Here is a 57671-nt window from a genome sequence, read left to right on the forward strand (position 1 = left end):
CTATACCGTAACCATCCGCAATCTGGGCCGGGCGCCAGTGCAGCTATTGGGCCGCTACTGGCTGATTACCAATGGTCATGGCCGTGAAACCGAAGTCCAGGGCGAAGGTGTGGTTGGCGTCCAGCCGCGCATTGCGCCTGGCGAAGAGTATCAGTACACCAGCGGCGCGGTAATTGAAACGCCGCTGGGCACCATGCAGGGTCATTACGAAATGATCGATGAAAATGGCGACGCCTTTACCATCGACATTCCCGTGTTTCGACTCGCCGTCCCTACACTCATTCACTAAAATTATAACAATGGCAACTTATCTCATCGGCGACGTTCACGGTTGCTACGACGAACTGATCGCCTTATTACAGCAAGTGGAATTTACGCCAGACACAGACACTCTGTGGCTGACTGGCGATTTGGTCGCCCGCGGTCCCGGTTCGCTGGACGTGTTACGCTACGTCAAATCACTTGGCAATAGCGTGCGTTTGGTGTTGGGGAATCACGATTTACACCTGTTGGCCGTATTCGCCGGGATTAGCCGCAACAAACCTAAAGACCGGCTGACCCCGCTTCTTGAAGCGCCGGACGCCGATGAGCTGTTGAATTGGTTACGCCGTCAGCCGCTGTTGCAGGTAGATGAAGAGAAAAAGCTGGTCATGGCGCATGCGGGTATTACCCCGCAGTGGGATTTGCAGACGGCAAAAGAGTGCGCCCGCGATGTTGAAGCGGTGCTGTCGAGCGACTCGTACCCCTTTTTCCTCGACGCGATGTATGGCGATATGCCGAATAACTGGTCGCCGGAGTTAAGCGGTCTGGCGCGGCTACGCTTTATTACTAATGCCTTTACCCGTATGCGTTACTGCTTTCCTAACGGTCAACTGGATATGTACAGTAAAGCGTCGCCGGAAAATGCCCCTGCGCCGCTGAAGCCGTGGTTCGCCATTCCGGGGCCGGTGAGCGAGGCTTACAGTATTGCGTTCGGGCACTGGGCGTCGCTGGAAGGGAAAGGGACGCCGGAAGGTATTTACGCGCTGGATACCGGCTGCTGCTGGGGCGGGGAGTTGACCTGTTTACGCTGGGAAGATAAACAGTATTTTGTGCAGCCGTCAAACCGCCAGATGGATATGGGCGAAGGCGAAGCGGTCAACGCCTGATAGGTTTATGCCTGATGGCGCTACGCTTTTCAGGCCTACATCTGGCTCAAGGATTGGTTTATGCCTGATGGCGCTACGCTTATCAGGCCTACATCTGGCTACATCTGGCTCAAGAGTAGGCCGGATAAGGCGTTTCGCCGCCATCCGGCACTACAGCGTTAACGACGTTCCAGAATCTCGAAACAATAGCTGTGAGAATTCTGCGCGTCGGCATCGTGAAACTCACTGAATACCGATTCCCAGTCATCCGGTTCATAATCCGGAAAATGGGTATCGCCTTCGACTTCCGCATCAATATGCGTCAGATAAAGCTTCTGCGCCTTTGGCAAGAACTGCTCGTACACGCGCCCGCCGCCAATGACCATAATTTCCGGCGCATCGCCGCAAGCGGCAATCGCCTCATCGACAGACTTCACCCACTGCACGCGATCGTCGGTGCCCGGCTGGCTGCTGATAACAATATTTTTACGTCCCGGTAAGGGGCGTCCGATGGATTCCCAGGTGTGACGTCCCATAACGACAGGTTTATTTAACGTGTTACGTTTAAACCAGGCGAGATCGGCAGGCAGGTTCCACGGCATGGCGTTTTCCATACCGATGACGCGATCCACCGCTAACGCCGCAATCAGACTGATCATTAATTATTTCCTGATACAAAAAAAATTGCCGCCACTATACGTAAAGCGCAATCTTTCGTCGACTGACGAAAAGAGGATGAGCACGAAAATTTTTCGTTCTGCTGGCGACGCCACTCATTTGATGTGGAGCGCCAGCATTACAGTAGTTCAAAAACAGCCAATTAGCAGTAAAGTTTGCAGAACATCACATTTTTTACTTTAGATTGACGGTTTGACCTCGGGTTCATCGGCGACCTCCCCGGAATGTTTGCCCTCAGCCGTTCCCTGCCAGCCGTGGCGCTGAATCAACGACAGATGCTCCCGGTCCTCGGTAATAATTTCGCTCAACATCGCGCTGGTACGTTTATAGGCGGCGGCACGAGATAACAGATCGTTTTCCCCTTTCGCCATATCTTCCACCATCCGGGTATTAAAATGGCGGAACAGATCCGCGCGCTCGCGAGCTTCATAACGCCCTAGCCCCAGCGCTTCCAGCGCCTGTCGTCCGCTTTTGAGCGCGCCTTCGAAGGTTTCACGTTCGGGCATCGCCACACCAGCCTGGCGCAGGCGAATGTAATGATCGACATCACGGGCGCGGGCGATAATCTGCAGATGCGGGAAATGCGACCTCACCAGTTCACTCAGTTGCAAATTGGTTTGCGGATCGTCAATGGCGTTAATCAATACCTCCGCCTTCGCCGCTCCGGCAGATTCCAGCAAATCCATACGCGTCGCGTCGCCATAAAAAACCTTCATGCCGAATTTACGCAGCGTTTCGATATGATCGGGGTCGTGATCGAGCACCACCATCTTCACCCCGCTCGACAGCAGCAAACGCCCGGCTATCTGCCCAAATCGTCCAAACCCGGCCACAATGACCCGCGGCTGCTCTTCGTCGATTTCATCCGCCTCACGCGCTTCCCCCGTCGCGGTCTTCTCCATGCGCGTCAGCAGCACCAAAAAAATCGGCGTTGCCGCCATCGACAGCGCGACCGCCAGCGTCAGCGCTTTTGCCCATTCCGGCTCAAGTACATCCGCCATTTGCGCCGCGCCAAAAACCACAAACGCAAACTCACTTCCCTGGCCTAATAAGACGGCAAACCAGCGACGCTGTTTTGCCGGTACGCCCAGGGGCCTCGCGACCAGCCACAGCATGACGATTTTGATTGCCAGAAAACCGGCCAGCAACAGCAGAATGCGCAGCGGATTCTTCACTAGCGTGCCGAAATCAATCGACATGCCGACGCCAATAAAGAACAGCCCCAGCAGCAACCCCTTAAAGGGTTCAATATCGCTTTCCAGCGCATGACGATATTCCGAACTCGCCAGCAGAACGCCCGCCAGGAACGCGCCCATCGCCATTGACAGCCCAACCTCTTCCAGCAACAGGCCGAAACCAAACACCAGAAATAGCGCCACGGCGCTGAACACTTCCCGCAAACCAGAACGCGCGACAAAGCGCAGCGCCGGGCGCGTGACGTAGCGTCCCAGCAGCACCACCAGCGCTAACGCGCCTGCGACTTTCAACGCCGACAGCGCAAACGCGCCAAGCGTGGTGGATGCGCCGCTGGCGGCCAGCAGCGGAATCATCGCCACCAGCGGGATCGCCGCGATATCCTGGAACAAGAGCACTGCAAATGCGCTACGCCCTACTTGTGAAACGGTCAGGTTACGCTCATTCATTGCCTGCATGGCGATAGCCGTGGACGAAAGCGCCAGCGTCATGCCAATCAGTTCCGCCACCTGCCAACGCAGGCCAAGAAACATGCAGAACAGACCAATCAGTCCGCCGCAGACCACCATTTGTAACGCGCCGCCGCCAAATACCGAGGCGCGCAGCTTCCATAACCGTTGTGGGTCCAGCTCAAGCCCAATAACAAACAACATCAGCACAACGCCGATTTCCGCAAAATGCAGAATAGATTCGGCGTCCGTTACCAGCCGTAGCCCCCAGGGGCCGATAATGCAACCCGCAATCAGATACCCCAGCACCGATCCTAAGCCCAAACGTACCGCAATCGGCACAATCAACGCCGCCGAACCAAGATAGATCAGCGCCTGCAGAAGAGTATGGCTATCCATGATTCACCTCCTGCCATGCCAGTAAACGCTGTTTATACTGACGCGCCTGCGCCTGTAAGGTGTCGTCATCGCAAATGAACGTGCAGTGCATGGCAAACGGCGGCAGCCATTTGAGGCCGCAATAGAGCGCCGTCGCCTGTAGCGGCTGAGAAAGGACGTCAAATCCCGGATGTGAACCGATAGTAAAATGGTTTTCACCGCCGCCGGTCGTTACCGCCCACAGCAGATGTTTACCGTGCAATGCCGTACCGCCATGACCGTAAGCCCAGCCGTGGGTGAGGACTTTATCCATCCATAATTTGAGTAAAGGAGGGACGCTGTACCACTGCATCGGATGCTGCCAGACGATAAGACTCGCGCGCGACAGCGCCTCCTGCTCGGCGGCAACGTCAATATTGAAATCGGGATAGAGGTGATAAAGCGAACGTATTTCGACGTTTTCCAGCGTCCCTGCCTGTTCAAGCATCCGTTTATTCGCATGAGAATGATGCGGATACGGATGCGCATAAATAATGAGGATCATGATTAGCCTGTGATGATCTGTTTTTTATCACAAAGTGTAGTGACAAATTCGCCAGGCTAATAGTGAATATTATTGAGCGGCTAATCAGAAAAAATTGAATTAACGCCAGCAAGGAGTTGACGCCATCCTTCCCCCGGAAGACGCTCTCGAAGGGCCGCAGGCGTTTGCGGAAAAGCGCGATCCGGTGTGGAAAGGTCGGTGATGATAGCAGCCTTAAATCGCTGACAAATCGGTTTAAGGCCTTCTTGCCGGACGGCGCTGCGCTAAATTTGCCTGTAATGACTGTAATATCAATCTATTACATGATGACACAGGCCCAATAAGCGCAGCGCCAACAGCATCTGAACCTCCAGACACGCTGGATGCCAGATCGCCGACGCATAAATTAACCTAATGGGTCAGGCACTTAGAGCCTGGCCCACCAGGCGTAATTGTTGAAGCCAGTTTGGGGCCGACCAGCGCGCAGAAACCGGAGCGTACACGTAGTACGTGAGGATTTTGAGCACTGCCCGGTCCCAAAATGGCGAATAAAATAGCCTAATGGGCCAGGCTCTTAATCTTTCGCCATGCGGTTAAACTGCTCAATAGTAAGATCCCACGGCTCACGGGCCGCATCCGGCATAAAACTGCCGTCATCCACGCCAATTTCGTCTTTGATAATTTTATTCAGTTTTTCATTCATCGTAAGAATGAGATCCTGATATTTCTGTTTATCAGCAGCAAGGTTATGGTTCTCATCGGGATCATTTTTAAGATCGTAAAGTTCAAGATCGTTGTACTTAATAAGATCCTCCCAGGTTTCCGGCGTATTATGCTCCCTTAGCGAGAAATAGCGTGCAAACTTATAACGGCCATCGTTAATCATCCGCGTCCCTGAACGATGGCTGAAATCAGGATGCAAATGGGATATTTCCTGCTTGATTTGCGCCACCGTTTTTTGTTTATCTCTTTGTAGCGCGATAACGCGGTGGAGATAATGGGCATCGGTATACAAGATCATGCCATAGCAATATAAGCTGGCATTTCTCACCGCATTAACCGCAACGCCTTCCGGGTTTTTTAGCAATCCGCTAAAATTAACGCCTTTGCGGTTGCCTAACGCCTGGTGCTGTTTTTCTTCCGGCAAACCGGTCAGCCCAACTAATGTCGGCGCGATATCAAGATGACAGGTCAACGCCTGACATTTCTTATTACCGGGGTACGCCGGGTGGGAAATAATCATCGGTACATGGATCTGTTCTTTATAAACGGAAGCGCCTTTACCGTGCATCTGATGGCTTCCGCCTAATTCGCCATGATCGGCAGTAAATACAACAATCGTTTTATCAGTTAACTTGAGGGCATCAAGTTCATTTAATATCCGGTCAAGGTGAGTATCACAATCGCGGATACAGTTGAAATAGTAGTCAAGCAGTTTACGCCAACGACGATCTTCATCAGGAAACTGCCCTTCCAGCGCAGCGCGCGCCGTCTGGTATTCAAGATGCGCCGGCGGTCTTCCCTGCTCATTGAATGATTGATGCCTGTTTGCCGGCAGCGGATAGTTCGGCCAGCTTGCCTGATAAAGCTCGTTTTCCGGCGGCTGCGTGGGCGCCAGGGTATTATCATCCTGATCCAACTCGCCACGCCACTGTACCTTTTCTCCCTCTTTATCGGTATCAATAAACATGACGTCATGAGGATTAACGAGGTTAACGGCCAGGAACCAGGGCTTGTGTTGGTCATTCAAGGGCTGCCCCTTGCATCTTAACCAATTTATAGTCTGAGCCGTGGTGGTTGAATCATAAAAATAGCCGCCTTTACTATGGCCAATAATATCGCCGATGCCGTGATAGTCAGCAAAACCATATTTTTCCATAATTTTATGTAATTCTGGTTCAGGAATATCCCCGACATCAATATCCTCATCTTTTTCGTCAGGCAAAGGCTTCTCCAGTTTTTCTGTAAGATGCCACTTACCTTTATAGGCCGTATAGTATCCCAGTTCCCGCATCATATGGCCTGTGGTTCCAAGAGCGGGGTCAAGGTCATAAGGCATCCAGGGTAATCCCAGATTATCAAACATCTTTGTCTGGGGCATATGTAAGCCGGTATACAATACGGAGCGGGAAGGCGTACAGACATTACTGGTATTCTGATGATTACAGAATGTCACCCCCGTTTTCATGAGCCGCTCTCTGCCGGGTACCGGGAAAGGAAACGTAGGAAAAAAACGCTCCTGGTCGGTCACGACTAACAGAATATTATATCCTTCTGGCAATTTTTCCGGGATTTCGCCGGTAAACGGTTTATCCCACGCCGGTTTCGCCTTGACGGCGCATTTTTCATCAGCCTTTACCGCGCCGGATAACATACCGCCGGCGGCAAGAATACCGGCACTGGTTAACAGTTTCCTACGCGTAAGATCCGTCTCTTCTGCGGACAGATTTTTTTTATTACTCATATTATTATACCTGTAGTCAGTAACTTTATCACATATTCATTTATTACTGTACGAGGAAGCGTGGATATGTATCAATGCCTTCCGGGTAAGAATATGTGTTATAAATTGATTTGTATTTCAAATTAGAAATATATTAATAAATAACCATAATTCACTGAAAAATTATTTAGATGAAAAGCTCATTATTTTTATTTTAGAGATACAACTGCAGACATTACTTCATAAAAAAATACATTATTAAACATACTCTATAGCGCTGTGTTCGTGCCTTTTCCCTTCAGCTACGGTGATTACCCTATGCCGCTACAAGAAAATCTCCCCGAAAGAAACACTATCAGTAACAGGCCGCGCAACCATAGACATACAACCGGTAATATCACTCTGGGAAATTAAAACATAACTCAATTCTGTTATGTTGCTTATGAATAAAACTAGCGTATTGCCGCGTGATTCAATAAAAATTCCGTCATTACAAGAAATAATATAAAAACTATTATTTACAGGGGGTTAAGTTTCTTTTTAACTGACAGTGCATTATTTTACATTGACAACAACATAAAGAGGTGACTATAACAAGATATAAGACGGTCACACCAAATAAGTCTATTTTCAGATAATCAACCGAGGTTATATACCCAAAATAATTCGAGTTGCTTAAAGGCGGCAAGGGAGTGAGTCCCCTGGAGCATAGATAATTATGTGACTGGGGTGAGCGGCAAATCTGCCGGGAGCAGATTTGAACGTCGCGTGCGACGGCCCGTCAGGGCGAGGCCCATAGGTGGGCCGAGTAATCCGTAGCCAACCCATAAGCCACTTGAAGTATGAAGGGTATAAATAATTTCGTTACGGATTACTGATATTGCGCAAACCTTATCATCAATGCAACAGGAACAGAACCATGAAAAAATGCATTATTGCCGCCGCATTACTGGCAACGGTTGCTTCATTCAGCACGCTTGCGGCAGAGCAGGTCTCTAAGCAAGAAATCAGCCACTTCAAACTGGTTAAGGTCGGTACCATAAATGTGTCCCAGAGTGGCGGGCAGATTTCCTCACCCACTGATTTACGCGAAAAATTGTCAGCATTAGCCGATGCGAAAGGCGGAAAATATTACCATATTATCGCTGCACGTGAGCATGGTCCGAATTTTGAAGCCGTTGCCGAAGTTTATAACGATGCGACGAAATAAAGCTCTGATTGCGCCATAACGAGGGCGCAGGCATGAAATAATAAGAGAGCGCCAGCAAGGTGCCATGTTACGTCACAATCCACTCAGGGCCGACTGGAAACAGATGCTGGCCCTCTTTTTTATCAACAGTTCATCCGGGGCAGGCAAGCCGTTGGAATGGGCGCGCGCAGACAGTAAGCCCTTCGAGAGTAAGACGGTTTTGCGGGCTGTTTTAAGATAATATTTAGTGCGCTTTTACCTGCCTGAACCAGTAATTTTCCATTTTCGTTATCCATTTCCCCTTTTTATTTTTCGGTATTACGCCAGCCCACAGTAATTGCAGCTGTCGGTTATAGGTTCCAATAGCGTGTCCACCATACGCCCCTTCAAATGCTATCACCATGGGTCCCTGCCCTTTTACCCCCTCTTGTCCTTCATGACAATAAAGCGCGTTGCGGTGAGTCACGTCAAGTTCATACTGCACGTTCAGTTTCACACATTTTTCCCCGCAGCCTTCTACTGGCGGCAATATTGTCATGGTATAAGGCGGGTTATCTGCCGTGGTTTTCCATGTTCCGATCAGGTCTTTGCAGGCGTTTATCTCCGTAGCCCCGGAGGCGGCAGAAAATAGCGCGAGCAAATAAAAAGGTATTAGTTTCAGTTTCATTACAGACTCCTGTTCCTTATACCTCATCATTTATACCTAATCATAAGGATAAATGCCCTGCGATATGTTTTTTTCCGGGAAATGTTGAGCCGCTGTTCAGAGAAATGTCGATGAGTGTAACCTCATGTAAGCGGACAGCGCGGTGGGGAAAGCGGGAACACGGGCGAATGGTCTAACGTATTTCGACGTTTTCCGGCGTCCCTGCCTGTTCAGGCATCCATTTATTCGCATGGGAATAAATGGATGCGCATAAAGAGAGAATATTATTGAGCGGCTAACCAGAAAAAATTGAATTAATTATCCAGCTCGCTCATATTTTTCAGCTGATCGCGGTTAATCTGTTCGGTTTTCCCGGTGGCGGCGTTTTTGTAAGACACCATACCGGTATCGTTATCGACCTCGGGTTTCCCGTCGGTGACAATAGTTTTGCCATCCGTGGTTTCAACGGCCTGGTTAGAAGAGCATCCTGCGACGGTGAATAGTGTTGCTGCGGTAAACAGTGCGGTCATAAGACGTTTTTGCATGGTGTTCTCCCTGCTTTTCAGTTGTTTTAGCATGTGACTGTTAACTGTAGCGTTATTGGCGAAAAGCAGGGAGAAATGCAGAACACTCTTAGCGAGGGTTATCCGATGGCGTTCCGCGCAAAGTCATGTTTCCGGTCTGTGTTAGCGTCAAGCCGCGGGTTTCCGGGGCAAACATCACCGATACGCCAAGCCCGACTAACGAAATCAACGCGCCAATCAGCATGACGTTATTAATGCCGTAACGAGTAATAAAAATCGGTAATGCCCAGGTGGAGACAATGGTTCCGATGCGGCTTAATGACATGATGACCCCCACGGCCGAAGCGCGAATATCCGTCGGGAAGAGTTCATTAGGATAAAGCCATTGCAGTATGCCCGGCCCGCCGGAAAAGAAGGCGTATACCGCAAACGCCACCACGACCAGTATGATGCCCAGATTTGACACCAGCCCCAGCAGTGCCAGCGCGATAGTCATCATGGCGAAGCTGCCAATAAGCAGAGGGCGACGGCCAATACTGTTTAGCCAGAACATCGCTGGTATACAGCCCAGCATAAAAAAGAGGCTAATCACCACATTGCCGAGCGCCGCGTTGCGCCCCTGCTCCCAGCCGAGTAACCCGACGATCTGCGGCCCAAAGGTATAGATAGCGAACATCGGGATTACCTGACAGGTCCAGATAGCCGCAACGAACAGTACAAACGGGAAATGACGGCGATTAAACAGTTGCAGGAAGCGGGTCTCCTGCGGCGGCTCATCGTCAAAGCAGACCGGTTCGCCGAACAGTTTGATCATCATTTGTTCGCACTCTTTTACCCGTCCTTTTCGCAATAGCCAGCGTGGTGATTCCGGCAGGTCAAAGCGGCCAATCAAAATGATTAAGCACGGGATAAAGGCGCTGCCAAGCATCCAGCGCCAGCCGCCTTCCATGTCATACAGCCAGTAACCCACCAGGTTGGCGCAGGTCGCGCCGACGTACCACATCGCGGCGATAAAACCGATGGAGAACGCACGCTGGCGGGTGTTGGAAAACTCCGTAATCATGGAAGTGGCGATAGGGTAATCCGCGCCGATAACAATGCCAATTAAAACGCGCATCACCAGCAATTCAAGCGGCGTGGAAACAAACATGGTCGCCACGGAGATAACGCCGATAGCGATAATATCAAGCAGGAACATTTTACGCCGCCCGACTTTATCGCAAATATAGCCAAACAACGAGGTGCCGATAAACAGTCCGGCAAGCGTAGCCGCGCCGAGCGCGCCAATCCATTCAGCATCAAGGTGCAATAGCGGCGTCAGTTGTTCCAGCGCCACGCCAATGATCACCAGCACGTAGCCATCAAGGAACGGGCCGCCGCTTCCCCACAGCATAATTCTGCGATGGATGGAGGAGAATTTAAGGTCGTCAAAGTTCCTGGGCTGCGGCATGGTGATGTCCTGTTTCAACACGGGCAAAGCGTCATCTGTAGGCCGGATAAGGCGTTTCCGCCGCCATCCGGCATTGGCGCCACATGATTGCCGGATGGCGACGCTACCGCATCTTATCCGGCCTACGGGGGCACAACTTCGTACTTATTAGCCGTAGCGGAACTCCACGCCAAACGTCCCGCGCGGGTATTCCCATTTTTCCAGCGCCGTATCAAGGCCGAGGATCCGGCACGTTCCGCACTCCAGGCACCCGGCGTAATCAAAACGAACGCTGCCGTCGTCCTGCTTTTTATACAGTCCCGCCGGACAGGCCTTAATCAGCACCTCCAGCACCTGTTTATCAGGATCGGTTTTGAGAATGATGTGCGGGCTATCTTCATCCACATTGAACTTATTGACGCCCAGTTTGACGTCCACATTAACGGGAGATGTCATAATACGGTCACTCCTTTCAGGCCATCTTTCATCAGGTTGATGAAGCCCACTTTCTTCGCATGGCGCAGGATTTTTTTACGCATCGGCACCGGAGCGGAGCCATCCACGGTGAACAGGTCGCGCGCGATATTGACCGCCATTTCGGGATAGGCGGTAAACATGCGGGGATTATCAAGAAAAGCCGGTAGTTTCTGATACATGCGCATATCGCGCATCGGACCTTCGTCCAGATGCTGACGGTATTCCCCCAGCGACTGCTTGCTAAAATCGTCGCGCTTCATCGCCGAAAGCACCGTCTTCGCCGCCGCTTCGCCTGCGGATATGGCAAGATCCATACCACGGATGGTAAAGCCGAGGTTCATACACATGCCGGCAGCATCCCCGGCAATCAGTACGCCATCGCCCACCAGTTCAGGCTGCATATTCATTCCCGCCTCGGGTACAACGTGCGCGGCATATTCCACCAGCTTGCCACCGGCGATCAGCGGCGCAACTGCCGGATGCTGTTTGAAATCTTCCAGCATTTGCGGGACCGATTTTTTCGCGTCTTTCAAATGATGAAGACCGCAGACCAGCCCCAGGGAAAGGGTTGTTTCATTCGTATACAGGAAGCCACCGCCCATCAGACCATCGGTTGGCGCTCCGGCAAACAGACAGGCGGCACCTTCGTTGCCCTGTAGCTGGAAACGATCTTCAATGACCGACTTCGGCAATTCGATCAGTTCCTTCACGCCGACGGCAACATGTGATGCCTCAACGCGTTTGGCCATGCCCAGCTTTTCAGCCAGCAGAGAATTCACCCCGTCAGCGAGGATTACGACTTTGGCTTCCAGAATATCGCCATCGGCTTCCACGCCCACGACGTTGCCATCACGCTGAACGACGTTATCGACGCGAATACCGGTGATCAGTTGCGCCCCCGCCTCTTCGGCCTGCTCCATCAGCCAGGCGTCAAATTTACTGCGCAAAACGGAATAAGAAACTTGCGACGATGCGGCGTCCTCGCCGTTGCAATAATCCATCGTCATCGCCCCTTTGTCGGTCATAAAGGCGAGTTTTTCGTGGGTGATCATGCGTTCAATGGGGGCCTGATCCGCAAAGCCGGGAATGATGCGTTCCAGGCTATGTGCATACAAGCGCCCACCGGTGACATTCTTCGCGCCAGCAGAATTGCCGCGCTCGATAACCAGCACCTGTGCACCTTCGCGAGCAAGCACCAGCGCCGCAACCGAACCGGCCAGACCTGCACCCACGATGATGGCATCAAAGATATCTTCGGACATACGTACTCCTGTCAGCGGCAGGATACCTTCGCATCCTGCCCGAAATGGTTTATCGCGCTAAGGCAGCCGTCAGCGCAGGCAGGATCTTCAGCGCATCGCCAACGATGCCAAAATCCGCATACTGGAAGATTGGCGCGTTTTTATCTTTGTTGATGGCGAAAATCGTCTGCGCGCCGTTGGCGCCGACCATGTGTTGGATCTGCCCGGAGATCCCCACCGCCAGATACAGTTCAGGCTTGAGCATCAGGTTGGAGATACCGACGTAGCGCTCGTGCTCCATCCACTTCTCGTTTTCCGCCACCGGGCGAGAACAGGCCAGCTCGGCGCCAATCGTCTGGCACAGCGCTTCGGCCAGCGAGATATTCTCTTTGCTGCCGATGCCGCGTCCCACGCTGACCACCAGACGCGCTTTGTCGAGGTCAACGCTGTTGCTCTGACGCGCCTGGGTTGCGGTGCGGGTCACGGCAGTGGCCGGAGCCTGCCACTGCACGGTGTGCATCTCGCCGCTGCGGGAAGCATCCGGTTGTTGTGCGTCAAACGTTCCGCTGCTGAGTGTGATCACGGCAAACGGCGAAGCGATGGTCTCTGCCCCTATCGCCAGACCGCCGTAGACCATATGTTTAACCGCCGCTTTTCCATCCTGCAGGGCGACGTCGCTGGCGTCGTTGGAAACCGCAGCCGACAAGCGATAGCCCAGCTTTGCCGCCAACAGCTTGCCCCGACGCGTATTCGGCAGCAGCACCGCGCCGCCCTCGCTATGCTGACGAATAGTCTCAGCCATCGCAGCAGCGTAGTCTTCGATCATGCGGTCTTCTGGTTTGCCGCTGAGCAGCCAGACATGATCCGCGCCTAAGTGACATGCTGTCGCGCTATCCGCTTCGTTCAGTACGAACGCGTTAACTTTTTCACCTACAGCCTGCGCGCCACTCATCAGTTCGGGCAGACGAGAAGGGGTATCGCTGAATACCCAGACACTGGAAAATTTGTTCATAACATCCCCTGATAATTAAATGATTTTGCGCAGATTCTCGACAAACGCGGCGATTTGTTCTTCACCGTCACCTTCAATCACCACACGCTGACGCTCGCGCTGCTTCGGTGCGGCAACCTGTTGTGCGGAATACGCGGGTACGCTGTTCAGCCCGATATCCGCAGGCGACCAGACCTGAACCGTTTTTTTCGCCGCGCCAAGAATGGCTTTCATCGAAGGGATTTGTGGGGTGTTAATGTCGGTGGAAACCGCGATCACCGCCGGGAGCGGGATGCTCAGCGTTTCAACTTCATCTTCCAGTTCGCGTTCTACCGTCAATGTGCTGTCGGTAAGAGAGAGGATCTTACTCACGCCGTTAATCGCCGGAATGTTCAACGCTTCGCCCACCAGCAAACCAACCTGCTGAGCATAAAGATCGGAAGAACCGTCGCCGCAGATAAGCAGATCGAAACCTGATTTTTGCGCGGCAGCGGCCAGCGCGGTAGCGGTGTGTTGCGGCAGCGCCTGCTCAAATTGATCGTCAATGACCACAATCAGTTCATCAGGGCCACGAGAGAGGACATCTTTGCGCCCTTTTGCATTAGTCAGCGCTTTGCCGCCAACGCTCATGGCGACAACCTGAGCGTCTCCCAACTGCTGTTTTAACTGGCAAGCAGCTTCAATTGCATTCAGATCATATTGGCTGATTTTGCTATCCGCTTTGCTGAAATCGAGTGTTCCGTCAGCATTATTAATCGCAATATCCTGCTCATCAGGTACGCATTTGTAGCAAGTAATTATCTTCATTGCATCTCCAGAAATCATGAAGGAAACGTATTTATATCGGCGGTGTTAAATACAGATATCACGCTCTTTAATTCGGAAATAAAACCTTAATCACCAATATTGAAAATGTCACACATTGATATTCGTAACTTTCAATAGTGTTACGCACCTCACCAATATTGAAAGAAATATGCCAAATATGAAAATTTTCAATATTGTTTGCTGGCTCAACAATATTGAACGTCAGATACTTAAAAAAGTTAAAAAACCACAACCAACAAATTGATAAATAAAGCAAAAATCAAAATTTAGACACAAAATAATCAACGCAAAAAAGTGTGACGAAGATAACAGAATCACCCGAAGTGAATACCCATCATGAGTTACTCATTGAGGCGTCCCAGAGGTTAAAAACTTATCAACAAATCATTAATAATAAATAAACAAACGTTCATGGACTGGCACGCTAAATAAATTTCGTTTTCACACTGGAATTCACTTATGAAAAATGAAAAGAAAAAATCGGGAATTGAACCGAAGGTTTTTTTTCCGCCATTAATAATTGTCGGGATACTTTGCTGGCTAACAGTCAGAGATCTTGATGCCGCTAACGTCGTTATTAATGCGGTATTCAGTTATGTCACCAACGTCTGGGGTTGGGCATTTGAATGGTATATGGTCGTCATGCTCTTCGGCTGGTTCTGGCTGGTTTTTGGCCCCTATGCCAAAAAGAGATTAGGTGACGAAAAACCGGAGTTTAGCACCGCCAGCTGGATTTTCATGATGTTCGCCTCCTGTACATCCGCTGCGGTTCTGTTCTGGGGCTCTATTGAGATCTACTACTATATCTCCACCCCGCCGTTCGGCCTGGAACCCAATTCCACCGGCGCGAAAGAGATAGGTCTGGCGTACAGCCTGTTCCACTGGGGGCCGCTACCGTGGGCAACCTATAGCTTCCTTTCCGTGGCCTTCGCCTACTTCTTCTTTGTACGCAAGATGGATGTCATCCGCCCCAGCTCCACGCTAGTACCGCTCGTCGGTGAAAAGCATGCGAAAGGGTTGTTCGGTACCATCGTCGATAACTTCTACCTGGTGGCGCTGATCTTCGCGATGGGCACCAGCCTCGGTCTGGCTACCCCGCTGGTCACCGAGTGTATGCAATGGCTGTTCGGTATTCCGCATACGCTGCAATTGGATGCCATCATCATTACCTGCTGGATCATTCTGAACGCGATTTGCGTGGCCTGCGGCCTGCAAAAAGGGGTCAGAATCGCCAGCGATGTGCGTAGCTACCTGAGCTTCCTGATGCTCGGCTGGGTGTTTATCGTCAGCGGCGCCAGCTTCATCATGAACTACTTCACCGACTCCGTCGGGATGCTGTTAATGCACCTGCCACGGATGCTGTTCTATACCGACGCCATCGGTAAAGGCGGCTTCCCACAGGGCTGGACTGTTTTCTACTGGGCGTGGTGGGTTATTTACGCCATCCAGATGAGTATCTTCCTGGCCCGTATTTCCCGTGGTCGTACCGTACGTGAACTGTGCTTCGGGATGGTGATGGGTCTGACCGCGTCTACCTGGATCCTGTGGACAGTGCTGGGCAGCAACACGCTGCTGCTGATGGATAAAAACATCCTCAACATTCCGCAGTTGATTGAACAACACGGCGTGGCGCGCGCCATTATCGAAACCTGGGCCGCCTTGCCGCTCAGCACCGCCACCATGTGGGGCTTCTTCATCCTCTGCTTTATTGCCACCGTCACGCTGATTAACGCCTGCTCTTACACCCTGGCGATGTCGACCTGTCGTGAAGTTCGCGATGGTGAAGAGCCGCCTCTGTTAGTGCGTATCGGCTGGTCGGTGCTGGTCGGCATCATCGGTATCGTTCTGCTGGCGCTGGGTGGGTTGAAGCCGATTCAGACCGCGATTATCGCCGGAGGATGCCCGCTGTTCTTCGTCAACATTATGGTGACGCTGTCCTTTATTAAAGACGCCAAAGTGCACTGGAAAGACAAGTAATTCTTATTAACCCAATTGATCAAGAGGCTGAAAGATGGATTTCAACTTAAATGACGAACAGGAGCTGTTTGTCGCCGGTATTCGCGAACTGATGGCCAGTGAGAACTGGGAAGCTTATTTTGCCGAGTGCGATCGTGACAGCGTCTACCCTGAGCGTTTTGTAAAAGCGCTGGCGGATATGGGTATTGATAGCCTGCTGATCCCGGAAGAACACGGCGGTCTGGAAGCGGGTTTTGTTACCGTCGCCGCCGTCTGGATGGAACTGGGACGTCTTGGCGCGCCAACTTACGTGTTGTACCAATTGCCGGGAGGTTTTAACACTTTCCTGCGTGAAGGGACTCAGGAGCAAATTGATAAAATCATGGCGTTCCGGGGCACCGGTAAGCAGATGTGGAACTCTGCTATCACCGAACCGGGAGCGGGATCGGATGTTGGTAGTCTGAAAACCACTTATACACGCAAAAATGGTAAGGTTTATCTCAATGGCAGTAAGTGCTTTATCACCAGTAGCGCCTATACCCCGTACATCGTGGTCATGGCGAGAGACGGTGCATCGCCGGATAAACCGGTTTACACCGAGTGGTTTGTGGACATGAGCAAAGCGGGTATCAAGGTCAACAAACTGGAGAAACTCGGTCTGCGCATGGATAGCTGCTGTGAAATCACCTTTGATGACGTTGAACTGGACGAAAAAGACATGTTCGGTCGGGAAGGTAACGGCTTCAACCGCGTGAAAGAAGAGTTTGACCATGAGCGCTTCCTCGTCGCGCTGACCAACTACGGTACCGCAATGTGCGCTTTTGAAGACGCTGCGCGTTACGCTAATCAACGCGTGCAGTTTGGTGAAGCTATTGGTCGTTTCCAGCTGATTCAGGAGAAGTTTGCGCATATGGCGATCAAACTGAACTCCATGAAAAATATGCTGCTGGAAGCCGCGTGGAAAGCAGATAACGGCACGATTACCTCCGGCGACGCAGCAATGTGCAAATACTTCTGCGCCAACGCCGCGTTTGAAGTGGTAGACACCGCCATGCAGGTACTGGGAGGTGTTGGTATCGCGGGCAACCACCGCATCACGCGTTTCTGGCGTGACCTGCGCGTTGACCGTGTTTCTGGTGGTTCTGACGAAATGCAGATCCTGACGTTGGGTCGTGCGGTACTCAAGCAATACCGCTAATCGATCCCTTGTAGGCCTGATAAGACGCGGGGCGTCGCCATCAGGCAATCATGCCGGATGGCGCTGTGCTTATCCGGCCTACATACCGCAAAAAATGCCAGGAGAAAAATGATGAATCATTTACCAATGCCAACCTTTGGCCCGCTTGCTGGGGTACGCGTTGTTTTTTCAGGAATCGAAATCGCCGGTCCGTTCGCCGGACAGATGTTCGCCGAGTGGGGCGCTGAGGTTATCTGGATTGAAAACGTCGCATGGGCCGATACCATCCGCGTGCAGCCTAACTATCCGCAGCTCTCACGCCGTAACCTGCACGCCCTGTCGCTGAATATTTTCAAAGATGAAGGCCGGGAAGCGTTTCTGAAGCTGATGGAAACCACCGATATTTTCATTGAAGCCAGTAAAGGTCCGGCCTTTGCCCGCCGCGGTATTACCGATGAAGTGCTGTGGGAACATAACCCGAAACTGGTTATCGCCCACCTTTCCGGCTTCGGCCAGTTTGGTACCGAGGAGTACACCAATCTTCCGGCGTATAACACCATCGCGCAGGCATTCAGTGGTTATCTGATCCAAAACGGCGACGTTGATCAGCCGATGCCAGCCTTCCCGTATACCGCCGATTACTTCTCCGGGATGACCGCGACGACAGCCGCGCTGGCGGCCCTGCACAAAGTACGCGAAACGGGTAAAGGTGAAAGCATCGATATCGCGATGTACGAAGTGATGCTGCGCATGGGTCAGTACTTCATGATGGACTACTTCAACGGCGGCGAAATCTGTCCACGTATGACGAAAGGGAAAGACCCCTACTACGCCGGTTGCGGCCTGTATAAATGCGCCGATGGTTACATCGTCATGGAGTTGGTCGGCATCACGCAAATCAACGAGTGTTTTAAAGATATTGGCCTGGCCCACATTCTCGGTACGCCAGAAGTTCCGGAAGGCACGCAGCTCATCCATCGCGTGGAATGCCCTTACGGCCCGCTCGTCGAAGAGAAACTGGACGCCTGGCTGGCAGCACATACCATCGCCGAAGTTCAGGCGCGTTTTGCTGAGCTGAATATCGCCTGTGCGAAGGTGCTCACCATTCCGGAACTGGAAGGTAATCCGCAGTACGTTGCCCGCGAATCGATTACTCAGTGGCAAACAATGGACGGTCGCACCTGTAAGGGGCCGAACATCATGCCGAAATTTAAAAACAACCCGGGGAAAATCTGGCGTGGCATGCCGTCACACGGCATGGATACCGCCGCCATTCTGAAAAACATTGGTTATAGCGAAGCAGATATTAAGGAACTGGTCGGCAAAGGCCTGGCCAAAGTTGAGGATTAAACGCGATGCGCTAATCGGTTTTCCGGTTAGCGCTCACGCCTGATTTCAGTGGATAAAGCAATATGGATATCGTTGGCGGACAAAACTTACGTCAGATGTGGGACGACCTGGCCGGGGTGTACGGAGATAAAACGGCGTTAATTTTCGAATCCTGTGAGGGAGTCGTTCGGCAGTTTAGCTATGCTTCGCTCAATGAAGAGATTAACCGCACGGCGAACCTTTTTTACTCCTTAGGGATCCGCAAGGGTGATAGGGTCGCGCTGCATCTGGATAACTGTCCGGAATTCATCTTTTGCTGGTTTGGACTGGCAAAAATCGGCGCCATTATGGTGCCGATTAATGCCCGCTTACTGGGCGAAGAAAGCGCCTGGATCCTGCAAAACAGCCAGGTGAGTCTGCTGGTTACCAGCGCCCAGTTTTATCCTATGTACCGTGAAATACGCCAGGACAATAGCACTCCGCTTAATCATATCTGTCTGATTGGCGAGCAGCTTCCGGCTGACGACGGCGTGAGTCACTTTACCCAACTGCAATCCCGCCAGTCCACCACGCTGTGCTATACGCCCGCGTTATCCACTGACGATACGGCGGAAATTCTGTTTACCTCAGGCACCACCTCACGGCCTAAAGGGGTGGTAATTACCCACTACAACCTGCGTTTTGCAGGCTACTACTCTGCCTGGCAAATCGCCCTGCGCGATGATGACGTGTACATGACGGTGATGCCCGCTTTTCATATCGACTGCCAGTGTACCGCCGCAATGCCAGCCTTTTCCGCCGGCAGCACCTTTGTGCTCCTGGAGAAGTACAGCGCCAGGGCCTTCTGGGATCAGGTACGTAAATATCAGGCGACGGTGACCGAGTGCATCCCGATGATGATCCGCACGCTGATGGTCCAACCCGCCGCACCAACGGACAGGCAGCATCATCTGCGCGAAGTGATGTTCTATCTCAATCTATCCGCGCAGGAAAAAGACGCCTTTACCGAACGCTTTGGCGTCAGGCTGCTGACCTCTTATGGTATGACTGAAACCATTGTCGGAATTATTGGCGACCGTCCCGGAGACAAACGGCGCTGGCCTTCCATTGGTCGCGTGGGTTTTAGCTATGAAGCTGAAATTCGCGACGATCAAAATCGCCCGCTGCCCGCCGGAGAAATTGGCGAAATCTGTATTAAAGGCATCCCCGGCAAGACTATCTTCAAAGAGTATTACATGCAGCCGGAGGCAACCGCCAGGGCGCTGGAACCAGAGGGCTGGTTACATACCGGTGATTCGGGTTACCAGGATGAGGATGGCTATTTCTATTTTGTCGACAGACGCTGCAACATGATTAAACGCGGCGGGGAAAATGTCTCCTGCGTCGAGCTGGAAAATATTATTTCTGCGCATCCGAAAATTCAGGACATTGTGGTGGTCGGTATTAAAGATGCGATCCGTGATGAAGCCATTAAAGCGTTTATCGTCCTTAATGAAGGTGAAACATTAAGCGAAGCCGAGTTTTTCAGCTTTTGCGAAAACAATATGGCGAAATTCAAGGTTCCCTCTTTTATGGAGATCAGAACTGACCTGCCACGCAACTGTTCAGGAAAAATAATCAAAAAAAATCTGAAATAAACCTTCCGGCGGGAATCCCTCCCGCCGGGAAACTATTTATCTGGAGATGAACTATGAGTGAGTCATTACATCTGACCCGTAACGGCCCGATCCTGGAAATTACCCTCGACCGACCTAAAGCGAATGCCATTGACGCCAAAACCAGCTTTGCAATGGGTGAAGCTTTTCTTAATTTCCGTGACGACCCGGAATTACGCGTAGCAATCATTACCGGCGGCGGTGAGAAATTCTTTTCTGCTGGCTGGGACTTAAAAGCGGCAGCGGAAGGTGAAGCGCCGGATGCCGATTTTGGTCCCGGCGGCTTTGCCGGTTTAACCGAAATATTTGACCTCGATAAGCCGGTTATCGCCGCGGTGAACGGCTACGCGTTTGGCGGCGGTTTTGAGCTGGCGCTGGCGGCGGACTTTATTGTCTGCGCCGAAAACGCCAGCTTCGCGCTGCCGGAAGCAAAGCTCGGCATCGTGCCTGACAGCGGCGGCGTATTGCGTCTGCCTAAGCTGCTGCCACCGGCTATCGTCAACGAAATGGTAATGACCGGCAGACGAATGAGCGCCGAAGAAGCGCTGCGTTGGGGAGTCGTGAACCGCGTTGTCAGCCAGAGCGAACTGATGGATAGCGCGCGCGAACTGGCGCAACAACTGGTCAATAGCGCCCCGCTGGCTATCGCGGCGCTGAAAGAGATTTATCGCGCGACCAGCGAAATGCCGGTAGAAGAAGGCTACCGCTACATCCGCAGCGGCGTGCTGAAGCATTATCCGTCGGTACTGCATTCAGAAGATGCGCTCGAAGGACCGCAGGCATTTGCCGAAAAACGCGATCCGGTGTGGAAAGGTCGTTAATGTGACTATGCCGGATGGCGCTTCGCTTATCCGGCCTACAGCACATGCGCAACCGTAGGCCGGATAAGGTGTTTACGCCGCCATCCGGCAAAAAAACCGAGGTACAACTATGAGCTATTACGCCTTTGAAGGACTGATCCCGGTGGTGCATCCGGACGCGTTTGTCCATCCCAGCGCCGTGCTGATTGGCGATGTCATCGTGGGCGCCGGTGTTTATATTGGCCCACTCGCGTCATTGCGTGGGGATTATGGTCGCCTGATCCTGGAGGCAGGCTCTAATCTGCAGGATGGCTGCATTATGCATGGCTACTGCGATACCGATACCATCGTGCATGAAAACGGCCATATCGGCCACGGCGCTATTCTACATGGCTGCGTGGTGGGACGGGACGCCCTGGTCGGCATGAATAGCGTCATTATGGACGGCGCAGTGATTGGCGAAGAGAGCATTGTCGCCGCCATGAGTTTTGTCAAAGCCGGATTTCAGGGTGAGGCAAGGCAACTGCTGGTGGGTTCACCGGCGCGCGTACTACGCCAGGTTACGGATCAGGAGCTGCACTGGAAACGCCTCAACACTAAAGAATATCAGGATCTTGCGATCCGCTGTCGAACGGGGTTATCTGAAACGAAGCCGTTAACGCAGGTCGAAGAAAACCGGCCGCGCCTGAAAGGCACGACGGACGTGAAGCCAAAATCAGCACAGTAATTGATGCCGGATGCGCTCACGCTTATCCGGCCTACGCGTCAATTACCGTTTACCCCGCCAGCAGGTAAACAGACAATTATCGACGCATACTCTTGGAGAGCATCATCTGCCATTTCTGCTCACGGTTTAGCTCTGTGGGAGGAACGGCAGACAGTCGCGGCGCTTTCGCCACGCTCACTTTTCTTTCCTGCAAATTATGATTCAATCGGCGATAGAGTTGAGAGTCGATACTCACGACTTTCACCAGACGCTGGCACTGGCAGCCCCGTCCTGCAATCTGGTTAGGGATCATCTTCACTTCACAAACAATTTCCCCCACTTCTGACAGAATATAGGAGAGCGTATTAATTGCTTTGCAGTGTTCAATATCAAATTGACGGGAAATCTCCCTGGCCGTGATCCATCGGTTCTCTGCCATCATCCAGTCAGCAATTAACAAATAAAGCGGTCTTTCAACATATTTTTCACACATAAGCACACCATTTCACAAATTAAAAATCTGGCTACGGCCTGTCCAAACTAATAAAAACTAAGCCATATTAAAATTGTGGATATGCAAGATAGTATGCGACTTAAATATTGATTAGTGTGAGCAATATCGTGCTTATTACATAGAAAATGTGGTTACGGAAACGGACTTCTCCAGGAATGACCTTACGCAAGATAAAAAAAGGGTTTCTTTACAGAAACCCTTTCAGAATTATATTACAGGTCCGGTTAGAGCAATATCCACCGGCCCCTTTATTTACGACTTTTTGATCTGCGCGTGCATTTCCTGCACCGAGGTTACCTTCTCGGTGGCATCGGCATTGAGCGCCATCGTCGTGGCAAAACCGCCGTTCAGCGTGGTGTCATAATGCACTTTATACTGCAGCGCGCTACGACGAATCACCCTGGAGTCTTCAATCGCGCGGCGGCCTGCGGTGGTATTGATGATATAAGTATATTCGCCATTCTTGATGCGGTCCTGAATGTGCGGACGACCTTCATGCACCTTATTCACCAGACGCGGGTTGATACCGGCTTCGCCCAGCACAATCGCCGTACCGTGGGTGGCATCCAGCTCAAAGCCCTGTTTCAGCAGCTTGGCCGCGAGATCCACCACGCGCTCTTTGTCGCCTTCGCGAACAGAGAGCAGCGCACGGCCCTGTTTCTTCATCGTGGAGTTACTGCCCAACTGTGCCTTGGCGAACGCTTCCGCGAAGGTACGACCGACGCCCATCACTTCCCCGGTGGAGCGCATTTCTGGCCCTAACAGCGGGTCAACGCCGGGGAATTTGTTGAACGGCAGCACCACTTCTTTCACCGAGTAGTACGGCGGGATAATTTCTTGGGTCACGCCCTGCTCGGTCAGCGATTTGCCGGCCATCACGCGCGCCGCCACTTTCGCCAGCGGCACGCCGGTGGCTTTGGAGACGAACGGTACGGTACGCGCCGCGCGCGGGTTGACCTCAATCAGGTAGACTTCGTTGTCCTTGACCGCAAACTGTACGTTCATCAGGCCGCGCACCTGCAGCTCAAAGGCCAGCTTCTGCACCTGCTGGCGCATCACGTCCTGAATCTCCTGGCTCAGCGTGTAGGCTGGCAGGGAACAGGCGGAGTCGCCGGAGTGTACGCCCGCCTGCTCAATGTGCTCCATAATGCCGCCAATCAGCACCATTTCGCCGTCGCAGATAGCGTCCACGTCCACTTCAACCGCGTCATCAAGGAAGCGGTCCAGCAGTACCGGCGCATCGTTAGAGACGCTGACCGCCGTCTGGAAGTAGCGACGCAGATCGGCTTCGTCATAGACAATTTCCATCGCCCGACCGCCCAGTACGTAAGAAGGACGTACCACCAGCGGGTAGCCGATCTCTTTCGCTTTTTCGACAGCCTGTTCAATGGCGGTGACGGTGGCGTTGGCCGGTTGCTTCAGCTTCAGACGGTCAACCGCATGCTGGAAGCGTTCACGGTCTTCCGCGCGGTCGATGGCGTCCGGGCTGGTGCCGATAACCGGCACGCCTGCCGCTTCCAGCGCGCGCGCCAGCTTCAGCGGCGTCTGGCCGCCGTACTGCACGATAACGCCTTTCGGCTTCTCGATGCGCACGATTTCCAGCACGTCTTCCAGCGTCACCGGCTCGAAGTACAGGCGGTCGGAGGTGTCGTAGTCGGTGGAGACGGTTTCCGGGTTACAGTTGACCATAATGGTTTCGTAACCGTCTTCGCGCAGCGCCAGCGAGGCGTGTACGCAGCAGTAGTCAAATTCGATGCCCTGGCCGATACGGTTCGGGCCGCCGCCGAGGACCATGATTTTATCGCGATCAACGGACGGGTTCGCTTCGCACTCATCTTCATAAGTGGAGTACATATAGGCGGTATCGGTGGCGAATTCCGCCGCGCAGGTATCCACACGCTTGTAGACCGGGTGCAGGTCATACTGGTCGCGTAGCTTGCGGATTTCCGCCTCGCGCACGCCCGCCAGTTTCGCCAGACGCGCATCGGCAAACCCTTTGCGCTTGAGCTGACGCAGGAAGTCGGCGTTGAGGCCGGTAATCCCGACTTCAGCCACTTTCTCTTCCAGACGCACCAGCTCTTCAATTTGCACCAGGAACCAGCGGTCGATGTTGGTTAGGTTAAAGACGCCATCCACAGACAAGCCCGCGCGGAAAGCATCGGCGATGTACCAGATACGCTCGGCGCCCGCGTCTTTCAGCTCGCGGCGGATTTTGGTCAGAGCTTCCGGGTCGTCAAGGCTGACTTTCGGGTCGAAGCCGGTAGCGCCCACTTCCAGGCCGCGCAGCGCTTTTTGCAGGGATTCCTGCTGCGTGCGGCCAATCGCCATCACTTCACCAACCGATTTCATCTGGGTGGTCAGACGGTCGTTGGCACCGGCGAATTTCTCGAAGTTAAAGCGCGGAATTTTGGTGACAACGTAGTCAATAGACGGCTCAAACGACGCCGGTGTACGGCCACCGGTGATGTCGTTCATCAGCTCGTCGAGGGTATAACCCACCGCCAGTTTGGCGGCCACTTTGGCAATCGGGAAGCCGGTGGCTTTCGACGCCAGCGCCGAGGAACGGGATACGCGCGGGTTCATTTCGATAACGATCAGACGGCCGTTTTTCGGGTTCACTGCGAACTGGACGTTAGAACCGCCGGTTTCGACGCCGATTTCACGCAGTACCGCCATCGAGGCGTTACGCATGATTTGGTATTCTTTGTCGGTCAGCGTCTGTGCCGGGGCCACGGTGATCGAGTCCCCAGTATGGATACCCATTGCGTCGAAGTTTTCGATAGAGCAGACGATGATGCAGTTGTCGTTTTTATCACGCACCACTTCCATCTCGTACTCTTTCCAGCCGATCAGCGATTCATCAATCAGCAGCTCGTTGGTTGGCGAGAGGTCCAGACCGCGTTCGCAGATTTCTTCGAACTCTTCACGGTTGTAAGCGATACCGCCGCCGGTGCCACCCATGGTAAAGGACGGACGAATAATGCACGGGAAGCCCACATCAGCGGCAACCGCCAGCGCTTCTTCCATAGTGTGCGCGATACCGGAACGCGCGGTGTCGAGACCAATTTTCTTCATCGCGATATCGAAGCGACGACGGTCTTCGGCTTTATCAATGGCGTCGGCGGTGGCGCCAATCATGGTGACGCCGAACTCTTCGAGCACGCCCTGCCGCTCCAGCTCCAGCGCGCAGTTCAGCGCCGTCTGGCCGCCCATGGTCGGCAGCACCGCATCCGGACGCTCTTTTTCAATGATTTTGCGCACCACTTCCCAGTGAATCGGCTCGATGTAGGTGGCATCGGCCATTTCCGGGTCGGTCATGATGGTGGCCGGGTTGGAGTTCACCAGAATAACGCGGTAGCCCTCTTCGCGCAGCGCTTTACACGCCTGAGCGCCGGAGTAGTCAAACTCACACGCCTGACCGATAACAATCGGGCCCGCGCCCAGAATCAGGATGCTTTTTATATCTGTACGTTTTGGCATGGCTCTTATTACTCCTGATTATTTCGCGGACTGACGGTATTGCTCAATAAGCTCGATAAAGTGGTCGAACAGCGGTGCAGCATCGTGCGGGCCGGGGCTGGCTTCCGGGTGGCCCTGGAAGCTGAACGCCGGTTTATCGGTACGGTGAATGCCCTGCAGGGTGCCGTCGAACAGCGACTTGTGGGTCACGCGCAGGTTGGCTGGCAGCGAGTCTTCATCCACCGCAAAGCCGTGGTTCTGCGCGGTAATCATCACCACGTTTCGGTCCATATCTTTTACCGGATGGTTGCCGCCGTGATGGCCGAACTTCATCTTAACGGTCTTCGCACCGCTCGCCAGCGCCAGCAGCTGATGGCCGAGGCAGATGCCAAATAGCGGAATGTCGGTCTGGAGGAATTTCTTAATCGCCTCGATGGCGTAGTCGCACGGCGCCGGGTCGCCAGGGCCGTTCGACAGGAAGATGCCGTCCGGGTTCATTTTCAGCACCTCTTCAGCAGAAGTCTGCGCTGGCACCACCGTCAGGCGGCAGCCGCGATCCACCAACATACGTAGAATGTTGCGCTTGGCGCCAAAATCGTAGGCCACCACGTGGAACGGCAGGTCATCCTCAGATTTCGCTTCCGGTAAACCGTCTTTCAGCGTCCAGCTACCCTGCGTCCAACGGTAGGTTTCCGCCGTGGTCACTTCTTTCGCCAGATCCATACCGTTAAGTCCAGGAAATGCTTTCGCTTTTTCCAGCGCCAGCTTCGCATCCGGGCTATCGCCTGCAATGATGCAGCCGTTCTGTGCGCCTTTCTCACGCAGCAGTCGGGTCAGCTTGCGGGTATCGATATCGGCAATCGCCACGATGTTATGGCGTTTCAGGTAAGAAGAGAGGTCTTCTGTGTTACGGAAGTTGCTGGCAATCAACGGCAGATCGCGAATCACTAAACCTTGCGCATGAACCTGAGAAGATTCTTCATCGGCTTCATTGGTGCCGACATTACCAATATGGGGATAAGTAAGAGTGACGATTTGGCGGGAATAGGAAGGATCAGTGAGGATTTCTTGATAACCGGTCATTGAAGTATTGAAAACGACTTCCCCAACCGCCGAACCCGTTGCCCCAATGGCCCGACCGTGAAACTGGGTTCCGTCTTCCAGAACCAATAGCGCTGACTTAATCAAAACACCCTCCAGAGAATATTCACTCACTTTATTTGCATATTAATTCATTCAGTCAGTATGAAGCAATGCAAATTTGCTTACCCGTGGATTTCTGGCAAACGGCGGCATTCTGAAGTTAAGCCGGATAAAAGTCAACTTAAAGAGGGTGTTTTTTATGTTATTTTGCACATTATAAGGAAGTTATCCTATTTAAGAGTCAAAAAGATCAACTAAGTGACGATAGAAAACGCTTGCGCTTCCTTGAGTTCGAAAAAAGCTGACTGGAACGATAAAAAGTGGACCAAATGGTCAAATTTCACATTAAAACAACAAAAAACAACGATAAAAATTAATTTAATAACCATTAATACAATTAAATGAATAAAAATTCAAAATAAATCAAATTAACGATAAAAATAATTTAAAAATCAAGCACTTGTTAAAATAAAAAACAAATAAAACACATCAAAAAATCAACAAAAAACAGCAAATTAAGATAATGTAATGAGAATCACAATCGCGATATAAAGGTCTAACTTCTTTTTCTTTAAGACTAACGCATACGATTGGACCACAACCAGCCTCACTACAGCATAAAAAAGCTAACCTATTGAAGAAAAAGAGATAAAACGCCCCCGTGGAACAGCGCTAACCCCACGATGGATATCAGTCTTATCAGTCTGGTCGAGGTGCATTTTGCATACGATAAGCCACTGCGGCTGAATATGACTAACATCAGTTCAGGCAGTAATTTTTTTCCCGTTGAACGTAATGACCCTTACCGATGCGCCTGAAGGGCCAATTAACCGCATTTATCGTAATGGCAATTACGTCACGCAAATGGATGCCGTTGGCCCGGATGTCTTTAAACTGACTATTCTTAACGCGAAAACAACGTCAGAACATGTCGTGGGCGAAGAAACTGTCGAAACATGAATGGCGAAAGGCGTTATTTATCTGACCGAATAACCGGGGGGCAAAAAACAAAAGGGCAATAATATATTGCCCTTTGTAATCAATTAATCTTGATTACCACAACCACATCACGAAGGTATTTAGTCGTTATAGTACATCCAGTCCCAGCACATCCCGCATGTCAAATAGCCCATTTTTCTTCGTTTTTAGCCATAATGCCGATCGCAACGCGCCATTTGCAAACGTCATGCGGCTGGAAGCTTTATGCGTAATCTCTACGCGCTCGCCAATATCGGCAAACATCGCGGTATGTTCGCCGACGATGTCGCCCGCCCGAACGGTTGCAAAGCCAATCGTTCCCGGTACGCGCTCGCCGGTATAACCTTCACGCGAGTAGACCGCGCAGTCCTTCAGATCTTTATCCAGCGCCCCGGCGATTGCCTCGCCCATTGCCAGCGCCGTACCCGACGGTGCATCCACTTTATGGCGGTGGTGCGCTTCAATAATTTCAATATCGCTATAGTCGCCCATTACCTTCGCGGCTTTCTCCAGCAACTTGAGCATGACGTTAACGCCGACGCTAAAGTTTGCGGCGAAAACGATCGCAATCTCTTGCGACGCCTCGCGAATGGCCTGTTTACCGGCGTCGTCAAAGCCGGTAGTACCAATCACCATCCCTTTACCATGTTTACGGCAAAACGCCAGATGCGCCAGTGTGCCTTCAGGACGGGTAAAATCGACCAGAACATCGAAATCATCTTTGACCGACGCCAGATCGCTTTGAATGATGACGCCCGTTTTCCCCACGCCTGCCAGTTCGCCAGCATCGCTGCCCAGCAAGGAAGAGCCTTCGCGCTCCAGCGCGGCACCCAGCTGAACATCTTCCATCGCCATGGCGGCCTGGATTAACTGCCGTCCCATGCGGCCACCGGCGCCGGCAATGGCGACGCGGATTTGTGCTTCATGCATAGCTATTCTCTTTTGTAAAAATTGCGTAAACCGTTTTCAGAGTAACCAGCGCGCCCGGAGGCCGCCATCTAAAATCGCCGATAATTAGAAATTAATGATAAACAGGGAGCGATATCAGTAAAAGACATGATTCATCCCGCAGGATGAATCATTGCTGGAGAGAATGAAAGAAGAGAAACTTACTCAGGATAGAGGGAACCGGCAGGAAAATGACTTAAAAACCAGGTCACTGCCAGTAAATCCGCGCTACCGCCAGGGCTTAAGTTACGCAGGATGAGTTCATCATCGAGGGACTGCATCGCTTCAATGCCCCCCTCAACCAATACGCCCCCTTGCCACAACAATTTTTGTGCCTGCTGCTGCACGTAGTAAAGCCCTTCCAGGCCTCCCCGTGACACCAGATTGGTATCATCATTCCACGCCATCAGATGCAACAATGTTTGCAGCAGGGCAAGATGGGTATCGTCATGCTCCTGCACGACCCGGTTAAACACCGGCAAAGCCTGCGTTCTGACGGTTCGAAAACCGCTTTCCGCTTCTCCCCGCGCGCCCGACAGGCCATAGCACTGGAAATGGGTTTCACTCTTTGTCAGTTTTCCCGCTTTTTTTGCTGAGAGCTCGTGGGCAACAATATTCCGACTCAGGCGGGCAACCTGGTCGCAGATACGATTTTGCTCCAACGGTTCTCCCCGCGCGAGAAGTCGGCCAATCGCTGCGCTCAGCAGGCCAAAAGCGAAAATCGCCCCGCGATGGGTATTCACACCATTGGTCGCCTGTAGCATATCGTTCTCACAGGCCATCCCCAGCGGACGCAGCATCACCAGGACATTTTCTGCCGCCACCGCCGCCGTGTTGTTGCCCATGATAAAAAACTTTTCCATCCATGGAGCAATGGCGGTAGTGCTACGTTCAAATGCCGCCAGATCCATATCCCTATGCGCTCCCGAATTACGAATATCGACCAGACCGGGTTTTGGTGTCAGCCTGGCTTCCGTCAGCAGCGCTCTTGCAACCAACCCATTAAGTTCGCCAGCCGCCAGCGATGAGTACGCTGGCGTACGCCGTTCAGTCACAACGCTCACGTTCATAGCATTCAATCCTTCGTGCAATTTCATCCAACAAAAGGTCAAGGGTGTGATGCTTGCCCCGGGCACAGAGATGAGCATCCTGCTGGCATATCAAACATGGCCGGGCAGGATGCCCGAGTTCACGGCGTGATAGCGACTTACCGTCGCTATCAATAATGTCGATGTCCCAAAGCCGCCCTAACGGATGGCTCATCTCTAGTGTCGACATGTGCTGTTTCAACGCCATTGCCGGCGCACAGACCGCTGCCATCCATTCCGGGCCGCTGCGTTCATTCACCTGCATTTCCCAGACGTTGACCCACTCCTTCTGTTCGCAAAGCGCCAGTATTTCGGCAATTGCATAATCGGCGACACGCCGCCAGACCGCTGAGTTTTTAACGGCGCCCGGTGCAACCAGCGTGAGGGAAATCAACGGTAGCCGATAGCAGTTCAACGCCTGACGCTGCCTGGCGGCACGTTTATCGCGCGCTTGTAGCATCTCCTCCAGCGTAACTGCCTGGCCCTGGTACAGCAGGTCTGTGCCCTTCATCAGCCTTTAACCTGGCGAATCACGTCAATCACTGAACCGTCGCGATAACGCACCACAGCCACCACCCGATCGGTAAACTCAATCGGCTGCGGTTTACCGGTCAGTTGCTCAGCGCGCTGTTGCAGTTGTTCGATGGTCATCAGCGCCACGCCCGCAGCACGCAGGTTATCAAGCAGATCCTGACGCGCAGGGTTCACTGCAATACCATGGTCGGTAACCAGCACATCAACACTTGCCCCAGGCGTGACGGTAGTCAGCACTTTTTCCACCACGCATGGGATTCGGCCACGGACCAGCGGTGCGGTAATAATGGTGAGATCGGCCCCTGCTGCCGTATCGCTATGGCCGCCCGATGCGCCACGCAGTACGCCGTTTGAACCGGTCATCACGTTAACGTTGAAATTCACGTCAATTTCCAGTGCGCTCAGCATCACCACATTCAGGCGTTCGCATGCCGCGCCTTTAGAGGCGGGGTTCGCGTATTGATTGGTTGAGATTTCAATATGATGTGGATTCTGCGCCAGCGAACGGGCTGCATCGCCATCGAATGATTGCGTATCCAGCAGCGCTTTGATCAACCCTTTCTCATGCAGATCCACCATGGTGCCGGTGATCCCGCCCAGGCCAAAACTCGCCGTAATGTTGTGGCGACGCATTTTGTCTTCCAGGAAACGGGTGACCGCCAGAGATGCGCCACCGGTGCCGGTTTGCAGCGAGAAACCGTCACAAAAATAGCCCGAGTGTTCGATCACATTGGCCGCCTGCCGGGCGATCAACAGTTCACGCGGGTTACTGGACAGACGAATCGCGCCCGCGGTAATTTTTTCCGGATCCCCTACCTCATCCACCTGCACGATCAAATCAACCTGATCCTGCGCGATACTGGCCGGATAATTGGGGAATTCGACCCACTCTTCAGTCAGGAGCACCACGCATTTAGCGTACTGCGCATCAACCTGCGCATACCCCAAAGAGCCGCAGCGTGACTTGCCGCTAAAACCGTTCGCATTACCAAATTCGTCGCAGCACGGCACGCCGAGGAAAGCGACATCAATATTCAGCTCACCGCTCTGAATCAGTTTTACGCGGCCACCGTGAGAGTGGATCTGTACCGGGTTTTCCATCAGGCCAGCGGAGATCTCTTCCCCTAACTTGCCGCGCAGCCCGGAGGTGTAAATCTGCCGCACCACGCCATTTTTAATGTGTTCGATAAGCGGCCAGTGGGCATCAATTAATGAGCTGGAGGCAAGCGTCAGATCGCGGAATCCCATTTCCGCCAGCTTCGCCATCACCATATTGACGACTTTGTCGCCACCACGAAACGCATGGTGGAAGGATATCGTCATGCCATTTTTAAGCCCGGAACGACGAATAGCCTCTTCAAGCGAGTCACAAATTTTACGCCGACGCTTTTCCGTTTCACAGGCAAGCCACGGGCTGTTCGCTGTTACCCCCTGGTAGGGCTGTAATCCTTCCGGTACGACATATTGCTGGTTGAGCATGGTTACAGTCTCTTTCATGGTTCCTTCCTTAATCACGAATACCGGAAGCCGACAGCGCCACCACTTTGCGCGCGTGGTCGATAATCGGGCCGTCAATCATTTTGCCGTTGAGTGAAACGACGCCCAGACCGCGAGACTCAGCCTCTTCAGCGGCGGCAATCACCTCATACGCATGCTCAACTTCTTTACGTGTCGGAGAATAAGCCTGATGTAACAGCTCAATCTGACGTGGATTCACTAAGGACTTACCGTTAAAACCAAGTCCTTTCGCCAACTGCACTTCCTTCAGGAAGCCTTCTTCATTATTGATATCCGACCAAACAACATCATAGGCGGCAATACCCGCAACACGCGCCGCGTGCAGCACTGCGCAGCGGGCGTAGAACAGCTCGGAGCCATCGCCCCGGCTGGTGCCCATATCCATCACGTAATCAAATGCCGCCAGCGCAATTGCCACCAGACGTGGTGTAGAGGTGGCGATGTCGACGGCATTGACCACGCCTTTCGCTGATTCGATCGCCGCCATCAGCCTGGTACTGCCGACCTCGCGTCCGCATTCACGTTCGATCCGTTCGACCTGCGCTTCCAGCTCCAGCACATCGTTTTTGCTGTCGGTTTTCGGCAGACGCACAATATCCGCGCCACCACGCACGACGGCCTCAAGATCGGCCAGACCGAATGGCGTGTTCAGTGGATTAATGCGCACCACTTTTTCAACATCCTGATAGAACGGATGTTGAAGCGCGTGATGAACCAAAAGACGGGCGGTATCTTTCTCACGTAACGCTACGGCGTCTTCTAAGTCGAACATCACCGCGTCCGCACCATAGACAAACGAGGTGCTCAACATGGCCGCATTTGCGCCGGGGATAAACAACATACTGCGACGTGGTCTCATAACGCACTCCATTGAATTTCCGTTTGTTCTGCAGCGCGTAACGCCGCCGCCTGCACTCGGGCGCGTAAAATACACTCCAGTGCGCCTTTGTCATCGACGCTAACCAGCGCGCGTTCAACGCCCAGCTTCGCCAGCGTTTCGCGAACCACCTGCTCAATCGCCGCGCCAAACTGCTGCTTCACCAGACTCTCTAGCTCCAGCCGAATTCCTGGCTCGCTGGATGGACCTATCCTGATCATCACATCGCTGGATTCCAGCGTGCCTGCCAGGGCATCTTTAATGATTTTCATTAGTTATGTTCCTTGTTAACGGTGTTACGTCATATGGTTTCAGTGTGTCTGGCGGCATGCCGCTGCAGATATGCCAGGGTGCCAGCAGGCACCAGCGCGCTTATCGCCGGCCAATTACGTTCGCTATACAGTTTTCTGACGCGAGAGGCGGAAATAGCCGTGCCGTTTTTCTCCACCCGCGCCAGCTCGACGACCTCAATAACCGGGCCGCTGCGCTTCGGATCGTGTAAAATGTCGTGCATTCGCTGGTTATAGGCACAGGTCAGAGGACAAAACGGTTCACTGCCGACAAAACGATGGGTAATCCCCAGCGCTGGAGCCAGATGTTCACGGAAGAGTTGCAGATCGATCTGGCAATGGCAGTCGTCCACAACCCCTTTTTCTTTGAGGAAATAGCCGGGAAACGTCGCACGCGAGATCATATAAGCGGAGCCGGAATGCAACGTGACGTTGTCAATACCCGCGATTCCTTGTTCGATCAGCGCCCAACGGTCGGTATAGGAAAAAAATGAAGCATCTTCTTTGACCACAAACAGATGCAGCCAGTCACAGGCCGCAGCCGCTTGCTCCACCAGATAACGGTGGCCCAAGGTAAACGGATTGGCGTTCATGACGATGGCGCCGATCGTTTTTCCCGGTTGACGATAAAGCGCCAGTTGGCGACAAAAGCGCGCTAACCGTTCACTACTGTTCTCCATTAACACCGCCAACTCACCTGCCTGCGCAATGGGCCAAAACCCCGCGCCAGAAAACAGCAACCGATTTTGCGGCTTAGTGAACAGGAAAAGCTCGCTGCGGTTTAACTCGTAGGCCAATGTAAGCAACTCAGTCAGCAGTTTGAGGCTGAGCCCTTCCCCTTGTAAAACTGGGGAAACAGCGATGCATTTCAGTACGTTCCCGGCCAGCGAGCCGCATCCAACTATCTCACCCTGCCAATATGCGCATACCGCGATTTCACAATCGTCTTCCAGGGCGAGTCCCTCGCCCTTCAGAAACATGGCGACCGACTCGCGACGCAATACATCCTTTTGCAAATAAATGCGTTTAAATATCAGATTCACTCTATTCAGCATCCGTCAGCAAATAACGCCGCATATTTCGCCAGTGTTTATATTATTCGTCTGGAATAGACATCACACTTTCCCCGCTGCCTTTATGACCTTTATAGTTTTTATTTCCTTAATTAATCAGAGTTAATAAAAACAATTAAATTAATTAAAAACACAACCATTCAGTGAAGATAGTCACATCTCACGGTTCATTGAATTTATTAGTATGCGCAGGTCTTGTTACCCATCAATACACAGGAAAATGTTTATGACCAACATGACCCAGGCTTCGGCTACGGAGAGAAAGGGGGCTAGCGATTTACTCAGATTCAAAATCTTTGGTATGCCGCTACCGCTTTATGCTTTTGCATTAATTACTTTATTACTTTCTCATTTTTATAATGCTATACCTACTGACTTAGTCGGTGGTTTTGCCCTTATGTTTGTGATGGGGGCCATTTTTGGTGAAATCGGCAAACGTTTACCGATCTTCAATAAATATATTGGCGGCGCACCGGTTATGATATTTCTGGTTGCAGCTTATTTTGTCTATGCTGGCATATTTACGCAGAAAGAAATTGATGCGATCAGCAACGTAATGGATAAAAGCAACTTCCTTAACCTGTTTATCGCGGTGTTGATCACAGGCGCTATCCTGTCGGTAAACCGTAAGCTGCTATTAAAATCACTGCTGGGCTATATCCCAACCATCCTCGCCGGGATCGTCGGCGCGTCCCTTTTTGGCATCGTCATTGGTCTGTGCTTCGGTATCCCGATCGACCGTATCATGATGCTGTACGTTCTGCCGATTATGGGCGGTGGTAACGGCGCAGGCGCCGTGCCTTTGTCTGAAATTTATCACTCGGTTACCGGACGTTCTCGCGAAGAGTACTACTCAACGGCTATTGCTATTCTGACCATTGCGAATATCTTCGCCATTATTTTCGCCGCCCTCCTCGATATGATTGGCAAAAAATACACCTGGCTTAGCGGTGAAGGCGAGTTGGTTCGTAAGGCTTCCTTCAAAACCGAAGATGATGAAAAGGCCGGTCAGATTACCCATCGTGAAACGGCGGTTGGCATGGTGCTATCCACCACCTGCTTCCTGCTGGCCTATGTTGTTGCCAAGAAAATTCTGCCAAGCATCGGCGGCGTCTCTATTCACTACTTCGCCTGGATGGTTCTGATTGTTGCTGCGCTGAACGCATCAGGTCTTTGCTCACCGGAGATTAAAGCCGGGGCAAAACGTCTTTCTGACTTCTTCTCCAAACAACTGCTGTGGGTGTTGATGGTAGGTGTGGGTGTTTGCTACACCGATCTGCAAGAGATCATCGACGCCCTGACGTTCGCCAACGTCGTTATCGCCGCGATCATTGTGGTCGGCGCTGTCGTTGGCGCAGCTATCGGGGGCTGGTTGATTGGCTTCTACCCGATTGAATCATCCATTACTGCGGGTCTTTGTATGGCCAACCGCGGCGGCTCCGGCGATCTGGAAGTGCTCTCCGCCTGTAACCGTATGAACCTCATTTCATATGCACAAATTTCCTCTCGTCTGGGCGGCGGTATTGTGCTGGTTATCGCTAGCATCGTGTTCAGCATGATGGTGTAAAAAAACGCACGGCGGTGTCTTTGCCGCAAACGACCTGGAGAAAAGTAGAGGCCAAAGCCAGAGGTGGCCAAGGGAAATCCACTCTACTCCTTAGCCGGATTCACCAGGAAGGTTGTCGTCAAGGCCACCGTCGTGCCTCTCATTATGGAAAATGATTCATGAATGAAGCTGTACTACTGGGTGAAGGTTTCACCCTGATGTTTTTAGGGATGGGGTTCGTACTGAGCTTTCTGTTCCTGCTCATCTTTGCTATTCGCGGCATGTCTGCCGTGATTACTCGCTTCTTCCCGGAACCCGTCGCCGCGCCCGCACCGCGCGCCGTTCCCGTCGTGGACGACTTCACCCGCTTAAAGCCGGTGATTGCCGCCGCCATTCACCATCACCGCCTTAACGCTTAATTCCCGGAGGGATCCATGACTATTGCCATTACCGATGTCGTCCTGCGCGACGCCCACCAGTCCCTGTTCGCCACCCGTCTGCGTCTTGATGATATGCTGCCCATTGCCGCCGCGCTCGATGACGTGGGCTACGGCTCCCTCGAATGCTGGGGCGGCGCCACCTTTGACGCCTGCATTCGCTTTCTCGGCGAAGACCCGTGGCTGCGCCTGCGCGAACTCAAAAAAGCCATGCCCAAAACCCCGCTGCAGATGCTGCTGCGTGGCCAGAACCTGCTCGGCTACCGCCACTACGCCGATGACGTGGTGGAGCGTTTTGTCGAACGCGCGGTGAAAAACGGCATGGACGTGTTCCGCGTGTTTGATGCCATGAACGACCCGCGCAATATGAAAGCCGCCCTGCAGGCGGTGCGCAGCCACGGCGCACACGCCCAGGGCACGCTCTCTTACACCACCAGCCCGGCGCACACCCTGCAGACCTGGCTGGATTTAACGGAGCAACTGCTGGAAACCGGCGTTGACTCGATTGCCATCAAGGATATGTCCGGCATCCTGACGCCGATGGCCGCCTTTGAGCTGGTCAGTGAAATCAAAAAACGTTTTGAGGTGCGCCTGCACCTGCACTGTCACGCCACCACCGGGATGGCGGAGATGGCGCTGCTGAAGGCCATCGAGGCGGGCGTTGACGGCGTCGACACGGCGATTTCCTCCATGAGCGCCACCTACGGCCACCCGGCCACCGAGGCGCTGGTGGCGACGTTGGCAGGTACTGAGCACGACACCGGGCTGGATATCCTGAAACTGGAAAACATCGCCGCGTACTTCCGCGAGGTGCGCAAGAAATACCACGCCTTTGAAGGCCAGCTGAAGGGCTACGACAGCCGCATTCTGGTGGCGCAGGTGCCGGGCGGAATGCTGACCAACCTCGAAAGCCAGCTGAAGCAGCAGAACGCGGCGGACAAACTCGACCAGGTGCTGGCGGAAATCCCCCGCGTGCGCGAGGACCTCGGTTTTATCCCGCTGGTGACCCCCACCTCGCAGATTGTCGGCACCCAGGCGGTGCTCAACGTCCTGACCGGCGAGCGCTACAAAACCATCGCCAAAGAAACGGCCGGCATTCTGAAAGGCGAATACGGGCACACCCCGGTGCCGGTGAACGCGGTACTGCAGGCGCGGGTGCTGGAAGGGGGCGCTCCGGTGACCTGCCGTCCGGCGGATTTACTCAAACCGGAGCTGGCTGAACTGGAAGCGGACGTCAGGCGCCAGGCGCAGGAGAAGGGCATTCAGCTTGCGGGAAACGCCATTGACGACGTCCTCACCGTGGCGCTGTTCCCGCAACCCGGCCTCAAATTCCTTGAGAACCGCCACAATCCGGCGGCGTTTGAGCCACTGCCGCAGGCGGAAGCCGCGCAGCCGGTGGCAAAAGCAGAGAAGCCTGCCGCCTCCGGTATCTACACCGTGGAAGTGGAAGGCAAAGCCTTTGTGGTGAAGGTCAGCGACGGCGGCGATATCAGCCAGCTGACCGCGGCCAGTCCTGCGCCGGTTCAGGCCGCTGCGCCTGCCGCCGCTCCGGCGGGCGCAGGCACCCCGGTCACCGCGCCGCTGGCGGGCAACATCTGGAAGGTGATTGCCACCGAGGGCCAGACGGTGGCCGAAGGCGATGTGCTGCTGATTCTGGAGGCCATGAAGATGGAAACCGAAATCCGCGCCGCGCAGGCCGGGACGGTACGCGGTATTGCGGTGAAGTCCGGGGACGCGGTTTCCGTGGGCGACACCCTGATGACGCTGGCGTAACGGAGAACTGAAATGGAAAGTCTGAACGCCCTGCTTCAGGGCATGGGGCTGATGCACCTTGGCGCGGGCCAGGCCATCATGCTGCTGGTCAGCCTGCTGTTGCTGTGGCTGGCGATAGCGAAAAAGTTCGAACCGTTACTGCTGCTGCCGATTGGCTTCGGCGGCCTGCTCTCCAACATCCCGGAAGCGGGCATGGCGCTGACCGCGCTGGAGAGCCTGCTGGCGCATCACGACGCCGGGCAGCTGGCGGTGATTGCCGCGAAGCTTAACTGCGCGCCGGACGTGCACGCCATTAAAGAGGCATTAGCGCTGGCGCTGCCGTCAGTGCAGAGTCAGATGGAAAATCTGGCGGTGGACATGGGCTACACGCCGGGGGTACTGGCGCTGTTCTATAAAGTGGCGATTGGCTCCGGCGTCGCGCCGCTGGTCATCTTTATGGGCGTGGGGGCGATGACCGACTTCGGCCCGCTGCTGGCCAACCCGCGCACCCTGCTGCTCGGCGCGGCGGCGCAGTTCGGTATCTTCGCCACCGTGCTCGGGGCGCTGACGCTGAACTACTTCGGCCTGATTTCCTTCACCCTGCCGCAGGCGGCGGCCATCGGCATTATCGGCGGCGCGGACGGCCCGACGGCGATTTATCTGTCGGGCAAGCTGGCGCCGGAGCTGCTGGGGGCCATCGCGGTGGCGGCGTACTCGTATATGGCGCTGGTGCCGTTAATCCAGCCGCCGATTATGAAGGCGCTGACCACGGAGACGGAGCGGAAAATCCGCATGGTGCAGCTGCGCACCGTCAGCAAGCGGGAAAAAATCCTCTTCCCGGTGGTGTTGCTCATGCTGGTGGCCCTGCTGCTGCCGGACGCCGCGCCGCTGCTGGGGATGTTCTGCTTTGGCAATCTGATGCGCGAAAGCGGCGTGGTGGAGCGTCTGAGCGACACGGTGCAGAACGGTCTGATTAATATCGTCACCATTTTCCTGGGGCTTTCCGTTGGCGCCAAGCTGGTGGCGGACAAGTTCCTGCAGCCGCAGACGCTGGGCATTCTGCTGCTGGGGGTGATTGCCTTTGGTATCGGGACGGCGGCCGGGGTACTGATGGCGAAGCTGCTGAACCTGTGCAGTAAGAACAAAATCAACCCGCTTATCGGTTCGGCGGGGGTGTCGGCGGTGCCGATGGCGGCCCGCGTATCGAACAAGGTGGGGCTGGAATCGGACCCGCAGAACTTCCTGCTGATGCATGCGATGGGGCCGAACGTGGCCGGGGTGATTGGCTCGGCGATAGCTGCCGGGGTGATGCTCAAGTACGTGCTGGCGATGTAATAGTGGATGGGATACGCATGTCGTATCCCATTTTCATCCAAATTTTTTCTGAAAGAAAAGTAAGTATGAACTGGTTCAGGTTCCGGTGATGCCGAATGCAAGAAAATACCGTAATTAAATATCTAAATACCAATATGTTTATACGGGAAATTACACACTGGTTTGCCAGACGCTCGTTTCAAAACCGGATATTTCTACTGATCCTGTTTACATCCACCATCGTGATGCTGGCAATCACCTGGTATCTGACCGATATCACGAAAGAGCGCCTGCATTATCAGGTGGGCCAACGTGCGCTTATTCAGGCAATGCAAATATCCGCTATGCCAGAATTAGTTGAAGCCGTAGAGGCGCATGATTTGCCACGCATCAAAGCGCTGATTGACCCAATGCGCTCGTTTTCGGACGCGACTTACATTACCGTTGGCAACGAAAAAGGTCAGCGACTGTATCACGTCAACCCGAATGAGATCGGCAAATATATGGAGGGCGGCGATAGCGACGACGCGCTGTATAACGCTAAAAGCTACGTATCGGTGCGTAAAGGTTCATTAGGCTCTTCCTTACGTGGTAAATCCCCGATTCAGGACAGTACCGGTAAAGTCATCGGTATTGTTTCCGTTGGCTATACTCTGGAACAGTTGGAGAGCTGGCTTAACTTACAAATCAGCTCGTTGCTGTTCCCGATGGCGATACTGTTGCTGGTGCTGTTGTACTGCGCCCGCCGCTTCTCGCTGCATATTAAAAAGCAGATGCTTAACATGGAGCCGCAGCAGCTTTCACAACTATTAATTCAGCAAAGCGTGTTATTTGAGTCGGTATTTGAAGGGTTGATCGCCATTGACTCCCATCACCGTATTACCGCCATTAACCAAACGGCTCGCCGCTTACTGAATCTGAGCCAACCGGAGTCTGAACTCATTGGCTATGCAATCCACCATATCGTGTTGCCGGAGGCTTTTTTTTACGATGCGCCGCAAAAAAACAAAAAAGATGAGATCGTCACCTTTAACCAAATGAAAGTCATCGCCAGTCGCATGGCGGTCATTATTGACAACCAGCCTCAGGGCTGGGTTATTAGCTTTCGCAACAAAGACGATATCAATACACTCAGCCTGCAGTTAAGTCAGGTGCGGCAATACGCCGATAACCTGCGCGCCGTGCAGCATGAGCATCGCAACCTTATTTCCACCATTGCCGGACTGCTGTTCCTGAAGCGCTACGATAATGCGCTGGCGCTGATTCAGCAGCAGTCGGAAAGCCACCAGAAAGTACTCGATTTTATTTCCCATAATTTCCGCGACCACCACCTTGCGGGGCTATTAATCGGTAAATATTATCGGGCAAAAGAGCTGGGGCTGGAGCTGATTTTCGATCCTTCAAGCTTTGTTGAACACCTGCCGTCATCGCTCTCGCATAATGAATGGATTTCGATTGTTGGCAATTTATTGGACAACGCCTATAACGCCACCCTGCTCAATCGCGAAGGCTCGCGACAGATTGAGTGCCTGATCAACAGCGAAGGTAATGAAGTCATTATTGAAGTTGCCGATCAGGGATGTGGTATTGACGAAAATATCCGCCAGCATATTTTCGAGCGTGGAGTGACCACCCACAACAACGGCGATCACGGAATTGGATTATGGTTGGTGCACAGCTACGTCAAGCAGGCCAATGGTGACATTATCGTCGATAACAATAATCCTTTTGGCACCATTTTTACCCTCTATATCCCTTTTACCAGAGAAGAATAACATGGATAGCATTACGACACTCATCGTTGAAGACGAACCGATGCTAGCGGAAATCCTGGTGGACACCATCAAGCTTTTTCCCCAGTTTTCAATCGTCGGCATCGCAGACAAACTGGAAAGTGCAAAGAAGCAAATACGCCTCTATCAACCACAGTTAATTCTATTGGATAATTTTTTACCCGATGGCAAAGGGATCGATTTAATTCGTCATACCATCAGCACCAACTACACGGGGCGAATTATTTTCATTACCGCCGACAATCATATGGATACCATCAGCGATGCCTTACGCATGGGCGTATTCGATTATCTGATTAAGCCGGTACATTATCAGCGCCTGCAGCATACCCTGGAGCGGTTCACCCGTTACCGCAGTTCGTTACGTTCCAGTGAGCAGGCAAACCAGACGCACGTTGATGCCTTATTTAATATCCAGGCCAAAGAACAAACCGCAGAACCGAATAGCGGACTGCGGGGAATTGATGAAAACACCTTCAACCGGGTACGACAAATATTCGCCGACCCGCAGGCAGTACATACAGCAGACACTCTGGCGCAAATTCTGGGCAGCAGTAAAACCACTGCCCGACGCTATCTGGAACAAGGCGTGAAAAATAACTTTCTCGAAGCGGAGATCAGCTACGGGAAAGTGGGCAGGCCGGAGAGACTCTATCGCGGCAAAGTATGAGATTATGGCGCCAACATGTAATTACGGCGCACAGGCAAACACCTCAGCCACCCACTGACGAAAACCGTCCACATCCAGCGCCAGCGCCACCTGCGCGTTGGCGGGCTGCCCCAGACGCCCTTCAATATCCACCACCGTGGTACCTGCGGTATATTGCCCCTGCGTTTCTACGGCCACAAAACAGGATTGCAGGGTAAAAAGCTCCGGACGCACCAGCCAGGCGATAGCGCAGAGATCGTGCATCCGCAGACCGCTTTGCATACTGCCGCTGCGGTAATGGCTGAACAATGCATGCAGCATGCCGCCGGTTTTATTAAGCGCAGGAAGCGTAGCCAGATACTCCGGCGTCAACACGGCCTGATTGGTGACGTCCAGCCCACACATCACAATCTCAATGCCGCTACGAAATACGTGGGCGGCGGCTTCCGGATCGACAGCAATGTTAAATTCAGCATTAGGCGTAAAATTGCCGCGCCCTGCGGAACCGCCCATAATCACCAGCCGGTGAATGTTGAAGCGGCACTCCGGATAGTGCATCAGTAGCAACGCAATATTGGTCAATGGCCCTATCGCCACCAATGTCATGGGCTCCGGGGCGTTCATCAGCACATCCCGGATAGCGATAAACGCTGGCTTCGCCAACGGTTGGCGCTGATGGTCGACAAAATCATAGCCTTCCATGCCGGATTCGCCGTGGACGTATGCCGCATCGCGTAACGGACGCAGCAGCGGCGTCGCGGCCCCCTGGGCAAGTGGCACATCGGCGTCCCAGAAATGCAGGAGCTGTAAGCCGTTACGGGTGGTTTTTTCGACCGAAACGTTGCCGGCAACGGTGGTCATCAGTTGCAGATCCAGCTCGGGGGCAAACAGCGCAGCGGCAATCGCGGCGGCGTCATCAATGCCTGGATCGGTATCAAGAATAATGTGTAGGGATGCTGCCATTAACGCTCTCCTGACCTATTGTTTTATATCTTCGTACTCAGCGCGACTGATACAGGTATCAGGCACATCGTCATCCGTCACCAGACGCGGACTTAGCTTATTACCTTCGACAAACGGAACTAATGGGCAAAAACGCCCTGGCGATGCTTTGTTTTCCTGCCACTGAATCTCAAGCGATTCGGGCTCAGCGCCGGGTTTTTCTGCCTGAATCACGGTACGAACATTACCGGTTAGCCAAAAAGGTTGACACGTCTCATCAAGGCTAAAAGGCGGCGTCAAATGACCATTTTTACGTACTAGCGGATAAATAATACGCCCATCAGCGTAGGAAGGTATCATGTAGCAGTTATACATTTTGTCTTTACTGATCACAGGCTGAAAATAGCTTTCACCGCGATCGATCAGTTCAATCGTTTTTCCTTTCCAGCGATACACATTGACGCCATGACTGCAGCAACCACCGCGCCAATAGCTGACAATCTGTTTATGTTCAGCATCGATCTCTGGTGAAGTGATTTCCTGATAAGACGCTGGCGCATCAACATAACGCTGTTTGGCGGGGTCATAGAGCCATGTTTGTTCTGGAGCATTCGGCCCTGCAAGTAGCTCTGTTACAATCGACAGATCCGGGTAGCCATCAAAATTGACATCCCCCCATTGAGGCATAAACGGGCTACAAGTGCCCACCGAGGCGGTATCTAAGGTCTGTATGAGTTTACCATCACGGTATAATTTTATCGCCGAAATGGCCGGCGTATTGCCGCAATCAATCTCTTTGGAAGGGTCGTAACCCCCTGCATCATTCGTGTTCGTGACCAGCACAATATCAGGGGAGTTTTTAGGTTTGAGGTAGATAAGGGCAACAGGAAAATGTCGTTTTTTATCTGCGGACGTCCATTCGCCTTTAATCTCACTGCTGGAGATTTCCGCATTCCAGTAACCTGAAAGCGCCTTTACGCGTTCTTCAAGATGCACCTCTTTATCCTGGAGTGAGCCGCGTAGAGCAATCGCTGCCTTGTGCTGATTGCAGGGTTCATAGCAGTAATACCCATAAAGCGTGTTACCAAATCGCGTGATATTAACGTTTACCGGTTTCCCCGCGATAGTTCCGGTATAGTTTCGCTCCCAGGCGGGTAGCTCCAGCACCGTGGCGCTTGTCGAGCCCATCCAAAATCCGATGGCGAGTAACGTTGCCAATCCATATTTTATTTTGCCCATTTCCCTTATCCCTGTAGGCATTACAACCCAAAAACCAGCAACGATTGTGCTGGTTTTTCAGATGAATAGCAAAAAGGTGGGGCATTAGCAACGGATGACGACTACGCCTTATTCTTCCTGTCGCACATTGAATATCAAAAGAAATTCTTAAGATCTGGTCAACGTAACGTCATCAGGCAGATTTCTGAATTATGAAATCTTATTCGACCTCACGAACATCCACACGCAGCTCTTTCGGCACTTCGAAAACAATATTTTCTTCGCGCCCCTCAAGCGTGACAGCTTCGCCGCCGCCAAACTCGCGCAGACGCGCAATAACATTCTGCACCAGAATATCCGGCGCGGAAGCGCCAGCGGTGACGCCAACGCAGGCGGCGTCTTTCACCCACGCCTCCTGGATATCCGTCGCATCGTCGATAAGAAACGCGGTTCTTCCCATCCGTTGGGCCAGTTCCGCCAGCCGGTTAGAGTTAGAAGAGTTTTTCGAGCCAACCACCAGCACCACGTCAGCCTGCTCCGCCAGCGCCCGCACCGCTTCCTGACGATTAGTAGTGGCATAGCAAATATCGTCTTTGCGCGGGCCGACGATTTTCGGAAAGCGTTTACGCAGCGCATCAATCACATCGGACGTATCGTCCACGGAAAGCGTGGTTTGCGTCATGAAGGAGAGCTTGCCTTCATTTTTGACATTCAGCGTCCAGACGTCCTCTGGCGACTCAACCAGGTACATCCCCCCTTCCGGGTTGCTGTACTGGCCCATGGTGCCTTCCACTTCCGGGTGCCCGGCGTGGCCGATGAGAATAGACTCTTCACCGCGACGGCTGGCGCGCGCCACTTCCATATGGACTTTCGTCACCAGCGGGCAGGTGGCGTCAAAAACGGTAAGATCGCGGCTTTTCGCCTCGTTACGCACCGCCTGGGAAACCCCATGAGCGGAGAAGATCAGAATGGCGCCATCCGGCACTTCGCTAATTTGTTCTATAAAGATCGCCCCGCGCTTGCGCAGGCTGTCCACTACATAGCGGTTATGCACGACTTCGTGCCGAACGTAAATTGGCGCGCCGTAAATGGCGAGCGCATTTTCAACAATGCTGATAGCGCGGTCTACCCCGGCGCAAAAACCGCGTGGGTTGGCCAACAGGATCTGCATGTTTATGCCTCCAGCGCCGGATCGATTTCCAGCACTTCAATATCAAAGTGAACGGTATGCCCGGCCAGCGGATGGTTAAAATCAACGGTAATCGAGTCGCCGTTGATTTCGCGAATCACGCCAGGCATTTCGCTGCCATCCATTGCGGTAAAAAGCATAATCGCCCCGACTTCCGGTTCGCCCGCCGCCATAAACTCACGGCGCGAGAAATACTGGATCAAGTCCGGACTGGGGACGCCAAACGCGGCGTCAGGCTCCAGCGAAAACGCTTTCTTTTCCCCTTCTTTCAACCCCAGAAGCTGCTGCTCCAGACCTTCGGAAAGCGAGGTATCGCCAAGACGGAACAGGGCTGGCTTGCCGTTATTGCGGGTAGATTCCGCCGTTGAGCCATCATCCAGTTTCAGGGTGAAGTGAACGAGGATCGCGCTGTTGCTCTGTACGGATTTAGACATGCAAATTGCTCACGTGTTTTGCCCGGAGGCACAAAGAACGATAAAACCGTAGGCCGGATAAGGCGTTTTCACCGCCATCCGGCACCACGTTTGCCTGATGGCGCTGCGCTTATCAGGCCTACAAAACCGGATAAGCGCCACCCGGTATTTACGCTTATGCCTGTTCTTTCGCTGTCGGCTTCGGCAAAAAGCCTTCCAGTACAATCAGCGCCGCGCCGATACAGATCGCGCTATCGGCAAGGTTGAACGTCGCGAAATGCCAGTCGCCGACGTAAAAATCGATCATATCGACAACGAAGCCGTGCCACAGACGATCGAACAAATTCCCCAGCGCGCCGCCGATGATTAACGCATAAGCGATGTTATTCAGCTTCTGCGTCGCTTTCGAGCGATACATCATCACCAAAAGAATTACGCAGATCCCTATCGCAATCCCGGCAAAGAACCAGCGCTGCCAGCCGCCGCTATCCGCCAGGAAGCTAAAAGCCGCGCCGTAGTTACGCGCATAATGCAGATTAAGCGACGGGAACAGCCCTACCGTATCCCCCAGAGCGAAATTCTGGAGGATCAGGTATTTGCTGCCCAAATCGATAATCAGCACGACTACTACCAGCCATAACCAGCGTAGTCCTGTTGAACAGAGTGGTTTACTCATCAGGCAAATTTACGTTGTTCGCCATTACCGGCGATGTTGCTGACACAGCGTCCGCAGATATCTGCATGTTCCGCCACCTTGCCGACATCAGTAGTGTAGTGCCAGCAGCGCGGACACTTATCACCCTCGGCACGCGTTACCACTGCCTGAACTGTCGTATTACCAGCATTGTACTGAATATTTTCATCATCAATACCCCCCGCTTGTTCAGAAATCACGAACTGGGAAGTAATGAAGATAAATCTGACCTCTTCACCCAACAGTTTCAGCTTCTTAATCGTACCGTTAGCATCGTCAGCATATTTCAGCGTCACTTTTGCTTCCAGGTTCGATTTGATGCCATTGGCTTTCTGATTTTCCAGCTCTTTGTTGACCTGGTCCTTGATATAGCGGACATCGTCCCAGAATGCGTCATTAAATTCTTCATTCTCTTCCAGGCCAAACAACCCGTCGTACCATTCGCCGGTGAAGACATATTTTTCACGCTCGCCCGGCAGGTAGCCCCAGATTTCATCAGCCGTGAAGGACATGATCGGCGCCATCCAGCGAACCAGAGCTTCTGCGATATGATACAGCGCAGTCTGGCAGCTACGACGCGCGACGCTATCGGCCTTCGCGGTGTACTGGCGGTCTTTGATGATGTCGAGGTAGAACGAGCCCATTTCAACGGAGCAGAAGCGCATCAGGCGCTGTACCACTTCATGGAAGTCGTAAGCTTCGTATGCCTTCAGAATCTCTTGCTGCGCCGTTTTCGCGCAGCCCACCGCCCACCTGTCCAGCACCACCATCTCTTCCGGTTTGACCATATCGGTGGCCGGATTGAAGCCATTGAGGTTCGCCAGCAGGAAGCGCGCGGTATTACGGATACGACGATAGCTGTCGGCGGCGCGTTTGAGGATCTCGTCAGAGACCGCCATTTCGCCGGTATAGTCAGTAGACGCCACCCACAGACGCAGGATATCCGCGCCCAGTTTATTCATCACATCCTGCGGCGACACGGTGTTACCGATGGACTTGGACATTTTGCGCCCCTGACCATCGACGGTGAAGCCGTGAGTCAGTACCTGGCGGTATGGCGCTTTGCCTTTCATCGCCACGCTAATCATCAGGGAGGACATAAACCAGCCGCGATGCTGGTCAGACCCTTCCAGATACATATCGGCAGCGTGACCGGCGAATTCCGGACGTGCGTCAACCACGGAGTAACTGGTGGAACCGGAATCAAACCAAACGTCCAACGTATCCGGAACTTTCTCGTATTGATCAGCATCTTCGCCGAGGATCTCTTTCGGATCGAGATCCCACCACGCCTGGATACCGTCAACTTCGACGCGTTTCGCCACCTCTTCCATCGCCGCCAGAGTACGCTCAATCGGCAGTAGCTCCTGCGTTTCTTTATGCACGAACAGCGACATCGGTACGCCCCAGGTACGCTGACGTGAGATACACCAGTCAGGACGGTTAGCGACCATTGATTCAATACGCGCCTGACCCCAGTCCGGGATCCACTGAACGCCTTTGATCTCTTTCAGCGACTGTTGACGAAGCCCTTCTTTATCCATGCTGACGAACCACTGCGGGGTCGCGCGGAAAATGATCGGCGTTTTGTGACGCCAACAGCACGGATAGCTGTGCTGCATTTTTTCGACATGCAGTAGCGCGCCTTTTTCTTTCAGCAGTTCAATAACGATATCGTTCGCCTTGAAGACGTTAACACCGTCAAGCGTTGGATATGTGCCTGGCAGGTAAGCGCCGTCCGGGCCAACCGGGTTAGCGGTTTCCAGGCCATACTTTTGACCGATCACGTAGTCATCCGGGCCGTGACCAGGGGCGGTATGTACCGCGCCGGTACCTGCGTCCAGGGTGACGTGATCGCCGAGGATCGCCGGCACGTCAAAGCCCATAAACGGATGGGTAAAGCGCAGCAGTTCCAGCTCCGCGCCTTTAACTGTGCCGAGAATGGTGTATTCAGCCGCGCCAATACGCTGCATGACGCTTTCAACCAGATCTTTCGCCAGAATCACCGCCTGGCCGTCAATCTGCACCAGCGCATAATCAAAGTCCGGCGCCAGGGAGATGGCGCGGTTAGCCGGTAGTGTCCACGGCGTGGTGGTCCAGATAACCAGCGACACAGGGCCGCTCACGCCCGGCAGACCAAACTTCGCTTTCACCGCATCCTGATCGACGGCGCGGAACGCCACGTCGATAGACGGTGACGTTTTGTCGTAATATTCAACTTCCGCTTCCGCCAGCGCGGAACGGCAGTCAACGCACCAGTGCACCGGCTTAGCGCCTTTGTGCAGATGACCGTTTTTGATAATTCTGCCCAGCGCGCGGATGATGTTAGCTTCGGTTTTGAAGTCCATGGTCAGGTACGGATGCGACCAGTCGCCCAACACGCCCAGACGAATGAAGTCTTTACGCTGGCCGTCAACCTGCGTAGCGGCATATTCGCGGCACTTGGCGCGGAATTCAGCGGCAGTGAATTTCTCGCCCGGCTTACCGAACTCCTGCTCGACTTTCAGCTCGATAGGCAGACCGTGACAGTCCCAGCCCGGCACGTAAGGCGAGTCAAATCCCGACAGTCCTTTGGACTTCACGATAATGTCTTTCAGAATCTTGTTAACTGAGTGACCAATATGAATGCTGCCATTCGCATATGGAGGGCCATCATGCAGAATGAAGGTTTTTTTGCCTTTTTTGGCCGCACGAATGATGCCGTACAGATCATCATCGGTCCAACGCGCCAGCATTCCCGGTTCACGCTTGGCGAGGTCGCCGCGCATCGGGAACCCTGTTTCCGGCAAATTCAGGGTCGATTTATAGTCACTCATCAGATTCTCGGTTCCGTATTTCGGTTTGATAAACACCGTCAGGGTTACACCTGCCCGGCTAGCCCAAAAAACTTGCGGGCCGTTAACTCATCGCGTGCGATTTGCGCTTTTAGCTCATCAAGCGACGCAAATCGCTGCTCATTACGTATCTTTTTACGCAGTATTACATCTATATGGCGACCGTAGAGGTCCATTACAACATCCAGCAGATGCACTTCCAGTTGTTGACGCACGCCAGCCACCGTTGGACGAGTGCCAATGTTCGCTACGCCGGGTAACGGCTTATCGCCAAGCCCGGTGACTTCCACCGCATAGACCCCTTTTACCGGGGAGACCTGACGGCGCAGCGGTAAGTTCGCCGTCGGGAAGCCAATGGTACGTCCCAGCTCGTCGCCATGAACGACACGCCCGGAAATAGTAAAGGGATGTCCCAGCAGGCTTTCGGCAAGCGCCAGGTTATCTTCCGCCAGCGCCTGTCTCACTGCGGTACTACTGATACGCACGCCGCCTTCACAAAAGGTTTGGGTGCTGGAAACCGCAAAACCATACTCCGCCCCCGCCTTCTGTAATAACAAGAAATCGCCCGCGCGGCTAGCACCAAAGCGGAAATCATCGCCGACGGCAAGAAATTGCACGCCAAGTCGCTCCACCAGCAGTTCGCTGATAAACGTTTGCGCCGTCAAAGCGGCAAAGCGGCGATCGAATTTCACGCACAGCACATAGTCCACGCCGCACTGCGCAAGGTAATGCAGTTTTTCACGCAGGCGCGTCAGGCGAGCGGGCGCTTTATCCGTCGCGAACAGCTCCAGCGGCTGCGGTTCGAAAATCATGACCACCACCGGCAGACCGCGTCTGCGTCCTTCTTCCTGCAAACCCTGCAGTAGAGCGCGATGCCCTCGATGTACGCCGTCGAAATTACCAATGGTCAGCACACACCCATGCGGGGCCTGACTGAGATTATGTATGCCGCGTATCAGCTTCATGTCTGACTCAAAACAGTGAAAATCGCAAGAGTATACCTTGTACAGCGGTCAAGGTTAACCGACTATTGCCCTGAGGAAACATAAAGAAGATGCTTTTCATCGCCATGCGGCAAACTCCGCCCCAAAACCCGTCGCTTAATGCAATTTTTCTCATGGAAAGGCTGTATTCACAGCACGCAAGCTGGTAGAATCCTGCGCCATCACTACGCAACGAGTGCTGCAATTTAAACGGCGCTTATTTGCACAAATCCATTGACAAAAGAAGGCTAAAAGGGCATATTCCTCGGCCTTTGAATTGTCCATATAGAACACATTTGGGAGTTGGACCTTGGCTAATATCAAATCAGCTAAGAAGCGCGCCGTTCAGTCTGAAAAGGCTCGTAAGCACAACGCAAGCCGTCGCTCTATGATGCGTACTTTCATCAAGAAAGTATACGCAGCTATCGAAGCTGGCGACAAAGCTGCTGCACTGAAAGCATTTAACGAAATGCAACCGATCGTGGACCGTCAGGCTGCTAAAGGTCTGATCCACAAAAACAAAGCTGCACGTCATAAAGCTAACCTGACTGCACAGATCAACAAACTGGCTTAATCGCCTGCTTGTTATCAGCTTTGTAGAAAAACCCGCGTAAAGCGGGTTTTTTTATGCCTGTTATCTGGCGTTTTTCTCGTCAACCGCTGGCACCGATCTCACTCGTTCACGCTCTTACTAACCAGCCTCTTTTTTCAGCTACTCCTCCCTTAGCCACGTCACGTAATACTTGAAAGTTATTTTCTTTCACTGTTTTCCTTTTTTTATTTCATTATTAAAAAAACTGTGACCACCTTAGCAAATAGAAACATCGCTCATTCAAAAACTAATAAACGCAATCCTGATGTAAGATTTGATAATTGATTGATGCCGTCGGGTTAACTACTTTTCATGTACACCTTACTTACTCATTTTAATCTGAGGTTAAATTCAAAAACGACATAAAAATAATATTCAAAACTTGCTTAGAAAGTAGAGGTTGTTTTTCTGGGCGTATCGTACCAATATCGGAGTTATCATTATGAGTTCTGTCATTGAGGATACCCAGCCTTCCGGGTCAGCATCATTGTCTTTACTACAGCGTATTAGCTATGGCTCTTTGGATGTGGCGGGTAATCTGCTGTACTGCTTCGGTTCAACGTACATTTTATATTTCTACACAGACGTTGCGGGCATTAGCCTTGCCGTAGCAGGCGTTATCCTGCTGCTGGCGCGTATTATCGATGGCATAGACGCCCCCATATGGGGGATCATCATCGATAAAACGCGTTCACGCTACGGTAAATGTCGTCCCTGGTTTTTATGGTTACCGCTGCCTTTTGCGGTATTCAGCGCGCTATCATTTTGGTCTCCTGATATCAGTATGACAGGAAAAGCCATCTATGCAGCAATATCTTATATGATTGCCAGCATTCTATTTACCGGACTTAATACACCACTCAGTGCAATATTACCCCTGATGACCTTATCTCCCAAGGAAAGACTGGTTTTAAATTCCTGGCGAATGACCGGTGGGCAAATTGGGGTTTTATTAATGAACGCGACCGCCTTGCCGTTAGTCGCTTTTTTAGGTAACGGTGATGATCACGCTGGTTTTATTTATACGGCAATTACATTTGCCATTATATCCTGCGCGCTAACGCTCTTTGCGTTTAAAAACATTCGTGAAATGGATACGGATAAAATACAGCATGAACCTAAGTTGCCGATGAAAAAAAGTTTCGCGGCGATGAAAGGTAACTGGCCGTGGATCCTGATGGTGCTGGCTAATCTGATCTTCTGGATTGCCCTACAGCAGCGCAACACGACCATTGTCTATTATCTGACCTACAACCTCGACCGTAAAGATCTGGTACCGCTGATTAACAGCCTGGCGACGATTCAGATCCTGTTTATCATCGCTATCCCCTTCTTTAGCAAATACCTGGCTAAAACCTGGATATGGGTAGGCGGTCTGCTGGTCGCCACGTTTGGCGGCGTCATGATGTGGCTGGCAGCGGACAACATTACTTTCCTCATCGCCGCCTGGATACTCGGCAATATCGGCAGCGGTATCGCCTGCTCAATGCCGTTTGCCATGCTGGGGTTCGCCGTCGATTTCGGTGCCTGGAAGACCGGTATTAAGGCTACCGGCATTCTTATCGCCTTCGGCAGCACCTTCTGCATCAAGATGGGTAGTGGCCTCGGCACCGCTTTCGCCGCCTGGATCATGAACAGTTTTGGCTATGTCCCCAACCATGTCCAGAGTGCTGCGGGTCTGGAGGGAATTATCTGGGCCTTTATCTGGGCACCCGCCCTACTCTTCGCGCTCGCAGCGATCCCACTACTTTTCTTTCGCAAATACGAAGCGATGGAAGAGAAGATTCGCCACGATCTGGAAACCATCAACTCATAACGTTCTTTACCTTCACCCTCGAATATGGGAGGCACCACCATGCCATTTATGCAACAAGACCCGCGTCGTCTGGTCTGGCAGCAAAACGATCGCTATTTATGGATTGAACCCTGGGGCGAGAACAGCCTGCGCGTACGCAGCGGCCGTCATCTGCCGGTAATGAGAAATGAAGACTGGGCATTGACTGAGCCAGTCGCAGAAAGTCAGTGCCACATTGATTATGAGCACCACCAGGCAACGCTGACCAACGGCAAAATTATCGCTATCGTCAATCAAAAAGGACAAGTTACCTTTTACCGCCATCCACACAAACCCCTGTTGCAGGAGTTCTGGCGCCTGCGGGGCGAAATTGGCGAGGATGAATCATCTCACGGCCAGTACGTCAGCGCACTCAACCTTGAGGGACGCGAGTTCCGCCCTATTCAGGGTGGGAAATATTCACTGAAAGCCCGCTTCGAAGCCACCGAAGGGGAAAAAATTTATGGTATGGGGCAGTATCAACAGGCCAACCTGGATCTCAAAGGATGCGTGCTTGAGCTGGCGCAACGTAACTCCCAGGCCTCAGTACCGTTTATGCTCTCCAGTCTGGGCTACGGATTTTTATGGAACAATCCGGCAGTCGGACGCGTAACCTTTGCCCAAAACGTTACCGAATGGGAAGCGCAGGTCAGCGAACAGTTAGACTACTGGATCACGGCTGGCGATACCCCGGCAGAAATTAGCCGGGCTTACGCGCTGGCTACCGGCACGCCGCCGATGATGCCGGACTACGCCATGGGCTTCTGGCAGTGCAAACTCCGTTATCGTACGCAGGAAGAGCTGCTGGAGGTCGCCCGCGAATATAAGCGCCGCAATCTGCCTATCTCAGTGATCGTTATCGACTTCTTTCACTGGCCGAATCAGGGTGACTGGATGTTCGATGCGCGCGACTGGCCCGATCCTGATGCCATGATTGCCGAGCTGAAATCGCTGGGAATTGAGCTGATGGTCTCCGTCTGGCCGACGGTAGATAACCGTACCGAAAGCTATCGGGAGATGCGTGAAAACGGCTGGCTGGTACAAACGGAACGTGGCTTGCCGATCAATATGGATTTCCTCGGCAACACCACTTTCTTTGATGCGACTCATCCGGGCGCGCGCGACTACGTCTGGGGCAAAGCCAAACGCAACTATTACGATAAAGGCGTGAAGCTATTCTGGTTAGATGAAGCCGAACCTGAGTTCAGCGTTTACGACTACGACAACTATCGCTACCATGCCGGGCCGGTACTGGAAGTGGGCAATATCTACCCACGTATGTACGCTAAAACCTTTTTTGACGGCATGAAAGCTGATGGCGAAGACCAGGTTATCAACCTGCTACGCTGCGCCTGGGCCGGCAGTCAGAAGTACGGCGCGCTGGTCTGGTCAGGGGATATTCACTCCTCGTTTAGATCGCTGCGCAACCAGTTTGCCGCCGGACTCAATATGGGAATCGCGGGGATACCGTGGTGGACGACGGATATCGGCGGTTTTCATGGCGGTAATATTCACGACCCGAAATTCCATGAATTGCTAATTCGCTGGTTCCAGTGGGGCGTCTTTAGTCCGGTGATGCGTCTGCACGGCAACCGCGATCCGCAAATTTTACCCGCGCAACCGTACCGGGATGGTATCGCCCAGTGCCCTACAGGTGCGCCGAACGAGGTCTGGAGCTACGGTGAGGAAGTATGCGACGTACTGACAGGTTGCCTGGCGTTGCGAGAAAAACTCAAGCCCTATATCAAAGCGCTGATGGAGGAAACCCATAAGCACAATTCGCCAGTGATGCGCCCCCTGTTCTTTGAATTCCCCGAACAGGAAACAAGTTGGGCAATCACCGACCAGTATTGTTTTGGTCCTGACCTGCTGATCGCCCCCGTCATGCATGAAGGTATGCGCGAACGTGATATCTGGCTACCGGAAGGGGAAACATGGACGGATCTTGCGACCGGTGAAAGCTATTCAGGAGGGCAAACGCTGCAGTACGCTACGCCACTGAACAGAATTCCGGTGTTTATCCGCGAAGGTGGGCAGTACCGCAGCCTACTGAATTTGTAGAATGACTCCGGCTGCGGGCTAGTACCGCAGCCGGAAGTATTACGGTAGGTATGTCTACTGAAGCTTAAACAATGCCGAGTAGTCCGCATTGCAAATACGCTGCACCGCCGGATGCTGGATCATTCTCTCGGCAAAAATCGCATGATATTCTTCCATGACATTCTCCACGCGTCCAATCTCTATTACCGACTCATCGGCATAAAAATCCAGCGAATAAAGGCTCGGCGCCACAAAAATCGCATCGTGTGTCGCGCCAAACGCCTTCATTAAGGCCGCGTCATCAAATTCGCCGAGGATCTCAACCTGCAACCCCTGCGAATTAAACCAGTTCAACAACTTACGCCCCAGCATTGAGCGCCGTCCCGGCACCAGCAACCGTCTCTCTTCCAGGCAGGCAGGGAACGCTTTTTCAGGAAGCGGATTCGTACACCAGAAACTGACGCTACATTCGCCGATTTTGACTGAGAATAGCCCCTCCTGCTGCGTCGAATCTATCGGGCAGTCGGAGATAATCATATCCAGCTTGTGCTGGCTGAGCTGTTCGAGCAACATTTCGTGCGTCGACTCAAAGCAACGCAGATGTATGGGTTCGTCCACCACCACCGCCGCATCCAGAACGCTGCTGACCAGACGCTTGGATAAAGCATCGGCGACGCCGACATCAAACAACAGGTTTGATTCTTTGCGGTAATTGACGATATCCAGCATCTCCTGGCTTAGCGTAAACATTTTGTCCGCATAGCGAAAAACCAGCTCGCCCAGTTCGCTGGGTTCAAGACCGCGTCCCTTACGTTTAAATAGCTTCCCCTGTAAACGCTCTTCCAGGGCTTTAATTTGACCAGTAATGGTTTGCGGCGTCAGAAAAAGCGCCTCTGCGGCACCCACGACAGAACCTTCTTTATAGACATGCCAGAAGTAATAAAGATGGTTGTAGTTAATATGAGACATGCTCATTCCTCTCCCTGTTCAATGTCGCAAGGGAGCGATACATCGCTCCCCCTTTCCTTCGTACTGGTTATGCCGGCGCGTTCAAACGCGCGCGCAACCAGCTATACCCCACCACTGCGGAGAGCAATGAACCAATCAAAATGCCCAATTTCGCCCAGTTAATAAGTTCCGGATCGACATTGCCAAATGCCAGGCTGGCGATAAAGATGGACATCGTAAAGCCAATGCCACACAAAATGCCGACCGCCATGATTTGCTGATAAGTGGTCCCCTGCGGCAGATGCGCCAGCTTGAAACGCAGCGCCAGCCAGCAAAACAGGCTAATCCCCAGCGGCTTACCAATCAGCAGACCGGCAATAATTCCCAGCGGCAGCATGGAGGTCAGACCGTCAATCGTGACGCCCTGAAGAGAAACGCCGGCATTCGCAAAAGCGAAGAGCGGCAGGATCAGGTACGCAACCCACGGGTGCAGAACATGCTCCAGACGCTTCGCCGGCGAGCGACCGTGTTTTTCTTTCAGCGGAATAAAGAAGCCGACAATGACGCCTGCCAGCGTCGCGTGAACGCCGGACTTCAGTACCGCCGTCCACAGCACTGCCCCGACCAGAATATATACCCCAGTCCGTCTGACGCCGCACAGGTTCAGCAGCGCCAGCACGGCAATCGCGAACGCCGCCACGCCCAGCGAGACGATAGAAAGATCGCTGGTATAAAACAGTGCGATAATAACGATGGCGCCGAGATCATCGATGATTGCCAGCGCCATCAGGAATATTTTCAGCGCCAGCGGAACCCGGCTGCCCAACAGCGCCAACACGCCCAGCGCAAAGGCGATATCCGTCGCGGCAGGAATAGCCCAGCCCTCGCGAGTGACCGGATCGGAGTAGTTAAAGGCCAGATAGAGCAATGCCGGTACAATCATCCCGCCGATGGCGGCAATCACCGGAAAAGCGGCCTGGCGCAGACTGGCTAACGAGCCTTGCATCAGTTCACGCTTAACTTCCAGACCAATCAACAGGAAAAACACGGCCATCAGCGCATCGTTGATCCACAGCAGCATGTTTTTGTTGATTTCAAGCGCCCCAACCCGTAGCTGAACCGGCGTCTCCAGAAAATCATGATACCATCCACTGGTCGCGCCCATATTGGCCATCAGCATAGCCAGCGCAGCGGCGATGATGAGAATGATGCCCCCAGAGGCATCGCTGCTAAAAAATCGGTGCAGATGTTTCACTTTTTATTCTCTCAATCAGGTGAATTCTTCGAATCTACTATCTTACCTCGCCTGACTCATCGTTAAAATTAGATTATATATGATGAATAGCTCGTTTTTTACGAAATGAAGTCCGACTTACGCCGGACTTTTTTAGTGCGGTCAGTCATTGATGATAGACCGCTACGCGTACAGATCCATTTTATACACCCGGAAACTGGTAATATCGTAGCGATAGCCTTCCCCGTTCGTTTCCGCGTTTTTGTAGTAACCTGACGTCATGGTCGCTTCAAAAAGCACGGTTTTCTCCGTAGGCGCAATCTCCTGTAAAATTAGCAGCCCCATCGCCTCGCTGCCCGCCTGCGGATCGATAATATCGCTCTCGCCAGGCTGGCAAGAGATGGCGCGGCCATAAACGGATTAAGAATAATCAACGCATTTTGTACTGTATTACTTTCTGTAATCTGGCTGAGGCTGTGCTCATAAATCGCCGTATGGTTGAGCACCATCGCATTTTGCTTATCAATCCTCTGATTGACGGCAAGACACGGGCCAAGAAGCGTATTCTTTTGATGTTTGAACGGCCCCATGATCTCTCCAGTATATCGTTGTCGTTCCTTGCTGGAACAACGAAATAGATACGCTGGAGAGGGTTGGGCTGATAATCAAAAGCCATCGATTCAGCTCTATCACACGGCATGCGATGCGTTATCCGACCTTACGGGATTGATTATATTCATACTTCAGATAATCCAGCGTTGCCGTCACATTTGCCGGTGACAGACGATTAAGCTGCGCCAAAAAAGGATGCGCATACAGATAATTAATGAACGCCGTCGCGCCTTGTAACGTAGCATAACGTTGCTGGGTAATTTTTTTATTACCGGTGAGATTACACACCGCCATAGCATAATCGCGGGTAGAAAAAGTACGCCAGACATTGTTACGGATACCGCCGCTTAAAAACAGGCGTGGCGGAATATCTTTTTGCAGCGGCGTCGTACCGCGTTCTTTGACAAATGAAATATGGCAACGGCCCTGATGGACATGCGGCATGTTCGCCATCATGCATCCCCCCAGAATAAAGCATTCATGAT

At 52.8% G+C, this 57671-nt stretch carries 52 protein-coding genes and 2 pseudogenes (2 of these 54 only partly in view); 20 read left to right on the forward strand and 34 right to left on the reverse strand.

Going from position 1 to position 57671, the window contains the following annotated elements; all coding sequences use genetic code 11:
* Positions 1-289: the 3' portion of a Co2+/Mg2+ efflux facilitator ApaG/CorD gene (gene apaG, locus OLG56_RS18095; RefSeq protein WP_000610894.1), read on the forward strand. The gene continues 89 nt to the left of window position 1, outside the view; 289 of the gene's 378 nt are visible here — the last part of the coding sequence; the start codon falls outside the window, past its left edge; the stop codon is at positions 287-289.
* A 10-nt stretch (positions 290-299) separates the two neighbouring features.
* Positions 300-1148 (forward strand): bis(5'-nucleosyl)-tetraphosphatase (symmetrical) ApaH, encoded by an 849-nt coding sequence (gene apaH / locus OLG56_RS18100; protein WP_000257211.1) that lies wholly within the window; start codon positions 300-302, stop codon positions 1146-1148.
* A 158-nt stretch (positions 1149-1306) separates the two neighbouring features.
* On the opposite strand, the gene folA is transcribed toward apaH, so the two are convergent.
* The 3 genes from folA to kefF form a co-directional block, all read right to left on the reverse strand.
* Entirely contained in the window at positions 1307-1786 is a 480-nt protein-coding gene (gene folA, locus OLG56_RS18105; protein ID WP_000624379.1) for a type 3 dihydrofolate reductase, read from the reverse strand.
* 198 nt (positions 1787-1984) lie between these two features.
* A complete protein-coding gene (gene kefC, locus OLG56_RS18110) occupies positions 1985-3847 on the reverse strand; it encodes a glutathione-regulated potassium-efflux system protein KefC (RefSeq protein WP_061377110.1) in 1863 nt (620 codons plus the stop codon).
* Positions 3840-4370 carry a glutathione-regulated potassium-efflux system oxidoreductase KefF gene (gene kefF, locus OLG56_RS18115; protein ID WP_000600710.1) on the reverse strand — a complete coding sequence of 177 codons (531 nt, stop codon included), beginning with the start codon at positions 4368-4370 and terminating at the stop codon, positions 3840-3842. Before kefF ends, kefC begins: the two co-directional genes overlap by 8 nt.
* A 121-nt stretch (positions 4371-4491) precedes the next feature.
* On the opposite strand from kefF, the pseudogene OLG56_RS22380 reads away from it, so the two are divergent.
* Positions 4492-4572, forward strand: a pseudogene (locus OLG56_RS22380) (hypothetical protein); the annotation flags it as partial.
* Positions 4573-4923: 351 nt separating this feature from the next.
* Here OLG56_RS22380 and OLG56_RS18120 read toward each other — a convergent pair.
* A complete protein-coding gene (locus OLG56_RS18120) occupies positions 4924-6813 on the reverse strand; it encodes a sulfatase family protein (protein ID WP_000066316.1) in 1890 nt (629 codons plus the stop codon).
* An 898-nt stretch (positions 6814-7711) separates the two neighbouring features.
* On the opposite strand from OLG56_RS18120, the gene srfN reads away from it, so the two are divergent.
* Positions 7712-8002, forward strand: coding sequence for a DUF1471 family virulence protein SrfN (gene srfN / locus OLG56_RS18125; RefSeq protein ID WP_000710534.1), 291 nt, complete (start codon positions 7712-7714; stop codon positions 8000-8002).
* 223 nt (positions 8003-8225) lie between these two features.
* Here the strand turns inward: srfN and OLG56_RS18130 are convergent, their stop codons facing one another.
* The 7 genes from OLG56_RS18130 to OLG56_RS18160 form a co-directional block, all read right to left on the reverse strand.
* Positions 8226-8642 carry a hypothetical protein gene (locus tag OLG56_RS18130; protein WP_000767274.1) on the reverse strand — a complete coding sequence of 139 codons (417 nt, stop codon included), beginning with the start codon at positions 8640-8642 and terminating at the stop codon, positions 8226-8228.
* A 299-nt stretch (positions 8643-8941) separates the two neighbouring features.
* Positions 8942-9172, reverse strand: a complete 231-nt coding sequence (locus OLG56_RS18135; protein ID WP_001172089.1) for a YgdI/YgdR family lipoprotein — start codon at positions 9170-9172, stop codon at positions 8942-8944.
* Between the two features lie 88 nt (positions 9173-9260).
* Positions 9261-10601: an MFS transporter gene (locus OLG56_RS18140; protein ID WP_001136169.1), complete on the reverse strand. Its 1341-nt coding sequence runs from the start codon at positions 10599-10601 to the stop codon at positions 9261-9263.
* A 147-nt stretch (positions 10602-10748) separates the two neighbouring features.
* Positions 10749-11036 (reverse strand): ferredoxin-like protein FixX, encoded by a 288-nt coding sequence (gene fixX, locus OLG56_RS18145; RefSeq protein ID WP_000203738.1) that lies wholly within the window; start codon positions 11034-11036, stop codon positions 10749-10751.
* Positions 11033-12319, reverse strand: a complete 1287-nt coding sequence (locus OLG56_RS18150; protein WP_001287763.1) for an FAD-dependent oxidoreductase — start codon at positions 12317-12319, stop codon at positions 11033-11035. The genes fixX and OLG56_RS18150 overlap by 4 nt, the downstream gene beginning before the upstream one ends.
* 49 nt (positions 12320-12368) lie before the next feature.
* Positions 12369-13310: an electron transfer flavoprotein subunit alpha/FixB family protein gene (locus OLG56_RS18155; protein WP_001032188.1), complete on the reverse strand. Its 942-nt coding sequence runs from the start codon at positions 13308-13310 to the stop codon at positions 12369-12371.
* Positions 13311-13325: 15 nt separating this feature from the next.
* On the reverse strand, positions 13326-14096 hold the full coding sequence (locus OLG56_RS18160) for an electron transfer flavoprotein FixA (protein ID WP_023214734.1): 771 nt from the start codon (positions 14094-14096) through the stop codon (positions 13326-13328).
* Between the two features lie 480 nt (positions 14097-14576).
* Between OLG56_RS18160 and caiT the strand changes: the two genes are divergently transcribed.
* The 6 genes from caiT to caiE all read left to right on the forward strand — a co-directional run bounded on the left by caiT (position 14577) and on the right by caiE (position 21761).
* On the forward strand, positions 14577-16094 hold the full coding sequence (gene caiT / locus OLG56_RS18165; RefSeq protein WP_000787073.1) for an L-carnitine/gamma-butyrobetaine antiporter: 1518 nt from the start codon (positions 14577-14579) through the stop codon (positions 16092-16094).
* 34 nt (positions 16095-16128) lie between these two features.
* The gene (caiA, locus tag OLG56_RS18170) at positions 16129-17271 is read left to right on the forward strand and encodes a crotonobetainyl-CoA dehydrogenase (protein ID WP_000347134.1); all 1143 of its coding nucleotides are present in this window, start codon (positions 16129-16131) and stop codon (positions 17269-17271) included.
* Between the two features lie 111 nt (positions 17272-17382).
* Positions 17383-18600, forward strand: a complete 1218-nt coding sequence (gene caiB, locus OLG56_RS18175; protein ID WP_058108996.1) for an L-carnitine CoA-transferase — start codon at positions 17383-17385, stop codon at positions 18598-18600.
* Positions 18601-18662: 62 nt separating this feature from the next.
* Positions 18663-20216: a crotonobetaine/carnitine-CoA ligase gene (gene caiC, locus OLG56_RS18180; RefSeq protein ID WP_079900453.1), complete on the forward strand. Its 1554-nt coding sequence runs from the start codon at positions 18663-18665 to the stop codon at positions 20214-20216.
* 53 nt (positions 20217-20269) lie between these two features.
* The gene (gene caiD / locus OLG56_RS18185) at positions 20270-21055 is read left to right on the forward strand and encodes a crotonobetainyl-CoA hydratase (RefSeq protein ID WP_000004383.1); all 786 of its coding nucleotides are present in this window, start codon (positions 20270-20272) and stop codon (positions 21053-21055) included.
* A gap of 109 nt (positions 21056-21164) precedes the next feature.
* Positions 21165-21761, forward strand: coding sequence for a carnitine operon protein CaiE (gene caiE / locus OLG56_RS18190; RefSeq protein WP_000122863.1), 597 nt, complete (start codon positions 21165-21167; stop codon positions 21759-21761).
* A gap of 76 nt (positions 21762-21837) precedes the next feature.
* On the opposite strand, the gene caiF is transcribed toward caiE, so the two are convergent.
* The 3 genes from caiF to carA form a co-directional block, all read right to left on the reverse strand.
* Positions 21838-22233, reverse strand: a complete 396-nt coding sequence (caiF, locus tag OLG56_RS18195) for a carnitine metabolism transcriptional regulator CaiF (RefSeq protein ID WP_000333324.1) — start codon at positions 22231-22233, stop codon at positions 21838-21840.
* A 273-nt stretch (positions 22234-22506) separates the two neighbouring features.
* On the reverse strand, positions 22507-25734 hold the full coding sequence (gene carB / locus OLG56_RS18200) for a carbamoyl-phosphate synthase large subunit (RefSeq protein ID WP_001126323.1): 3228 nt from the start codon (positions 25732-25734) through the stop codon (positions 22507-22509).
* 18 nt (positions 25735-25752) lie between these two features.
* Positions 25753-26901 (reverse strand): glutamine-hydrolyzing carbamoyl-phosphate synthase small subunit, encoded by a 1149-nt coding sequence (gene carA / locus OLG56_RS18205; RefSeq protein WP_000597273.1) that lies wholly within the window; start codon positions 26899-26901, stop codon positions 25753-25755.
* A gap of 750 nt (positions 26902-27651) precedes the next feature.
* Here carA and OLG56_RS18210 point away from each other — a divergent pair.
* Entirely contained in the window at positions 27652-27816 is a 165-nt protein-coding gene (locus OLG56_RS18210) for a hypothetical protein (protein ID WP_001527307.1), read from the forward strand.
* Between the two features lie 126 nt (positions 27817-27942).
* On the opposite strand, the gene dapB is transcribed toward OLG56_RS18210, so the two are convergent.
* The 7 genes from dapB to citC form a co-directional block, all read right to left on the reverse strand.
* A complete protein-coding gene (gene dapB, locus OLG56_RS18215) occupies positions 27943-28764 on the reverse strand; it encodes a 4-hydroxy-tetrahydrodipicolinate reductase (protein WP_023214108.1) in 822 nt (273 codons plus the stop codon).
* Positions 28765-28943: 179 nt separating this feature from the next.
* Positions 28944-29852 carry a triphosphoribosyl-dephospho-CoA synthase CitG gene (gene citG / locus OLG56_RS18220; protein ID WP_001103245.1) on the reverse strand — a complete coding sequence of 303 codons (909 nt, stop codon included), beginning with the start codon at positions 29850-29852 and terminating at the stop codon, positions 28944-28946.
* Positions 29830-30381 (reverse strand): citrate lyase holo-[acyl-carrier protein] synthase, encoded by a 552-nt coding sequence (gene citX, locus OLG56_RS18225; RefSeq protein ID WP_000679050.1) that lies wholly within the window; start codon positions 30379-30381, stop codon positions 29830-29832. Before citX ends, citG begins: the two co-directional genes overlap by 23 nt.
* On the reverse strand, positions 30381-31901 hold the full coding sequence (gene citF / locus OLG56_RS18230) for a citrate lyase subunit alpha (RefSeq protein WP_023137177.1): 1521 nt from the start codon (positions 31899-31901) through the stop codon (positions 30381-30383). Before citF ends, citX begins: the two co-directional genes overlap by 1 nt.
* 10 nt (positions 31902-31911) lie before the next feature.
* Positions 31912-32781 carry a citrate (pro-3S)-lyase subunit beta gene (gene citE, locus OLG56_RS18235; RefSeq protein WP_061377113.1) on the reverse strand — a complete coding sequence of 290 codons (870 nt, stop codon included), beginning with the start codon at positions 32779-32781 and terminating at the stop codon, positions 31912-31914.
* Positions 32778-33071 carry a citrate lyase acyl carrier protein gene (gene citD, locus OLG56_RS18240; protein WP_000691461.1) on the reverse strand — a complete coding sequence of 98 codons (294 nt, stop codon included), beginning with the start codon at positions 33069-33071 and terminating at the stop codon, positions 32778-32780. Before citD ends, citE begins: the two co-directional genes overlap by 4 nt.
* A gap of 29 nt (positions 33072-33100) precedes the next feature.
* The gene (gene citC, locus OLG56_RS18245; RefSeq protein WP_072156320.1) at positions 33101-34144 is read right to left on the reverse strand and encodes a [citrate (pro-3S)-lyase] ligase; all 1044 of its coding nucleotides are present in this window, start codon (positions 34142-34144) and stop codon (positions 33101-33103) included.
* A 244-nt stretch (positions 34145-34388) separates the two neighbouring features.
* Between citC and citS the strand changes: the two genes are divergently transcribed.
* The 6 genes from citS to citB all read left to right on the forward strand — a co-directional run bounded on the left by citS (position 34389) and on the right by citB (position 41674).
* Positions 34389-35729 (forward strand): citrate/sodium symporter CitS, encoded by a 1341-nt coding sequence (gene citS / locus OLG56_RS18250; RefSeq protein WP_000183606.1) that lies wholly within the window; start codon positions 34389-34391, stop codon positions 35727-35729.
* A 158-nt stretch (positions 35730-35887) separates the two neighbouring features.
* On the forward strand, positions 35888-36127 hold the full coding sequence (locus tag OLG56_RS18255) for an oxaloacetate decarboxylase subunit gamma (RefSeq protein WP_001001155.1): 240 nt from the start codon (positions 35888-35890) through the stop codon (positions 36125-36127).
* 15 nt (positions 36128-36142) lie between these two features.
* A complete protein-coding gene (gene oadA, locus OLG56_RS18260; protein WP_266027189.1) occupies positions 36143-37918 on the forward strand; it encodes a sodium-extruding oxaloacetate decarboxylase subunit alpha in 1776 nt (591 codons plus the stop codon).
* A 12-nt stretch (positions 37919-37930) separates the two neighbouring features.
* Positions 37931-39232, forward strand: coding sequence for an oxalacetate decarboxylase subunit beta (locus tag OLG56_RS18265; protein ID WP_000444883.1), 1302 nt, complete (start codon positions 37931-37933; stop codon positions 39230-39232).
* A gap of 134 nt (positions 39233-39366) precedes the next feature.
* Complete coding sequence (citA, locus tag OLG56_RS18270; RefSeq protein ID WP_001563099.1) at positions 39367-40986, forward strand: citrate sensor histidine kinase CitA; 1620 nt, start codon at positions 39367-39369, stop codon at positions 40984-40986.
* A gap of 1 nt (position 40987) precedes the next feature.
* Positions 40988-41674, forward strand: coding sequence for a citrate response regulator transcription factor CitB (gene citB / locus OLG56_RS18275; protein ID WP_000377415.1), 687 nt, complete (start codon positions 40988-40990; stop codon positions 41672-41674).
* Positions 41675-41695: 21 nt separating this feature from the next.
* On the opposite strand, the gene rihC is transcribed toward citB, so the two are convergent.
* The 8 genes from rihC to OLG56_RS18315 form a co-directional block, all read right to left on the reverse strand.
* A complete protein-coding gene (rihC, locus tag OLG56_RS18280; protein ID WP_000741408.1) occupies positions 41696-42616 on the reverse strand; it encodes a ribonucleoside hydrolase RihC in 921 nt (306 codons plus the stop codon).
* A 15-nt stretch (positions 42617-42631) separates the two neighbouring features.
* Positions 42632-43834, reverse strand: coding sequence for an XAC2610-related protein (locus OLG56_RS18285; RefSeq protein WP_079900355.1), 1203 nt, complete (start codon positions 43832-43834; stop codon positions 42632-42634).
* Positions 43835-44033: 199 nt separating this feature from the next.
* Positions 44034-44984 (reverse strand): 4-hydroxy-3-methylbut-2-enyl diphosphate reductase, encoded by a 951-nt coding sequence (ispH, locus tag OLG56_RS18290; RefSeq protein WP_001166423.1) that lies wholly within the window; start codon positions 44982-44984, stop codon positions 44034-44036.
* Positions 44985-44986: 2 nt separating this feature from the next.
* Positions 44987-45436, reverse strand: coding sequence for an FKBP-type peptidyl-prolyl cis-trans isomerase (gene fkpB, locus OLG56_RS18295; RefSeq protein WP_000047269.1), 450 nt, complete (start codon positions 45434-45436; stop codon positions 44987-44989).
* 154 nt (positions 45437-45590) lie between these two features.
* Positions 45591-46091 (reverse strand): signal peptidase II, encoded by a 501-nt coding sequence (gene lspA, locus OLG56_RS18300; RefSeq protein WP_000042736.1) that lies wholly within the window; start codon positions 46089-46091, stop codon positions 45591-45593.
* The gene (gene ileS / locus OLG56_RS18305; RefSeq protein WP_001674865.1) at positions 46091-48925 is read right to left on the reverse strand and encodes an isoleucine--tRNA ligase; all 2835 of its coding nucleotides are present in this window, start codon (positions 48923-48925) and stop codon (positions 46091-46093) included. The genes lspA and ileS overlap by 1 nt, the downstream gene beginning before the upstream one ends.
* A 44-nt stretch (positions 48926-48969) precedes the next feature.
* Positions 48970-49908 carry a bifunctional riboflavin kinase/FAD synthetase gene (gene ribF / locus OLG56_RS18310; protein ID WP_000767311.1) on the reverse strand — a complete coding sequence of 313 codons (939 nt, stop codon included), beginning with the start codon at positions 49906-49908 and terminating at the stop codon, positions 48970-48972.
* A gap of 7 nt (positions 49909-49915) precedes the next feature.
* The gene (locus OLG56_RS18315; RefSeq protein ID WP_079982283.1) at positions 49916-50131 is read right to left on the reverse strand and encodes a DUF2575 family protein; all 216 of its coding nucleotides are present in this window, start codon (positions 50129-50131) and stop codon (positions 49916-49918) included.
* A 105-nt stretch (positions 50132-50236) separates the two neighbouring features.
* Here OLG56_RS18315 and rpsT point away from each other — a divergent pair, with 105 nt between their 5' ends.
* From rpsT to OLG56_RS18330, 3 genes are all read left to right on the forward strand, one after another.
* Entirely contained in the window at positions 50237-50500 is a 264-nt protein-coding gene (gene rpsT / locus OLG56_RS18320; RefSeq protein ID WP_001518655.1) for a 30S ribosomal protein S20, read from the forward strand.
* Positions 50501-50960: 460 nt separating this feature from the next.
* Positions 50961-52334: an MFS transporter gene (locus OLG56_RS18325; protein WP_023197710.1), complete on the forward strand. Its 1374-nt coding sequence runs from the start codon at positions 50961-50963 to the stop codon at positions 52332-52334.
* A gap of 39 nt (positions 52335-52373) precedes the next feature.
* Positions 52374-54413, forward strand: coding sequence for a glycoside hydrolase family 31 protein (locus OLG56_RS18330; protein WP_023207913.1), 2040 nt, complete (start codon positions 52374-52376; stop codon positions 54411-54413).
* A 54-nt stretch (positions 54414-54467) separates the two neighbouring features.
* Here the strand turns inward: OLG56_RS18330 and nhaR are convergent, their stop codons facing one another.
* The 5 genes and pseudogenes from nhaR to OLG56_RS18350 form a co-directional block, all read right to left on the reverse strand.
* Positions 54468-55367, reverse strand: coding sequence for a transcriptional activator NhaR (nhaR, locus tag OLG56_RS18335; RefSeq protein WP_000062872.1), 900 nt, complete (start codon positions 55365-55367; stop codon positions 54468-54470).
* A 61-nt stretch (positions 55368-55428) separates the two neighbouring features.
* Positions 55429-56595 carry a Na+/H+ antiporter NhaA gene (nhaA, locus tag OLG56_RS18340; RefSeq protein ID WP_000681340.1) on the reverse strand — a complete coding sequence of 389 codons (1167 nt, stop codon included), beginning with the start codon at positions 56593-56595 and terminating at the stop codon, positions 55429-55431.
* A gap of 162 nt (positions 56596-56757) precedes the next feature.
* A pseudogene (locus OLG56_RS22385) lies at positions 56758-56985 on the reverse strand (aryl-sulfate sulfotransferase); the annotation flags it as partial.
* Positions 56907-57164 carry a hypothetical protein gene (locus OLG56_RS22390; RefSeq protein WP_000528977.1) on the reverse strand — a complete coding sequence of 86 codons (258 nt, stop codon included), beginning with the start codon at positions 57162-57164 and terminating at the stop codon, positions 56907-56909. The pseudogene OLG56_RS22385 and the gene OLG56_RS22390, both read right to left, overlap by 79 nt.
* Before the next feature lie 118 nt (positions 57165-57282).
* Positions 57283-57671, reverse strand: the 3' end of a protein-coding gene (locus tag OLG56_RS18350; protein ID WP_115396340.1) for an IS1/IS1595 family N-terminal zinc-binding domain-containing protein. 865 nt of this gene lie beyond the right edge of the window; the window shows 389 of its 1254 coding nt (coding positions 866-1254); its start codon lies off the right edge, out of view; its stop codon occupies positions 57283-57285.

The organism is Salmonella sp. 2018103, from assembly GCF_026247685.1.
GTDB classification, from domain to species: domain Bacteria; phylum Pseudomonadota; class Gammaproteobacteria; order Enterobacterales; family Enterobacteriaceae; genus Salmonella; species Salmonella enterica.

What these genes read in the sequence shown, in the direction of transcription:
- nhaR (WP_000062872.1), bottom strand. Translation starts at nt 55,367, where the DNA reads ATGAGCATGTCTCATATTAACTACAACCATCTTTATTACTTCTGGCAT.
- OLG56_RS18255 (WP_001001155.1), top strand. Translation starts at nt 35,888, where the DNA reads ATGAATGAAGCTGTACTACTGGGTGAAGGTTTCACCCTGATGTTTTTA.
- citS (WP_000183606.1), top strand. Translation starts at nt 34,389, where the DNA reads ATGACCAACATGACCCAGGCTTCGGCTACGGAGAGAAAGGGGGCTAGC.
- carB (WP_001126323.1), bottom strand. Translation starts at nt 25,734, where the DNA reads ATGCCAAAACGTACAGATATAAAAAGCATCCTGATTCTGGGCGCGGGC.
- srfN (WP_000710534.1), top strand. Translation starts at nt 7,712, where the DNA reads ATGAAAAAATGCATTATTGCCGCCGCATTACTGGCAACGGTTGCTTCA.
- OLG56_RS22390 (WP_000528977.1), bottom strand. Translation starts at nt 57,164, where the DNA reads ATGGGGCCGTTCAAACATCAAAAGAATACGCTTCTTGGCCCGTGTCTT.
- OLG56_RS18265 (WP_000444883.1), top strand. Translation starts at nt 37,931, where the DNA reads ATGGAAAGTCTGAACGCCCTGCTTCAGGGCATGGGGCTGATGCACCTT.
- fkpB (WP_000047269.1), bottom strand. Translation starts at nt 45,436, where the DNA reads ATGTCTAAATCCGTACAGAGCAACAGCGCGATCCTCGTTCACTTCACC.
- citB (WP_000377415.1), top strand. Translation starts at nt 40,988, where the DNA reads ATGGATAGCATTACGACACTCATCGTTGAAGACGAACCGATGCTAGCG.
- dapB (WP_023214108.1), bottom strand. Translation starts at nt 28,764, where the DNA reads ATGCATGAAGCACAAATCCGCGTCGCCATTGCCGGCGCCGGTGGCCGC.
- OLG56_RS18155 (WP_001032188.1), bottom strand. Translation starts at nt 13,310, where the DNA reads ATGAACAAATTTTCCAGTGTCTGGGTATTCAGCGATACCCCTTCTCGT.
- ribF (WP_000767311.1), bottom strand. Translation starts at nt 49,908, where the DNA reads ATGAAGCTGATACGCGGCATACATAATCTCAGTCAGGCCCCGCATGGG.
- citG (WP_001103245.1), bottom strand. Translation starts at nt 29,852, where the DNA reads ATGAACGTGAGCGTTGTGACTGAACGGCGTACGCCAGCGTACTCATCG.
- rihC (WP_000741408.1), bottom strand. Translation starts at nt 42,616, where the DNA reads ATGGCAGCATCCCTACACATTATTCTTGATACCGATCCAGGCATTGAT.
- citE (WP_061377113.1), bottom strand. Translation starts at nt 32,781, where the DNA reads ATGAGACCACGTCGCAGTATGTTGTTTATCCCCGGCGCAAATGCGGCC.
- lspA (WP_000042736.1), bottom strand. Translation starts at nt 46,091, where the DNA reads ATGAGTAAACCACTCTGTTCAACAGGACTACGCTGGTTATGGCTGGTA.
- citF (WP_023137177.1), bottom strand. Translation starts at nt 31,901, where the DNA reads ATGAAAGAGACTGTAACCATGCTCAACCAGCAATATGTCGTACCGGAA.
- OLG56_RS18210 (WP_001527307.1), top strand. Translation starts at nt 27,652, where the DNA reads ATGACCCTTACCGATGCGCCTGAAGGGCCAATTAACCGCATTTATCGT.
- oadA (WP_266027189.1), top strand. Translation starts at nt 36,143, where the DNA reads ATGACTATTGCCATTACCGATGTCGTCCTGCGCGACGCCCACCAGTCC.
- OLG56_RS18285 (WP_079900355.1), bottom strand. Translation starts at nt 43,834, where the DNA reads ATGGGCAAAATAAAATATGGATTGGCAACGTTACTCGCCATCGGATTT.
- OLG56_RS18150 (WP_001287763.1), bottom strand. Translation starts at nt 12,319, where the DNA reads ATGTCCGAAGATATCTTTGATGCCATCATCGTGGGTGCAGGTCTGGCC.
- kefC (WP_061377110.1), bottom strand. Translation starts at nt 3,847, where the DNA reads ATGGATAGCCATACTCTTCTGCAGGCGCTGATCTATCTTGGTTCGGCG.
- citA (WP_001563099.1), top strand. Translation starts at nt 39,367, where the DNA reads ATGTTTATACGGGAAATTACACACTGGTTTGCCAGACGCTCGTTTCAA.
- caiD (WP_000004383.1), top strand. Translation starts at nt 20,270, where the DNA reads ATGAGTGAGTCATTACATCTGACCCGTAACGGCCCGATCCTGGAAATT.
- OLG56_RS18160 (WP_023214734.1), bottom strand. Translation starts at nt 14,096, where the DNA reads ATGAAGATAATTACTTGCTACAAATGCGTACCTGATGAGCAGGATATT.
- caiC (WP_079900453.1), top strand. Translation starts at nt 18,663, where the DNA reads ATGGATATCGTTGGCGGACAAAACTTACGTCAGATGTGGGACGACCTG.
- kefF (WP_000600710.1), bottom strand. Translation starts at nt 4,370, where the DNA reads ATGATCCTCATTATTTATGCGCATCCGTATCCGCATCATTCTCATGCG.
- citX (WP_000679050.1), bottom strand. Translation starts at nt 30,381, where the DNA reads ATGAAGGGCACAGACCTGCTGTACCAGGGCCAGGCAGTTACGCTGGAG.
- OLG56_RS18330 (WP_023207913.1), top strand. Translation starts at nt 52,374, where the DNA reads ATGCCATTTATGCAACAAGACCCGCGTCGTCTGGTCTGGCAGCAAAAC.
- OLG56_RS18325 (WP_023197710.1), top strand. Translation starts at nt 50,961, where the DNA reads ATGAGTTCTGTCATTGAGGATACCCAGCCTTCCGGGTCAGCATCATTG.
- ileS (WP_001674865.1), bottom strand. Translation starts at nt 48,925, where the DNA reads ATGAGTGACTATAAATCGACCCTGAATTTGCCGGAAACAGGGTTCCCG.
- fixX (WP_000203738.1), bottom strand. Translation starts at nt 11,036, where the DNA reads ATGACATCTCCCGTTAATGTGGACGTCAAACTGGGCGTCAATAAGTTC.
- caiF (WP_000333324.1), bottom strand. Translation starts at nt 22,233, where the DNA reads ATGTGTGAAAAATATGTTGAAAGACCGCTTTATTTGTTAATTGCTGAC.
- caiA (WP_000347134.1), top strand. Translation starts at nt 16,129, where the DNA reads ATGGATTTCAACTTAAATGACGAACAGGAGCTGTTTGTCGCCGGTATT.
- caiE (WP_000122863.1), top strand. Translation starts at nt 21,165, where the DNA reads ATGAGCTATTACGCCTTTGAAGGACTGATCCCGGTGGTGCATCCGGAC.
- ispH (WP_001166423.1), bottom strand. Translation starts at nt 44,984, where the DNA reads ATGCAGATCCTGTTGGCCAACCCACGCGGTTTTTGCGCCGGGGTAGAC.
- caiB (WP_058108996.1), top strand. Translation starts at nt 17,383, where the DNA reads ATGAATCATTTACCAATGCCAACCTTTGGCCCGCTTGCTGGGGTACGC.
- folA (WP_000624379.1), bottom strand. Translation starts at nt 1,786, where the DNA reads ATGATCAGTCTGATTGCGGCGTTAGCGGTGGATCGCGTCATCGGTATG.
- OLG56_RS18135 (WP_001172089.1), bottom strand. Translation starts at nt 9,172, where the DNA reads ATGCAAAAACGTCTTATGACCGCACTGTTTACCGCAGCAACACTATTC.
- apaH (WP_000257211.1), top strand. Translation starts at nt 300, where the DNA reads ATGGCAACTTATCTCATCGGCGACGTTCACGGTTGCTACGACGAACTG.
- OLG56_RS18140 (WP_001136169.1), bottom strand. Translation starts at nt 10,601, where the DNA reads ATGCCGCAGCCCAGGAACTTTGACGACCTTAAATTCTCCTCCATCCAT.
- citD (WP_000691461.1), bottom strand. Translation starts at nt 33,071, where the DNA reads ATGAAAATCATTAAAGATGCCCTGGCAGGCACGCTGGAATCCAGCGAT.
- caiT (WP_000787073.1), top strand. Translation starts at nt 14,577, where the DNA reads ATGAAAAATGAAAAGAAAAAATCGGGAATTGAACCGAAGGTTTTTTTT.
- OLG56_RS18120 (WP_000066316.1), bottom strand. Translation starts at nt 6,813, where the DNA reads ATGAGTAATAAAAAAAATCTGTCCGCAGAAGAGACGGATCTTACGCGT.
- citC (WP_072156320.1), bottom strand. Translation starts at nt 34,144, where the DNA reads ATGCTGAATAGAGTGAATCTGATATTTAAACGCATTTATTTGCAAAAG.